This is a genomic window from Bacillus sp. Xin1 (assembly GCF_013314535.1).
Classification (GTDB): domain Bacteria; phylum Bacillota; class Bacilli; order Bacillales; family Bacillaceae_G; genus Bacillus_A.
The window spans coordinates 57,672-115,342 of record NZ_JABUAE010000005.1 but is presented as its reverse complement, the minus strand read 5'-3'; the positions used below and the strand labels follow the sequence as shown (position 1 = coordinate 115,342).

49 protein-coding genes and 2 pseudogenes (2 of these 51 cut by a window edge) are annotated in these 57,671 nt (G+C 35.6%); 35 read left to right on the top strand and 16 right to left on the bottom strand.

What is annotated here, in order from left to right:
- On the top strand, positions 1-1,091 hold the 3' portion of the coding sequence (gene aspA / locus HRG09_RS08200) for an aspartate ammonia-lyase (protein ID WP_174100324.1). The gene continues 343 nt to the left of window position 1, outside the view; only the last 1,091 of its 1,434 coding nucleotides appear in the window; its start codon lies beyond the left edge, outside the window; its stop codon occupies positions 1,089-1,091.
- Positions 1,092-1,214: 123 nt separating this feature from the next.
- A complete protein-coding gene (locus HRG09_RS08195) occupies positions 1,215-1,664 on the top strand; it encodes a VOC family protein (RefSeq protein WP_174100323.1) in 450 nt (149 codons plus the stop codon).
- A 32-nt stretch (positions 1,665-1,696) separates the two neighbouring features.
- Here the strand turns inward: HRG09_RS08195 and HRG09_RS08190 are convergent, their stop codons facing one another.
- Both HRG09_RS08190 and HRG09_RS08185 read right to left on the bottom strand, forming a co-directional pair.
- On the bottom strand, positions 1,697-3,319 hold the full coding sequence (locus HRG09_RS08190; RefSeq protein ID WP_174100322.1) for a lactate permease LctP family transporter: 1,623 nt from the start codon (positions 3,317-3,319) through the stop codon (positions 1,697-1,699).
- 343 nt (positions 3,320-3,662) lie between these two features.
- Complete coding sequence (locus HRG09_RS08185) at positions 3,663-4,226, bottom strand: TlpA disulfide reductase family protein (protein ID WP_217447961.1); 564 nt, start codon at positions 4,224-4,226, stop codon at positions 3,663-3,665.
- A 379-nt stretch (positions 4,227-4,605) separates the two neighbouring features.
- Here HRG09_RS08185 and HRG09_RS08180 point away from each other — a divergent pair, with 379 nt between their 5' ends.
- Together HRG09_RS08180 and HRG09_RS08175 are read left to right on the top strand one after the other, a co-directional pair.
- Positions 4,606-4,893: an ArsR/SmtB family transcription factor gene (locus tag HRG09_RS08180; RefSeq protein ID WP_174100321.1), complete on the top strand. Its 288-nt coding sequence runs from the start codon at positions 4,606-4,608 to the stop codon at positions 4,891-4,893.
- Between the two features lie 112 nt (positions 4,894-5,005).
- Positions 5,006-5,185 carry an acid-soluble spore protein H gene (locus HRG09_RS08175; RefSeq protein ID WP_098491134.1) on the top strand — a complete coding sequence of 60 codons (180 nt, stop codon included), beginning with the start codon at positions 5,006-5,008 and terminating at the stop codon, positions 5,183-5,185.
- A 45-nt stretch (positions 5,186-5,230) separates the two neighbouring features.
- Here the strand turns inward: HRG09_RS08175 and HRG09_RS08170 are convergent, their stop codons facing one another.
- On the bottom strand, positions 5,231-6,622 hold the full coding sequence (locus tag HRG09_RS08170) for a peptide MFS transporter (protein WP_174100320.1): 1,392 nt from the start codon (positions 6,620-6,622) through the stop codon (positions 5,231-5,233).
- A gap of 382 nt (positions 6,623-7,004) precedes the next feature.
- Positions 7,005-7,973: an ABC transporter substrate-binding protein gene (locus HRG09_RS08165; RefSeq protein WP_174100319.1), complete on the bottom strand. Its 969-nt coding sequence runs from the start codon at positions 7,971-7,973 to the stop codon at positions 7,005-7,007.
- Positions 7,974-8,146: 173 nt separating this feature from the next.
- Between HRG09_RS08165 and HRG09_RS08160 the strand changes: the two genes are divergently transcribed.
- From HRG09_RS08160 to HRG09_RS08150, 3 genes are read left to right on the top strand one after another with little or no spacing between them, the layout of a single operon-like run.
- Positions 8,147-9,151: a FecCD family ABC transporter permease gene (locus HRG09_RS08160; RefSeq protein ID WP_174100318.1), complete on the top strand. Its 1,005-nt coding sequence runs from the start codon at positions 8,147-8,149 to the stop codon at positions 9,149-9,151.
- Positions 9,148-10,206: a FecCD family ABC transporter permease gene (locus HRG09_RS08155; RefSeq protein ID WP_174100317.1), complete on the top strand. Its 1,059-nt coding sequence runs from the start codon at positions 9,148-9,150 to the stop codon at positions 10,204-10,206. Before HRG09_RS08160 ends, HRG09_RS08155 begins: the two co-directional genes overlap by 4 nt.
- A gap of 56 nt (positions 10,207-10,262) precedes the next feature.
- The gene (locus tag HRG09_RS08150) at positions 10,263-11,090 is read left to right on the top strand and encodes an ABC transporter ATP-binding protein (RefSeq protein WP_174100316.1); all 828 of its coding nucleotides are present in this window, start codon (positions 10,263-10,265) and stop codon (positions 11,088-11,090) included.
- Between the two features lie 27 nt (positions 11,091-11,117).
- On the opposite strand, the gene HRG09_RS08145 is transcribed toward HRG09_RS08150, so the two are convergent.
- Complete coding sequence (locus HRG09_RS08145; protein ID WP_174100315.1) at positions 11,118-11,849, bottom strand: class I SAM-dependent DNA methyltransferase; 732 nt, start codon at positions 11,847-11,849, stop codon at positions 11,118-11,120.
- A 214-nt stretch (positions 11,850-12,063) separates the two neighbouring features.
- Between HRG09_RS08145 and HRG09_RS08140 the strand changes: the two genes are divergently transcribed.
- Both HRG09_RS08140 and HRG09_RS08135 read left to right on the top strand, forming a co-directional pair.
- Positions 12,064-13,254 carry a glycine C-acetyltransferase gene (locus HRG09_RS08140; RefSeq protein ID WP_174100314.1) on the top strand — a complete coding sequence of 397 codons (1,191 nt, stop codon included), beginning with the start codon at positions 12,064-12,066 and terminating at the stop codon, positions 13,252-13,254.
- A gap of 44 nt (positions 13,255-13,298) precedes the next feature.
- A complete protein-coding gene (locus HRG09_RS08135) occupies positions 13,299-14,264 on the top strand; it encodes an L-threonine 3-dehydrogenase (protein ID WP_174100313.1) in 966 nt (321 codons plus the stop codon).
- Between the two features lie 76 nt (positions 14,265-14,340).
- On the opposite strand, the gene HRG09_RS08130 is transcribed toward HRG09_RS08135, so the two are convergent.
- Complete coding sequence (locus HRG09_RS08130; protein WP_174100312.1) at positions 14,341-14,619, bottom strand: hypothetical protein; 279 nt, start codon at positions 14,617-14,619, stop codon at positions 14,341-14,343.
- Between the two features lie 191 nt (positions 14,620-14,810).
- On the opposite strand from HRG09_RS08130, the gene HRG09_RS08125 reads away from it, so the two are divergent.
- Positions 14,811-15,233: an NUDIX hydrolase gene (locus HRG09_RS08125; protein ID WP_174100311.1), complete on the top strand. Its 423-nt coding sequence runs from the start codon at positions 14,811-14,813 to the stop codon at positions 15,231-15,233.
- A gap of 150 nt (positions 15,234-15,383) precedes the next feature.
- On the opposite strand, the gene HRG09_RS08120 is transcribed toward HRG09_RS08125, so the two are convergent.
- The 3 genes from HRG09_RS08120 to HRG09_RS08110 all read right to left on the bottom strand — a co-directional run bounded on the left by HRG09_RS08120 (position 15,384) and on the right by HRG09_RS08110 (position 19,835).
- Positions 15,384-17,264 (bottom strand): vWA domain-containing protein, encoded by a 1,881-nt coding sequence (locus HRG09_RS08120; protein WP_174100310.1) that lies wholly within the window; start codon positions 17,262-17,264, stop codon positions 15,384-15,386.
- A gap of 3 nt (positions 17,265-17,267) precedes the next feature.
- Positions 17,268-18,161 (bottom strand): ATP-binding protein, encoded by an 894-nt coding sequence (locus HRG09_RS08115; RefSeq protein ID WP_174100309.1) that lies wholly within the window; start codon positions 18,159-18,161, stop codon positions 17,268-17,270.
- A gap of 144 nt (positions 18,162-18,305) precedes the next feature.
- Positions 18,306-19,835, bottom strand: coding sequence for a cardiolipin synthase (locus HRG09_RS08110; RefSeq protein WP_174100308.1), 1,530 nt, complete (start codon positions 19,833-19,835; stop codon positions 18,306-18,308).
- Positions 19,836-20,074: 239 nt separating this feature from the next.
- On the opposite strand from HRG09_RS08110, the gene HRG09_RS08105 reads away from it, so the two are divergent.
- On the top strand, positions 20,075-20,839 hold the full coding sequence (locus tag HRG09_RS08105) for a C39 family peptidase (protein WP_174100307.1): 765 nt from the start codon (positions 20,075-20,077) through the stop codon (positions 20,837-20,839).
- Positions 20,840-21,090: 251 nt separating this feature from the next.
- Here the strand turns inward: HRG09_RS08105 and HRG09_RS08100 are convergent, their stop codons facing one another.
- Positions 21,091-22,515 carry an amino acid permease gene (locus HRG09_RS08100; protein ID WP_174100306.1) on the bottom strand — a complete coding sequence of 475 codons (1,425 nt, stop codon included), beginning with the start codon at positions 22,513-22,515 and terminating at the stop codon, positions 21,091-21,093.
- A gap of 449 nt (positions 22,516-22,964) precedes the next feature.
- Between HRG09_RS08100 and treR the strand changes: the two genes are divergently transcribed.
- The 3 genes from treR to treC all read left to right on the top strand — a co-directional run bounded on the left by treR (position 22,965) and on the right by treC (position 26,924).
- On the top strand, positions 22,965-23,675 hold the full coding sequence (gene treR, locus HRG09_RS08095; RefSeq protein ID WP_174100305.1) for a trehalose operon repressor: 711 nt from the start codon (positions 22,965-22,967) through the stop codon (positions 23,673-23,675).
- A gap of 146 nt (positions 23,676-23,821) precedes the next feature.
- Positions 23,822-25,249, top strand: coding sequence for a PTS system trehalose-specific EIIBC component (treP, locus tag HRG09_RS08090; RefSeq protein ID WP_174100304.1), 1,428 nt, complete (start codon positions 23,822-23,824; stop codon positions 25,247-25,249).
- 13 nt (positions 25,250-25,262) lie between these two features.
- Complete coding sequence (gene treC, locus HRG09_RS08085; RefSeq protein ID WP_174100303.1) at positions 25,263-26,924, top strand: alpha,alpha-phosphotrehalase; 1,662 nt, start codon at positions 25,263-25,265, stop codon at positions 26,922-26,924.
- A gap of 41 nt (positions 26,925-26,965) precedes the next feature.
- On the opposite strand, the pseudogene HRG09_RS28780 reads toward treC, so the two are convergent.
- Positions 26,966-27,511, bottom strand: a pseudogene (locus HRG09_RS28780) (Ger(x)C family spore germination C-terminal domain-containing protein); the annotation flags it as partial.
- Positions 27,496-27,792: pseudogene (locus HRG09_RS29505) on the bottom strand (spore germination protein); the annotation flags it as partial. The pseudogenes HRG09_RS28780 and HRG09_RS29505, both read right to left, overlap by 16 nt.
- A gap of 642 nt (positions 27,793-28,434) precedes the next feature.
- Here HRG09_RS29505 and HRG09_RS08075 point away from each other — a divergent pair.
- The 13 genes from HRG09_RS08075 (at position 28,435) to HRG09_RS08015 (ending at position 45,312) form a co-directional block, all read left to right on the top strand.
- Positions 28,435-30,267, top strand: coding sequence for a GAF domain-containing sensor histidine kinase (locus HRG09_RS08075; RefSeq protein ID WP_174100302.1), 1,833 nt, complete (start codon positions 28,435-28,437; stop codon positions 30,265-30,267).
- A 1-nt stretch (position 30,268) separates the two neighbouring features.
- Complete coding sequence (locus HRG09_RS08070) at positions 30,269-30,910, top strand: response regulator (RefSeq protein WP_174100301.1); 642 nt, start codon at positions 30,269-30,271, stop codon at positions 30,908-30,910.
- Positions 30,911-31,323: 413 nt separating this feature from the next.
- Positions 31,324-35,565: a S8 family serine peptidase gene (locus HRG09_RS08065; protein WP_174100300.1), complete on the top strand. Its 4,242-nt coding sequence runs from the start codon at positions 31,324-31,326 to the stop codon at positions 35,563-35,565.
- 285 nt (positions 35,566-35,850) lie between these two features.
- Complete coding sequence (locus HRG09_RS08060) at positions 35,851-36,450, top strand: TasA family protein (protein WP_174100299.1); 600 nt, start codon at positions 35,851-35,853, stop codon at positions 36,448-36,450.
- Positions 36,451-36,840: 390 nt separating this feature from the next.
- The gene (locus HRG09_RS08055) at positions 36,841-37,815 is read left to right on the top strand and encodes a phosphotransferase enzyme family protein (RefSeq protein WP_174100298.1); all 975 of its coding nucleotides are present in this window, start codon (positions 36,841-36,843) and stop codon (positions 37,813-37,815) included.
- A gap of 161 nt (positions 37,816-37,976) precedes the next feature.
- Positions 37,977-39,437 (top strand): alanine/glycine:cation symporter family protein, encoded by a 1,461-nt coding sequence (locus HRG09_RS08050; RefSeq protein WP_174100297.1) that lies wholly within the window; start codon positions 37,977-37,979, stop codon positions 39,435-39,437.
- A 169-nt stretch (positions 39,438-39,606) separates the two neighbouring features.
- Positions 39,607-40,335: an amino acid ABC transporter ATP-binding protein gene (locus HRG09_RS08045; protein ID WP_174100296.1), complete on the top strand. Its 729-nt coding sequence runs from the start codon at positions 39,607-39,609 to the stop codon at positions 40,333-40,335.
- Between the two features lie 12 nt (positions 40,336-40,347).
- Positions 40,348-41,184: a glutamate ABC transporter substrate-binding protein gene (locus HRG09_RS08040; RefSeq protein ID WP_174100295.1), complete on the top strand. Its 837-nt coding sequence runs from the start codon at positions 40,348-40,350 to the stop codon at positions 41,182-41,184.
- 66 nt (positions 41,185-41,250) lie between these two features.
- Complete coding sequence (locus HRG09_RS08035) at positions 41,251-41,907, top strand: amino acid ABC transporter permease (RefSeq protein WP_174100294.1); 657 nt, start codon at positions 41,251-41,253, stop codon at positions 41,905-41,907.
- Entirely contained in the window at positions 41,908-42,552 is a 645-nt protein-coding gene (locus HRG09_RS08030) for an amino acid ABC transporter permease (RefSeq protein ID WP_174100293.1), read from the top strand.
- 483 nt (positions 42,553-43,035) lie between these two features.
- Positions 43,036-44,460: an amino acid permease gene (locus tag HRG09_RS08025; protein ID WP_174100292.1), complete on the top strand. Its 1,425-nt coding sequence runs from the start codon at positions 43,036-43,038 to the stop codon at positions 44,458-44,460.
- Positions 44,438-44,815 (top strand): OsmC family protein, encoded by a 378-nt coding sequence (locus HRG09_RS08020; protein ID WP_174100291.1) that lies wholly within the window; start codon positions 44,438-44,440, stop codon positions 44,813-44,815. Before HRG09_RS08025 ends, HRG09_RS08020 begins: the two co-directional genes overlap by 23 nt.
- A gap of 11 nt (positions 44,816-44,826) precedes the next feature.
- Positions 44,827-45,312, top strand: coding sequence for an HIT family protein (locus HRG09_RS08015; RefSeq protein WP_174100373.1), 486 nt, complete (start codon positions 44,827-44,829; stop codon positions 45,310-45,312).
- Between the two features lie 21 nt (positions 45,313-45,333).
- On the opposite strand, the gene HRG09_RS08010 is transcribed toward HRG09_RS08015, so the two are convergent.
- Positions 45,334-46,317 carry a helix-turn-helix transcriptional regulator gene (locus tag HRG09_RS08010; protein WP_174100290.1) on the bottom strand — a complete coding sequence of 328 codons (984 nt, stop codon included), beginning with the start codon at positions 46,315-46,317 and terminating at the stop codon, positions 45,334-45,336.
- Between the two features lie 65 nt (positions 46,318-46,382).
- Here HRG09_RS08010 and HRG09_RS08005 point away from each other — a divergent pair, with 65 nt between their 5' ends.
- Positions 46,383-46,907 carry a dihydrofolate reductase family protein gene (locus HRG09_RS08005; protein WP_174100289.1) on the top strand — a complete coding sequence of 175 codons (525 nt, stop codon included), beginning with the start codon at positions 46,383-46,385 and terminating at the stop codon, positions 46,905-46,907.
- 38 nt (positions 46,908-46,945) lie between these two features.
- Here HRG09_RS08005 and HRG09_RS08000 read toward each other — a convergent pair whose 3' ends face one another.
- The gene (locus HRG09_RS08000) at positions 46,946-48,316 is read right to left on the bottom strand and encodes a sensor histidine kinase (RefSeq protein ID WP_174100288.1); all 1,371 of its coding nucleotides are present in this window, start codon (positions 48,314-48,316) and stop codon (positions 46,946-46,948) included.
- A complete protein-coding gene (locus HRG09_RS07995) occupies positions 48,313-49,056 on the bottom strand; it encodes a response regulator transcription factor (RefSeq protein ID WP_174100372.1) in 744 nt (247 codons plus the stop codon). The genes HRG09_RS08000 and HRG09_RS07995 overlap by 4 nt, the downstream gene beginning before the upstream one ends.
- Positions 49,057-49,180: 124 nt before the next feature.
- On the opposite strand from HRG09_RS07995, the gene HRG09_RS07990 reads away from it, so the two are divergent.
- The 4 genes from HRG09_RS07990 to HRG09_RS07975 all read left to right on the top strand — a co-directional run bounded on the left by HRG09_RS07990 (position 49,181) and on the right by HRG09_RS07975 (position 52,809).
- A complete protein-coding gene (locus HRG09_RS07990; RefSeq protein WP_174100287.1) occupies positions 49,181-50,431 on the top strand; it encodes a cell wall-binding repeat-containing protein in 1,251 nt (416 codons plus the stop codon).
- 152 nt (positions 50,432-50,583) lie between these two features.
- A complete protein-coding gene (locus tag HRG09_RS07985; RefSeq protein WP_174100286.1) occupies positions 50,584-52,044 on the top strand; it encodes a SulP family inorganic anion transporter in 1,461 nt (486 codons plus the stop codon).
- An 81-nt stretch (positions 52,045-52,125) separates the two neighbouring features.
- Positions 52,126-52,548, top strand: a complete 423-nt coding sequence (locus HRG09_RS07980) for a universal stress protein (RefSeq protein ID WP_174100285.1) — start codon at positions 52,126-52,128, stop codon at positions 52,546-52,548.
- Between the two features lie 132 nt (positions 52,549-52,680).
- Entirely contained in the window at positions 52,681-52,809 is a 129-nt protein-coding gene (locus HRG09_RS07975) for a DUF4027 family protein (protein WP_174100284.1), read from the top strand.
- 154 nt (positions 52,810-52,963) lie between these two features.
- Here the strand turns inward: HRG09_RS07975 and glpT are convergent, their stop codons facing one another.
- A complete protein-coding gene (gene glpT / locus HRG09_RS07970) occupies positions 52,964-54,313 on the bottom strand; it encodes a glycerol-3-phosphate transporter (RefSeq protein WP_174100283.1) in 1,350 nt (449 codons plus the stop codon).
- 268 nt (positions 54,314-54,581) lie between these two features.
- Between glpT and HRG09_RS07965 the strand changes: the two genes are divergently transcribed.
- The 3 genes from HRG09_RS07965 to HRG09_RS07955 all read left to right on the top strand — a co-directional run.
- Positions 54,582-55,040 carry a MarR family winged helix-turn-helix transcriptional regulator gene (locus HRG09_RS07965; protein ID WP_174100282.1) on the top strand — a complete coding sequence of 153 codons (459 nt, stop codon included), beginning with the start codon at positions 54,582-54,584 and terminating at the stop codon, positions 55,038-55,040.
- An 18-nt stretch (positions 55,041-55,058) separates the two neighbouring features.
- Positions 55,059-56,681: an MDR family MFS transporter gene (locus HRG09_RS07960; protein WP_174100281.1), complete on the top strand. Its 1,623-nt coding sequence runs from the start codon at positions 55,059-55,061 to the stop codon at positions 56,679-56,681.
- Positions 56,682-56,798: 117 nt separating this feature from the next.
- On the top strand, positions 56,799-57,671 hold the 5' portion of the coding sequence (locus HRG09_RS07955; RefSeq protein ID WP_174100280.1) for a LacI family DNA-binding transcriptional regulator. It continues 99 nt past the right edge of the window; 873 of the gene's 972 nt are visible here — the first part of the coding sequence; its start codon is at positions 56,799-56,801; its stop codon lies beyond the right edge, outside the window.

Below are 57,671 nucleotides of genomic sequence, written 5' to 3'. Positions count from 1 at the left end.
ACCGTGCATTAGAACGATTAGGTTATGAAAAGGGAAATTATGCAATAATTAGTCCAAATACACATGTGAACATGGCACAATCAACAAATGATGCTTTTCCGACAGGAATTCATATTGCGACGCTTATCATGTTAGAAGAGCTTCTTATTACAATGGATGCACTTCATCATGCGTTTGCTGATAAAGCAAAAGAATTTGATCATGTAATTAAAATGGGACGTACACATTTGCAAGATGCAGTTCCAATTCGCCTTGGTCAAGAGTTTGAAGCCTATAGTCGTGTGCTTGAACGTGATCTAAAACGAATAAAACAATCTCGTCAGCACTTATATGAAGTAAATATGGGAGCGACAGCTGTTGGAACAGGTTTAAATGCAAATCCAACTTATATTAAGCAGGTTGTAAAACATTTATGCAGCATTAGTGGATTTCCGCTTGTTGGCGCCGAACATTTAGTGGATGCAACGCAAAATACAGATGCGTATACAGAAGTATCTGCATCGCTCAAAGTATGTATGATGAATATGTCTAAAATTGCAAATGACTTGCGTATTATGGCATCTGGTCCACGCGTTGGATTAGCTGAAATTCAATTACCAGCTCGTCAACCAGGATCATCTATTATGCCGGGGAAAGTAAATCCGGTGATGGCAGAAGTGATTAACCAAGTTGCCTTCCAAGTCATTGGAAATGATCATACAATATGTTTAGCATCAGAAGCAGGGCAATTAGAATTAAATGTAATGGAGCCAGTATTAGTATTTAATTTAATTCAATCTATTAGTATTATGAATAACGCATTCCGCGTATTCCGTGAGTACTGTATTAAAGGGATTACTGCAAATGAAGAGTTGTTAAAACAATATGTTGAGAAAAGCGTTGGAATTATTACGGCAGTGAACCCTCATATTGGATATGAAGCAGCTTCTAGTATTGCACGTGAGGCAATTAAAACAGGCAAATCAGTCCGTGAACTTTGCTTAGAACATGGTGTGTTAACAGCAGAAGAATTGGATATTATTTTAGATCCATATGAAATGACGCATCCTGAGATTGCAGGAGCGTCGCTATTAAAGAATAAAAAATCCTGATACTCTGTGTATCGGGATTTTTTCATACAAAAGTATGATGTATTCTCATCCTTATTCATGATGGTTAAAAGTGAGAAGCTTTTTATAATGAAGGAAAGCCTTCATTATAAAAGGGGGAGAAAAATGATTCAATCTATTTATGAAACGCATGTGCAGGTTAAGCAGTTAGAAAAATCAATTGAATTTTATGAAGGATTAGGAATTGTTCTTGCACATAAAATAGAAGAAAGAAGATGTGCATTTTTCTATGTGGGAGAAGAGAAACAAATGTTAGGAGTATGGGAAGTTGCAGAGGGAGAAAAGATAAGAACAAATCATTTTGCTTTTGGAGTAACGTTAGAAGATTTAAAAAGGGCAAATGAGTGGTTACAAGAAAGAGGGATAAAACTAAGAAAAAGCTTTAAAAAAGAACCAATTGAGCCAATTGTACATGATTGGATGCCATCGGCGGCTGTTTATTTTTATGATTTAGATGGAAATAGTTTAGAGTTTAACGCAAGGTTAGATGAAGAATCAATTGGAACTAGTGAAGTACTATATCTGAGTGAATGGTTAAAGAGAAAAAAGAAATAAAGGCTGATGAACGAGTCATCAGCCTTTATATTTTAAAAGATATTAAACACAGCGTTAAGTTGAAGTAAGCTAATGATTGCTAAGAAGATTAAGCTATATTTCATTGCTGTTTTAAATAGAGCAGATTCTTTACCAACTAGTCCAACTGCTGCACACGCAACTGCTACGGATTGTGGTGAAACCATTTTTGCCATTGTACCGCCGACTACGTTTAATGCAACAAGTGTAGATGGCACGATGTCTAATTGGTCGGCTGTTACTGCTTGAAGTGGTGCGAATAATGAACCGCTTGATACTACTGAGCCAGTTAAGAATACGCCGATCCAACCTAAGATTGGAGATAAGACTGGGAAAGCATCACCTGTAGATGATAAAGCTAGTCCAAGAGTAGAAGACATACCAGAATAGTTTGTTACATATGCTAATGCAATTACACTACAAATTGTATAAATTGGAGTTTTTAGTTCTTTTAATGTTTCAATAGTTAATTCTTTAATCATTTGACCTTTTGCACGATATACAAGTAGGGATACGATAATTGCTAATACAATTGCAGTAGTTGTAGATGAAAATACATCTAGTTTGAAGATTGCTGCAAATGGTGTATCTGCATTTACAATTGGTGTTGTTTTAATAACATGGTTGTGTAAACCAGGAACTTGAATATTCCATACTAAGCTTCCTAATGCACCATCTGGAGCGAATAAACCTTTAATTGCTTTTAGATTGAAAATTGTTACGAATGCAGTTAAGAAAGCAAATGGTGACCAAGCATATAAAATTTGTTTCATTGTGTAACTATGTTTTTCAACTTTTCCAGAGCTAGATTGATCTGAAGATTTTGGTTGCCATACACGTAAGAATAAAGCTAATGCAACCATGCTGACAACAGCTGCGAAAATATCAGTTAATTCAGCACCAAGGAAATATGTTACAACAAATTGTGTAATGGCAAATGAACCACCACTTACAAGGATACCTTGCCAAGTCTCTTTAATACCTTTAAGACCATCTACCATTGCAACAAGTAAGAATGGTAATACAAAACTAATGAAAGGTAATAATGTTACAGTCTGACGACCAACAGTTAATGCATCCATTTGTGTTAATTGAGCAGGTACTGTAACAGGAATACCCATTGCCCCCATTGCACCACCAGCAATATTTGCAACTAAACAAATACCTGCTGCTTTTAATGGATCAAATCCCATACCTACAAGTAATGCGGCTGTAATTGCAACTGGTACACCAAAACCAGCTGCACCTTCTAAGAAAGCACCGAATGAATAAGCAATTAATAAGACTTGAAGACGACGGTCGCTTGTAATACTGGAAATGCTGTCACGAATAACGTTAAATTGCTCAGTTTTTACTGTTAATTTGTAAAGAAAAATGGCTGCAATAACGATTGTACAAATTGGATAAAAACCAGCTGCTACTCCAAATGCAGCGGATGATACTGCCATAGTTGCAGGCATTTTGTAAACAAATATGGAAAGAATGATTGCTAAAATTACGCTGTAAAGCCCTGATAAATATCCTTTGATCTTAAATACTGTTAAACAAAGGACAAAGAATAAGATTGGAAGAGCAGCGACAAGTGCTGATAACCAAATGTTGTTTAACGGATCATAAATTTGTGTCCAATTACCCATAATAATGACAACTCCTATCTATAATATGTGAAGATATTCACATTATTTGTGAAATTATTCACAATTAACTTACATTGCTAAGTATATCCCTGCTCAACACTATTGTCAACGTAAAAAAGTATAATTATTCCATAATAGTGTTAACTGTAAAAATTCCGCTACATTTTGTTCATAAACTGGACAAAAAGAAGAATCGTGTATAGAAAGTACACGATTCCTATATAAGAAACAAACTCATTCTATTTAGGTGGGAGAGAGGATCCGGCTAGAACATTTTCCCGTCACTGCCAAGTTAAAATAGAGAAAGAAAAATGTAGGTTCTCGTTGTCTTCATAGCAGCGATTTATAAACTGTCCATATACTTGACCATATTTTCATATGTCATTGGTCCTACATGTTTAAAGTGAATGATGCCTTTTTCATCAAGAATGAAGGAGGTAGGGATGCTCATGATTTGATATGTTGCGTTTGCTTGTCCTTGTATATCGAATAGAACGGGAAAAGTATATTTGTTTTCTTGGAGAAATTGTTTTACATGATCTGGACTTTTTTCACTAGCAGTTGCATTTATAGCGATAACCTCAATACCTTTTCCCTTCATATCTATATAGAATTTTTCCATGTCCGGCATTTCTATTTTACACGGACCGCACCAACTGGCCCAAAAATTTAATAATATTTTTTTTCCTTTATAATCTGTGAGATGTACTTCTTTTCCATCGACTGTTTGTAAGAGGAAATTAGGAGCGACATTACCAAGCTCTGTTCCAATTGTGATATTTTCTGTTTGGGATTTTTGTTCTTCTTTATCTTTTAATAGAAAGTTTTGGATAATTGTATAACCAAGTGCAATACTAATGAAGCATATTATTAGCCATTTTTTAATAATAATTCCTCCCTTTACCAAAATTTCACTCCTCTCATCGTAACAAAGTGATTTTTATAGGTCAAATCATTAAAAAAGATTACAGTGATATATCATGTAAGAACAATATCTTACAATATTATTACGAGAGGATTATGGGGGGGCGAAATATAACAAAAAGGTTGATAAATCAACATTTAGAAGCAAAGTATTCCTATCTGTATGTTTTGCTTTTTTACTAAACGGTGTAGTATAATATTCAAAATCAACAGGTATTTTTGCCCTTAATTGTATGTTGATAAAAGGAGGAAATAATTTTTTTATTTTAGGTTGATAAAGTTGTGTCGTAACAGGAAATATAAAAACAAATATATAAAGATAAATAAAGAGAAAATAAAAATGAAAAAATGAGGGGAACTTTATGAATCAAAATCAATTTGATTGTCGTATTTCAGAAGAGGATGTACAAATGCTACGAGCGTTAGCTCACCCACTTCGTCTTCGCCTAGTAATGGAGTTGATGGAGCGTGGAACTTGTAACGTAACACAATTGCAGGAAGTATTAGAAATTCCGCAATCAACTGTTTCACAGCATTTAACGAAATTAAAGCAAAATAAAGTTGTTCGTTTTGAAAGACGTGGCTTAGAAGTATATTATCAAGTGCATAATGAGAAAGTAAGTGAAGTTGTAAAAACATTATTTTCGTAAAATTTGAATATTATGGAAAAATCCGTGTAGAAATACACGGATTTTTTAATGGAATAGAGTTTTGAAAATATGGAAAGCTAGGAAGTGTAATGAATAGAAGGAGGAATAAATAATGGATGTAAAGCGTGTAAAACAAATTTTGTCGTCTTCAAGCAGAATTGATGTTACGTATCAAGGTGTACCAGTATGGATTGAAAGCTGTGATGAGGGAAGTGGAGTTGCGAATGTACATGATGTGAAAACACCACATGAAACAGTGCAAGTGGATGTTACAGCGTTAGAAGAGAAATAAAAGAGAGTCTCTCACATACGAGAGACTCTCTTTTTATTGATTTAATTATTCCATCATACGTGCAATTTTCTTAGAGAACATAAGGAGTACTAGACCAAGTACAATTACGATAATACCAATACTTGCGAATACTTCCAGATATCCTAAAGATTGTGTGAAAGCAGCTAGTGCACCAGCTAAATAGTTCGCCATACCAGAACCTGCTAACCATACTCCCATTAATAGAGATGCTAATTTTACAGGAGCAATTGCACTTACCATTGATAGACCGATTGGTGATAAGAATAATTCACCAATTGTATGGAACATGTATGTGAAGACGATGAATAATAAGTTTGCTTTCGTAGCAATATTTGCTTCGTCGCTACCAGTTTTCAGAACAGCTAAGGTTAAAACAAGATAGCCAATTCCTAGTAAAATCATACCAAGTGCCATTTTTGTTGGAACTTTTAAGTCACCATTTTTTGTTTTAGATAGTTTTATCCATAACATAGATACAAATGGTGCGAATAGTACGATAAACGCTGGGTTAACAGATTGGAACCAAGATGTTGGAACTTCCCATCCGAAAATTGTGCGATCAACAAAAGTGTTTGTATATAGTGTTAAGGAACTACCGGCTTGTTCAAAACCTGCCCAGAAGAAAACTACGAAGCAAGTTAAAATAACGATTGCCCAAGTACGGTTCTTTTCTTGTTTTGTTAAAGGTTTTTTCTCAATTACTGTTGCGTTTTTGTCTTTTGATTTTTTACCTACAACTGTTGTTCCTGCTTTACCAAGGTAACGAGGAGCTAATAGGTTAAAGAAAATCTGTCCGATAATCATACCGATACAAGCTGCAAGGAACCCGTATTTATAACCCATAACCATAACGCCATCAACGCTTGTTTTAAAGAAATCTTCTGCTAGGAAACCACAAATAAGTGGTGCAAAGAAAGCTCCTACGTTGATACCCATGTAAAAGATTGTGAAAGCACTGTCACGACGTGAATCATTTTCGCCATACAGTTCACCTAAAAGTGTAGAAATATTTGGTTTAAAGAATCCATTACCAATAACTAAGAGTGTTAATCCTAAAAAGAGTCCAGTTTTTGTATTCATTGAAAATAGTACAAAGTTACCAAGTGCCATGATAATACCGCCAAGAGTAATTGCATGACGTCTTGTAATAAAGTGGTCAGTTAACCATCCACCAATAATCGGTGTGAAATATACTAAAGCTGTGAAAATTCCGTATAATTGCACTGCGAAAGCCTTATCAAATCCAAGTCCTCCACTTACAACAGTTGTTGTTAAATAAAGAACTAAAAGACCACGCATTCCGTAATAACTAAATCTTTCCCACATTTCTGTTAAGAACAACAAATATAATCCAGGTGGATGTTTTTTTGGTGATTGTTGCCCTCCAGCTTTTTCTACTTTTAAAGCTGCATCCATATTGTTTCCCCCTAATCCTGTATAACGGATATTTATGTAATCATTTTAATTTACAAAATATTTAGAAGTCAATAGAATTATATGGGAATAGCAAGAAAATTTCTTAAATAATCTATTGAGTGTTTATCTGTTACTGTATTTTACCCTGAAAAATTAATAATAAGCGTTTTCAAATGTAGTATTTGAAGTTCAAAAAGAAACTAAAATAATGATAAATCAGAAAATTTAGATTATAAAAATTTTTCTGGTATATAGAAAATACATTTTATTTACTTTTATAATATAACATATAGGGAATAAAAATACAAAATGAAATAATGTGACACTTTCGTAAAGGTGAAATAAAAACAGCTTCCGAAAGGGAAGCTGTTTTAGAAAAGTATTATTTTGTAAAACGTTTTTCAATGTCATCTAGCATTAAGTTTGCAGCCATTACACCACCAGCTGTATTCCAGATTACATCGTCAACTTGATATACTTTACCGTTTTTGGAAGCATTTAAGTTTTTGAATAGAGGATCATTGATATATTCTTTCTCTAATTCAGAACCCTTTTTCTCATTTCCTTGATTGTAAGTGAAGTAGAAGATGATATCGCCATCCATTGCAGGGATACGCTCTTTAGATACGTTACGCTCTGCAAAGTCATTTTTGTTTTGATCACCAGGACGTTTGAAACCAAGTTCTTTTAAAATAACCCCAGAGAATGTATCTCCATGATAAATACGAACATCACCAGGCATAAAGCGTACCATAGAAATTTCTTGATTTACTTTATCTCCAAGTTTTCCTTTTAAGTCTTTGATACGTTTGTCGTAATCAGCTAATACTTTTTGACCTTCTTTATCTTTATTCAATGCTTTTGCATAAAATTTAAAGTTATCTTTCCATTCACCACGTAATGTTTCTGCAAAGACAGTAGGAGCGATACCATTTAGCTGCTCGTACACTTTTTCTTGACGCATTTTATTACCGATAATTAAATCAGGTTTTAAAGCAGCAATTGCTTCGACGTTGACTTGACTTTCGTTACCGACAGATTTTACATCCTTCATTTTATCTTTCATATGTGGATACCATGAGTCGCTAGTAGGTGGATTTACAGCACCAACTGGTGTAACACCAAGAGTAAGTAAAGCTTCTGCTCCTTCATTTGTTAAAATAACAACACGCTTTGGATTTGCAGGAACTTCCGTTTTACCCATTGCATGTTCTACAGTAACCATTTCTTTCTTTTCTTCTTTTTTAGGCTCCTCAGCCTTGTTATCAGATTTACCACATGCCCCTAAAAGAAGTGAAAATGATAACACAAATACAAATAATACAAATGATTTTTGTTTGATGAAATTCATTATGTATCCCCCTATATATTGAGAATAATTTTCAATGTCGAAATTGATAATACGGTTTTAAAAATGTAATGTCAATAGTAATAATTGACATTAATAATTATTATCATTGACAACGTAAATTAAGTTGCAATACACTAACAACGTATCATTATACATTGAAGGAGAAACGCTGCATGTTATTAAAAACAAATCAGGCAAGATGGGTTGGATTATTTGTTGGAATCATTGCAGTTATTGCTTGTATTTGGGGAAGTATTATTTTTGGATATACAAATACAAGTGGGAAATTAGCGTTGGATGCTTTTTTCCATTTTGATGGTTCGAATGAACATATTATTATTCAAAATGTACGTTTACCACGTGCACTTATTGCTGCTAGTGTCGGTGCTAGTTTAGCCATCGCTGGTTGCTTTATGCAAACTTTAACAAAAAATCCGCTTGCTGCCCCAGATTTTATCGGATTAAACTCAGGTGCTGCCTTTTTCATTGTTGTAGCCATTGTTGTTTTTTCGATTTCATCTTTATCAGCGTTTACGTGGATCGCTTTTTTAGGCGCAGCAGTTGCTGCAGCACTTGTATTTGCTTCTAGCTCTTTAGGAAAAGAAGGGACAACTCCTCTCAAATTAACCTTGGCAGGGGTAGCAATTAGTGCTTTATTCTCATCCTTAACACAAGGTCTGCTCATATTAAACGAGCAAGCATTAGAAGAAGTACTATTTTGGTTAGCAGGTTCTGTTCAAGGAAGAAAGTTAGAAATACTGCAATCTGTATTCCCCTACTTATTAATAGGATGGATTGCGTCTCTTTTAATGGCAGGGAAAGTAAATACATTAATGATGGGAGAAGACGTTGCAAAAGGATTAGGGCAAAGAACCGTTTTGATGAAATCACTAGTGTTACTCATTATTGTATTACTGTCAGGTGGCTCGGTTGCGGTTGCTGGTCCAATTGGATTTGTGGGGATTATTATACCTCATTTTGCAAGAGCACTTGTTGGTGTAGATCATCGCTGGAGGGTACCGTATAGTGGGTTGTTAGGTGCTATATTATTACTTCTTGCAGATATTGGAGCGAGATACGTGATCATGCCACAAGAAGTACCAGTAGGGGTTATGACAGCATTTATTGGTGCACCATTCTTTATCTATATCGCACGTAAGAGAGGGCTCAGCAAATGAAGAAGTATATTCCGTTTCGTATGGGAAAAGACGGCCTCTCGTTTTTAATGTATAAACGAGCTTGTCTCGTCTTGTTAGGGTTATTCATTGTTTTAATTGGATTATTTTTTGCAAGCGCAGGTATGGGGGAGATGAAGATTGCCCCATATGATGTGTGGCAAGCAATTACTGGAAACGGTGATGCGATGTCTAATATGGTTGTAAATAAGTTCCGTATGCCGCGTATTTTAATTGCAATTCTTGTCGGAATAGCTCTTGCTGTAGCTGGATGTATTTTACAAGGGCTCGTTCGCAATCCGCTTGCTTCTCCTGATATTATTGGGATTACAGGTGGTGCAAGTGTTGCAGTTGTACTATTTCTAGCTATATTTAGTGATAAAAACAATGCATTAACAGTAAGCATTCATTATATGCCGTTGGCGGCCTTTATTGGGGCAACCATCGTTGCCTTTTTTGTTTATTTATTTGCATGGAGAAATGATGGATTATCGGCGATTAGTCTTGTTCTAATTGGTGTTGGGTTTTGGGCACTAACGAAAGCTGCGACAACATTATTTATGTTGTTAGCACCAATCTATCAAGCGAGTCAAGCAAATGTGTGGATTACTGGTACTGTTTATGGGTCTTCTTGGCAAAACGTAGGAGTGTTAGCACCTTGGGTCCTTATTCTAACAGTGGTTGCATTTATAGCAGCGAGACATTTAAATGCCCAAGAACTTGGTGATGATATTGCTGTAGGACTTGGTATTGGTTTAACGAAATCAAGATTTTTCCTCTTGCTTCTTAGTACAGCATTAATTGGTGGAGCGGTTGCTTTTGCAGGTGGAATTGGATTTGTTGGTTTAATGGCACCGCATATTTCAAGCAGGTTAGTTGGTTCTTTATATGGTGCATTACTTCCAGTTGCCGCTGTTGTTGGGGCAATTTTAGTACTTGCTGCTGATTTGATTGGACGCACAGTCTTTGCTCCGCTTGAAGTTCCAGCAGGTGTATTTACATCAGCAATCGGTGCTCCGTATTTTATTTATTTACTTTATAAAAGTCGAAATTCATAAAGGTAAAGAAGTACATAGACGATTCCTTGTCTACTAAGAAAACGGAGTAAAGGGAGATGAACATGCAAAAAGCATTAGAGACTAAAACGTTAACATTGTCTTATGGTGAAACAATTATTATTAATGAGTTAAATCTAGAGATTCCAAAAGGAAAAATTTCGATTTTTATCGGCTCTAACGGCTGCGGAAAATCAACTTTATTACGTTCGCTTGCTCGTTTACTAAAACCAACATCAGGTGATATTTTACTAGAGGATAAAGCAATTCAAAATATGCAAACGAAGCAAATCGCTCGGCAAATGGCAATTTTACCGCAAGGTCCTCAAGCTCCAGAAGGGCTAACTGTGCTTCAGCTTGTAAAACAAGGGCGTTATCCATATCAAACATGGCTTAAACAATGGTCAGAAAAAGATGAGGAAATGGTACAAAAGGCGCTTGCAGCAACAGGTATGACTGAATTTGCTGAGCGTGATGTTCACGCACTTTCAGGTGGACAACGTCAGCGTGCTTGGATTGCGATGACGCTTGCACAAGATACGGATATTATTTTGTTAGATGAGCCAACAACATATTTAGATATGACACATCAAATTGAAGTACTTGATTTGTTATTCGAATTAAATGAAACTGAACAAAGAACAATCGTTATGGTACTGCATGATTTAAACTTAGCTTGCCGCTATGCAGACAATATTGTAGCCATTCAAGATAAACAAATTTATGCGCAAGGTAAGCCAGAAGAAATTATTGACTGCAAGCTAGTTCGTGACGTATTCCGCATGGAGTGTCAAATTACGACAGATCCGTTATTTGGAACACCGCTATGCATTCCGCAGGGAAGAGGAAGATGTTTACTTCCGCAAGTAGCGCAAGTAGTGAAATGAAAAAAGCGATGAAATTTCATCGCTTTTTTATTTTTTACAAGAAAATAAGAGAAAGAGGGGAATACGCAATCTCCTCGTATATTCTTCTTCATTTTGGAAATGTCGCCGCTTTGGTGTTGCTTCTCGTAAGTCTGTAATTGTAAAACCAGCTTGTTGTAAGAGAATGAAGTATTGTTCAGTAGTACGATGATATTTGATTACTTCTTGATCGATCCACGGTTCTACACGTTTCCCGCTTTTAAAATAATCGTCAATGAGCCAATTTGTACGTGTACTACCAGATTGTAAGCTCTCAAAAGAAGAAGTAATAACGGGATGTTGCACACTAAAGGTGAAAGTGCCATCTGTTTTTAAGGTTTGATAGATGTTTTGAAAAATAATATCGAGATCATCAATATAGTGAAGAGCGAGTCTAGATGTAACGAGATCAAAAGTAGAAGAAGGGTACGTATAGTCTTTGAGGTTCATGAAATGGACAGTGCCATTTACGTTTTTTAGTTGTTGTACAGCTTCTGTATACATAAGGTGAGAGCCTTCAATACCTGTGTAAGAAAGACATCCTTTTTGCAATAATTCCACACCAAATTTAGCATCACCGCATCCTAAGTCAAGAATGTTCTTCCCTTTCATATCCCCGATGAGCTGCAATAAGGTAGGTTTTTCAATTGCTTCATTTGGATTATCATTTCGATATATGCGCTTCATATACTGTTCAAAAAAAGAATCATTATTATACACTTCAGATTCTGTAAATGCCATTTTCTCAGCTCCAAAAAATATTTTCTCTATTCTATCAAAGTTTAAAAGCAAAGGATAGCTTTCTGTCGTTTTATCATATATAATTTAGAGTTGTAAGCGTTTTCTTCGAACTATTTTTCTATAATAAATTTCGAAAACGTGTTAAGCTAGTAGAGGGATTATTAGCATTATTAAGACAATAATTCGCTTACATGAACGATAGGGAGGCTTCACGATGTCTAGTAAAACACTTGCAAACTTTTTAGAAGAAAATTTAGAGGATTTAAAAGCAAAGGGGCTTTATAACGTAATCGATCCGCTAGAAAGTCCAAATGGACCAATCATTACAATTGGCGGAAAAGAATATATTAACTTATCTTCAAATAACTATCTTGGTTTAGCAACAGACAATCGCCTGCAAGAAGCAGCAATTGAGGCAATTCATAAGTATGGCGTTGGTGCAGGAGCGGTTCGTACAATTAACGGTACTCTTGATTTGCATATCAAATTAGAAGAAACAATTGCAAAGTTCAAACATACAGAAGCAGCGATTGCATATCAATCAGGATTTAACTGTAATATGGCAGCGATTTCAGCTGTTATGGATAAAAATGATGCAATTCTTTCTGATGAATTAAACCATGCGTCTATTATTGACGGTAGTCGTTTATCAAAAGCAAAAATTATTGTGTATAAACATTCTGATATGGAAGACTTGCGCAAAAAAGCAACAGAGGCCAAGGAATCAGGTCTTTACAATAAATTGATGGTTATTACAGATGGCGTCTTCTCAATGGATGGTGATGTTGCGAAACTACCAGAAATTGTTGAAATTGCAGAAGAGTTAGATTTAATGACATATGTAGATGATGCACATGGTTCAGGTGTACTTGGAAAAGGTGCAGGTACTGTAAAACATTTCGGTCTTTCTGATAAAGTAGATTTCCAAATTGGTACATTATCAAAAGCGATTGGGGTAGTTGGCGGATATGTAGCAGGAAAACAAAACTTAATTGATTGGTTAAAAGTTCGTTCACGTCCATTCTTATTCTCCACAGCGCTAACACCGGCAGATGCAGCAGCTTGTATGAGATCGATTGAAATTTTAATGGAAAGCACGGAATTACATGATCGCTTATGGGAAAATGGTCGCTATTTAAAACAAGGTTTAAAAGAGCTTGGCTTTAACATTGGAGAAAGTGAAACACCAATTACACCTTGTATTATTGGTGATGAAGTATTAACACAAGAGTTCAGTAAACGTCTAAATGAAGAAGGCGTTTATGCGAAATCAATTGTATTCCCGACTGTAGCAAAAGGAACAGGTCGTGTTCGTAATATGCCAACAGCAGCTCATACGAAAGAAATGCTGGATGAAGCGATTCGTACGTATGAAAAAGTGGGCAAAGAAATGGGAATCATTTAACACAATTACATCTTTTGAAAGCTTGCAAATGAGGAGTGGGAAAAATGAAAAAAATTCTAGTAACCGGTTCTTTAGGGCAAATTGGTTCTGAACTTGTAATGAAACTTCGTGATGTATACGGCGCATCAAACGTTATTGCAACAGATATTCGTGAGACGGATAGTGATGTCGTAAAATCTGGTCCATTTGAAACGTTAGATGTAACTGATGGTCAGAAACTACACGATATTGCAAAACGTAATGAAGTAGATACAATTATTCATTTAGCAGCTTTACTTTCAGCGACTGCAGAAAAGAATCCGTTATTTGCGTGGAATTTAAATATGGGCGGACTTGTAAATGCGTTAGAAGCAGCACGTGAGCTGGAATGTAAATTTTTCACACCAAGTTCTATCGGTGCATTTGGTCCAACAACGCCAAAAGATAATACACCGCAAGATACAATTCAGCGTCCTACTACAATGTATGGGGTAAACAAAGTAGCAGGAGAATTATTATGCGATTATTATCATCAAAAATTTGGCGTTGATACGCGCGGTGTACGTTTCCCAGGTTTAATTTCTTACGTAGCTCCTCCAGGAGGCGGCACAACTGATTATGCAGTTGAAATTTATTATGAAGCAATTAAAAAAGGTACCTACACCTCTTACATTGCGGAAGGCACATACATGGATATGATGTATATGCCAGATGCACTGCAAGCAATTGTTTCTTTAATGGAAGCAGATCCAAGTAAGTTAATACATCGTAACGCTTTTAATATTACTGCAATGAGTTTCGAACCGGAACAAATTGCAGCAGCAATCCGTAAGCACATTCCGACGTTTACAATGGATTACGCTGTAGATCCAGCTCGTCAAACAATTGCTGATAGTTGGCCAAACTCAATCGATGCGACAGCAGCGAAAGAAGAGTGGGGCTTTAAAGCGGATTACGACTTAGATAAAATGACAGCTGATATGCTGGCAAAGTTAAAAAAAAAGTTAACAGCTGAGTTAGTGCTTAGCTAATGAAAAAGAACCGCTTCAATTCTTTGAAGCGGTTCTTTTTGTGAAACTTAGTTTAGGAAAGAAATACATTTTCTCGTTATATAGATTTTACCTTATTCGTATCTACGCTTCTTGTTTCGGTGCTAGCTTCAGGATATTGCTGCTCTGTTTCTTCGTATTGTTTTTCATATTCGTAACTAAATGCTTTATGTGTTTTTTGATCTTTCTCCCAAGGAGTCGATTTTCCTAAATTTCTGTTAGTGGAAGAACCGTAAGGCCCCTCAGGAAACTCTTCGGGAATGATATATTCATGTCTTGCTTCAGCAGCTGTAACATCCGTATATTGTTCATCCTTTTTTGGGGACAAATGAAACATCCTTTCTAATATATTTAGTAGTAGACGCCTTCCTTAATATACCCAAAAAGGTTTTTATGAATTTTTCATTTCCTTTTCTTCTTAATAGAATTATTTATATATCTTCATAATTAGTAGTGCGAGCGAGTAGAATTGTATAGAAAATTGAACCAAATTTAGATACGTAAAAATACAAATAGGAGGAAATATATATGAAAAGAGTCGATGTTGTCTATTCATTAATTTATAATCAAGAAAAGAATCAAATATTAATGGTACATAATGTAGAACAAAATGCTTGGTCATTACCAGGTGGCGCAGTGGAAAAAGGAGAAACATTAGAAGCTGCAGCTGTAAGAGAGGCAAAAGAAGAAACAGGATTAATAGTAGAGATACAGGGGGTTGCTGCAATAAACGAAAAGTTTTTTACTGAGGTAAGTAACCATGCATTGTTGATTACTTTTCACGCCGATGTGATAGATGGGGATATTGCTGTGCAAGATGCAGATGAGATTTCGGTAATAGAATGGATCGATGTGAAAACAGCAAACACGCGCTTTCCATATTATGATGGGGGAATTGAATCGTTATTAAAAACATCTATTCCATATAAATTTCAAAAGGAAACAAAATAGTACATGAAATTTTATCGGCGCTTTTTCAAAGATATCGACTGTTTCTTACGTATATCGGCGCAAATTAAAATATATCAGCGATTCGACATAGGATATCGATCACTCGACAAATAACGATTAAAAAACAGGAGCCAAATGGGCTCCTGCTTGTTATTCAATCGTCTTCAGCAATAATTTCTTCAATAACGGCTTAATCTTTAAGCGTAAATCTTCAGCGTGGTTTGCAACTAAGAAATGATGATTATAAATATTTTTCATCAATTGATATGTTGCTTCTTTTGCTTCGCCTTCTTCGATGAAAATCCCGATGACTTCCATACCGCTTTTACGAGCAAGTTTAACCGCCTCGTGTGTATCTAAAATACCATCTTGTTGGTAGTCTAAAGCAGATGGTTCACCGTCTGTAAATACGAGTAGGAATTTGTGCTTCTCTGGTCGTTTTGCTAGTTTTTCTGAAACGATGCGGATAATGTAACCGTCGCGATTGTCTTCTTCTTCGCGAAGTTGCATTATTTCTGGACCAACGTTTGGAAGCGTTGAGTTTTTGTATGTTACCACTTCATGAATTACGTTTGGTTTATCTTCTGGTGTCGCACTAGAAGCATCTTCCCAGAATCCACTAATTGCATGTGGAATTTTTAATGATTTTAATGCTTCATGGAATAGAACAACACTCTTTTTCGTTTCTTCCATTTTGTTATACATAGAACCAGAGCAGTCGACTAATAGTTGAAAAGCAACGTCAAGCTCTTGCGATTCTTGTCCCTTTTTATAAAACATACGCGGCTGTTTTTCTGTATAAATACGAAGGAATTTCTTACGAAGTCTTCCGTAATATTTATCACTATTTGCGTTTGTTTTGTTTTCGATCGTCTTCTCAATGATTTTCTTTAACTCTTTTACATCTTTATTAATGACTGATTTGATCGCTTGATAATCTTTTTTATCATCAGGATTTGGCTTGCGTGCTTCTTTAAATGTATGAGAAGCACCAACGTTATATTTACCGTATATGCCTTCATTTTGACTAGATGCATGGGAAGCTCTTGCTTCTTCTGCATCAGCCCCATCAAAGTTAGATTGCGTACTTTTTTGCGAAGTCCCTTGTACAGAACCAAGCGCTTGATCGCCATCTTCTGATTCACGAGCGGTATCACCCATCATATTTGTTTTTGTTCCGCTTTCTAATTCAAAGCGTAAAAAGTTCTCGTTTTCGTTATTTTTATTTTCACGATGCCATGTTGAGAAGCTTTCATTAATTTTATTTTTATTCTCATCATCTACGATTTGAGTATCATCATTTGCTAATTCTTCGACGCGACAGTTCTTTTCATCTGCAATGACAGATAAGTAGAGTGGGGCGTGTCCGAAGTAGTTATTGATCATATCATTTTCCAGAAGACCTTCTAGACGATAGCGAATTTTTTCAACGACGTACATAATATCTTCCGTATTACGTGCTTGGAATGTTTCGTGTAAAATCGTTTCAATTTGCTCGAAATATTCATTGTTAAACATTTCATATTTATCGCTCGTTAATGAAAGATAACATAAACAAAATAGACGATCGCCGTGATAATTACGAACGCGGTTTATTTCATTTTGTGAGCCGAAGTAATTACGATACATTTCTTTTCGGCGCTTAAAAATATGTTTTGTGCCAGGACGTAAGCTTTTCACGATTTCCTCAACCCGTAAATCTTCTAATAAAACAAATAATTGTGTTAAAAACTTTTTAAGAGGAGATTCTTGTAATTCAATTGCATAAGAGCGAATTAAAGTCATGTCCGAGTAATGTTTATTACCAAGTGCTTTTAAAAACACTTCGCTTTTTAGTCCGATTACGGTATCTTCTTCTTTTCGATCATCCCAAAAGTGACTAATGACAACCTTTTTTTCTATTTCGTCGTAGTATGCTTTATAGCCGTACTCAAGGTAGGCATCTTCTTCTTTTAGAAGGGCATACATTAAATTTTCCATTTGAAGAAACAGCGACGCATCAATTTTTTTGTCACTAAAAATTTGTCTCATGAATTATCCCTCAAAAAAGTAGCTTTCTGCTAATTCACGGACAGTCATTTGTTCTGTTTCATCATTTAATTTTGCGATGATGCTGCGCTCAATCGCACGCATAACAGGGATATATACACCTAAATCACATGCGTCGATAATTCCGCGAATACTTGCTGCTTCTTCACTGACGCGTCCATCACGAGCAAGTGGCATGAGGTCACTTGCGAATGCTACAAATTTTCCAATCGTTGCAACATCTTTTAATTTTGATTCAGACAGTAATAATTCTTTTAATGTATCACCTTGAATGTAAGGAACTTCAATGATGACGAAGCGGTTTTTTAATGCTTCGTTTAGTTCGCTCGTTCCAACGTAACCTTCGTTAATTGCCGCAATAACGCGGTACTCCTCATCACCATATACAACTTGTTGTGTAAATGGGTTTGTGATCATTTTACGGTAATCTAACGCACCGTGAAGAAGAGGAAGTGTTTCAGGTTTTGCCATATTGATTTCATCGATATATAAGAAATGGCCGTTTTTCATTGCTTTCATAAGAGGACCGTCAACGAAGGAAACTTCAGATGCTCCATCTTTTGTTTTTAAAGTATTGTATCCTAAAATACCTTCAACATCTAAATCGACAGAACAGTTAATACTGTGCATTGGTTTTTGGAATAAAGAAGATAGTGTTTCTGCAAGTACAGTTTTACCGCTTCCTGTCGGGCCTTTTAATAAAATGTTTTTGCCAAGTAAAAGTGCTGTAATGGCATCTTCAATAATGCTGCTATCTGATGCTTTATACATTTTTGTTCCAATTAAATGTGCATTTTCACCAGCTGCTTGCTTATTTTTGTCGTGAATTGTTGCTAATTGCTGTTTTAAATCAGCATGTATATGAAATTGTTCTAACATGTATTTCCCACCTAACATTATTTTCATAAAGTAAACAATACATCTTATGATAACTTGTTTTAATATGGTATGCAAAGAAAAGGAGAGGGAGGGGAATGTATCATTATAAAAGAAAAAAGTAATCAAATGTATTTTGATTACTTTTTAAAGTAAGGGTGAAATTAGACGCATTAGGGATTCCAGTATGCGTTTTCGAATACTACGCTTTTGAAATGATTCCCATCTGATTTCTATAGAATTGTTAAAGTCCTCTTCAAAATCCTGTTTAATATCGAGAACTGTTTTGGATTCGTATAACATTGCAATAATCTCATAATTAAGCTCAAAGCTACGAATATCCATATTTGCTGTACCAATTGATGCAATCTCATCATCAACAAGTACAATTTTCGCATGCATAAATGCATCTTTATAGCGATAAATAGAGACTCCAGCTTTTAAGAGTGGTGTAAAGTAGGATTGGGACGCTTGATCACTAATGATACTATCGTTTTTGCCTGGATATAGAACGCGGACATCAATTCCAGCAGTGGCGCTTAAACGCAATAATGTTAATGTTTCTTGATCTGGAATAAAGTAGGGCGTTGCGATCCAAATGGATTTTTTCGCCGAGCCCATAGCGGCTAACAAAGCATTGCGAATGCTCTTATCATCGGAACTTGGACCACTTGCGATAATCTGAACGGCACCTTCTGCTTGAGGAATACCTTGTCCAGGAAAGTATTCTCTATTCATAAATGAATCCCAAGAATAGGTATTTAAACCGCTAGAAGCATATAGCCAATCCTCTAGAAAAACAGCTTGTAGTTTATACAATGCTTTTCCTTCTATTTTTAAATGGCTATCGCGCCAAATTGGAAACTTTTTCGAGCGGCCAAGATATTCATCACCAACGTTAAGTCCACCAGTAAAACCAATGACTCCATCTACAATAACAATTTTACGATGGTTCCGATAATTGACTGTTTCCAGTAGCCACGGTGAAAGAATGGGGTCAAATTCAACGATTTCAATTCCGGCTTCTTTCATCGGTTGTAAGAAGCGATTTCGCAGTGTATTACTTCCAAGTCCATCGTAAAGAAAACGCACGATGACGCCCGATTTTGCTTTTTCTATTAATGCATCCCGAATTCTTGTGCCGATTTCATCTGAACGATAAATATAGTATTGAATATGAATGTGATGCTGTGCATTTTCGATGGCCTGTATGATCTCGGTAAATGTTTCTTCTCCGTTTGTTAATAGCTTTGTTGTTGTTTCATCTGCGACAGGACCACCGCCAAATTTTTGGACAACTTTAGTTAAATGGGTAGACCGTTCATTTAATGAGGAAGGAAGTGCTACATCTAAACGCTTGCCTTCTAAAATCTGCCGGAATACATTTCGCTGTTCTTCTGCACGATGCAAATGTTTTGTTCTTCTCCAGCGACTTCGTCCAAAAAGTGCATACAATAGTACACCAACAACAGGAAGAAGCGCTAATACTAAAAACCATGCAAGTGTACTTTGTGGAGAGCGATTTTCGATAAAAATAATGAAGGAAATTCCTATAATCGTAATCGACCATAGTACACCAACAAATTTATATAAAGATATGACCTCTTTATTTAAGAGCATAAGTACAATTGCTACAAGTGTAAATACAAATAGTAATTGAACGACACGGTTTTTCATATGTATATATTTCACCTATTCTTTCTTATGTATTACTTTATAGAAATTTAGTATAGCACCCTTATTATAAAACGTTTTGTTTTATCTGTACAAATCTAGATAAAATGCCCAAGCCTTCCGCATTTGTCCTGCATAGGGTGATAAGACGATTCGGGAAAAAATAACAAGGAGATTTTATTTGTAATCGTACACAATAGGAAAGAGGCATTTTAATATGAAATGGAGTTAGAGTTATATATATGCAAAAATATGTGCAATTGTATAAGCTACTTTTTGTTTTTACAGTATTATTTGGAAGTTGTTCTCCAGTGAATAAGAAGCCTTCTCCATCAGTAAAAATGGATGGGAAAGCAAATCAATATAAGATTCAACAAGTGAAACAAGAAACAGCAAAACCTTTACCAGAGAAAATTGTTTTATCACATGTTCCGTTTATAAGACAGCTTCCTGAATTAAAAAGAGGTTGTGAAGTAACGAGTTTGGCGATGCTACTTCAGTCAGCAAATATTCAAGTAGATAAAATGAGGTTAGCCAAGGAAATACATAAAGTTCCGTTTTGGATTGGAAATAAACATGGGCATCCAAACGAGGGGTTTGTTGGGAATATTTACACGTATTCTTATCCTGGATATGGAGCATATCATAAGCCAATTTATAAATTGGCACAGCAATATTTAGGGGAACGAGCAATTGATTTAACGGGAAAAGATATAGAGAGTATTTATACACAAATTCGTTCGGGGATACCAGTTTTAGTCATTACAAATTCTACTTTTCGGCGTCTTTCCGATGGTCATTTTCGTAATTGGGAAACGCCGCAAGGAATGGTTCGTATTACGTACTATGAGCATAGTGTGCTCGTAACCGGATATGATAAAGAAAAAGTATATGTTCATAATCCTCTTGGAGCAGAACCACATATCGCTGTTTCCAAAAATGAATTTCAAGCAGCTTGGGAGCAAATGGGGAAGCAAGCGATTAGCTATAAAAAAGAGCTTAAGTAATCATATTTACTATGTAGATTCAAGTGCCGCTGGTTTATTTAACCGCTAAAAGTACAATTGATAAAGGGGAATCAAAGTTTCACTTTATTAGCATAGAAAGAGTTTCATGTGAAACAATATATAATGAAACTTTAATTAGTGGCGGTTTTCTTCATCCTCCACTGATTATTAGTTGAACGTTTCTTAGGAATACAAAAAGCTGTGGGAAACACTCCAGTATATTTGGAATGTAGCTCACAGCTTCTGTTGTATTAGCTAGCTTTATTATTAGGCTGTTCTGAAGCAGAAGTAGATGAATTTTTCATAAGAATCGGGTAAAGAACGAGACCTAATACAAACAATCCAATTCCTAAGAAAAATGTTTTTAAATCAGCTGTTCCCGTTTTAATTACCCAAATGGAGTATAGGAGTGCAAGTACGGTAATGATTCCATCCTTTACTCGAGAGCCTGGTGTTATATCGTATGTCTCTCCTGTAACAACAAGCTTTAATTGGTATAGGGTAGAAACAAGGTATGGAATTAAATAAGCTAAAGTCGCAACAGCAATGGCAAAATTATAAGCTTCTGAAACAGTGCCAGATATTGTTGAGAACAAGAAAATTTGCGTCATAATATTTGTAATAAACAGTGATTTTGAAGGACTTCCTTTTTTATTCGTTTTTCCAAAAAATTTCGGGAAAATTCCGTTCTTTGCTGCTTGATAAGGTACTTCCGAGCTAACAACAATCCAGCCAACAGTAGATCCAAATAATGATACAAGTGCAAGTAGTGCCATGATATAAGCACCCTTATTACCGATGGCTAGGTTTAAAGCATCTACTAAAGGTTTTTGTGACTCTTTTAAAGCATCTTGTGGAAGAGCACCCATTGTCAGTAGTGTAATTGCCATGTAAATAAGAAGAGCAATAATTAAACCGAAAATTGTTGCCTTTTTTACATCGCGCTGTGATTTTGCGCGATTCGATAGCATAACTGCTGACTCAATTCCTATAAATGCCCAAAGAGTTGCAATTGCAGCGGAATTTATTTGTCCGCCTAATGGAATCGATTTCCCAGCTTCATTCATAAATGTTTGACCATCGCCAAAATTAGAAACATTAAAAATAAATAATGTAATGACGATAAACATTGTAAATCCAATGATTTTTGCAATGGTTGCAAGCAGATTCATGTTACCAGCACTATCAATATTTTGAGAAAGAATATATTGAATGCCCCATAGCATTATGCTACATACAGCAAATGTTAAACCTTTTCCAAGTTCTAATGAAAATCCGTTTAGTGAAAAAAGAACTTGCTTACTTTGTAAAACTGGGAAGAATGTAGATAGGTATCCTGCAAATGAAATAATAACAGAAGCAGTTGCCGCCCAGTTTGCCGCCCAGTATCCCCATGCCATACTATATCCAGCAACTTTACCTGCCTTTTGAGAAGTAAACATTGCTTGTGCGTAACTTTGTGGCCCAGCCTTTAAATTTGGTTTACGTACGGCCAGGTTTCCAAATACAAGAGCAATCATAAATACACCAAGTCCTGTAATACTCCATGCAAGTGTAGAACCCATTGGTCCTGATACTTGTGCTAAATTTGCTGGAAGCATAAATACGCCGCCACCAACCATATTTCCAACAACAAATGCTGTTAAAATCCATAAACCCCATTTTTTCGTTTCCATGTTTGTTTATCTCCTTTGTAGTAGTTTTGCTTATTCATCATCTTTTTACTAGCGTTTTTGAGAACAAAAAAAGAGCCATGTAGATAAAAAATACCTACATGGCTCTTTGCCTAACGTAGGTACAACGGGAATAACCCTTGTACCTACGCGTGAATTTTTCCGCTAGGTTTCAAGGGTTAAGTATGATGATGATGTTTTTGTGCAAATGTAACTATAGTCGTATTGGTAAGCATAGTTCTTTGCTCCCTTTCTCCTCTGATTTTGAAGTTAGTATACTACATGTTTTTTAGAATGAAAAGAGAAATGTGAAAAAATTTATAAAAATTCGTATTGATGACTAAATATTTATATAGATATTTCTTGTATTGGAAAATAATTGAGAGATTGGAATAGATTTTTGACATGCTATAATACAAATAGAATTAGAAGGTGACAAGGGGATATTCAAAATGATAAGTAAGTATGAACAAATTTATACGGAGATAAGTAATTCAATTGATAGTCGCACATTACAAGAGGGGTGTAAAATTCCTTCTGAAACAGAGTTAATGAAGCAGTATGAAGCGAGTCGTGGAACAGTAAGAAAAGCGGTGGACTTATTACAGGAACGTGGATATGTACAGAAAATACATGGTAAGGGTGTTTTTGTTTTAAAACGAAAAAATATTGAATTCAACTTTGGTGGAATTGTGAGTTTTCAAGAAGAAAATGAAAGGTTGGGCCGCCATTGTATAACAAATGTTGTAGAGATGAAGGAGCTCGAAGCAACAAAAGATATAGCAAAATTATTAAACGTAAAGGCAAAAGCGAAGATAGATCATATTAAACGTGTTCGAAATATTGATGGAGAAAACGTGATTCTAGATGTAAACTATTTTGTATCTGAATATATTCCAGGATTATCAAAGGAAATTGCCGAGAAATCGATTTATAAATACATCGAGAAAGAATTAGGATTACATATTAGTTATTCACAACGTATTATCGAAGTGCAGCCTTGTACAGAAGATGATCGTAAGTATTTAGATTTGAATGGAACAGATTATGTAGTCGTTGTAAAAAACTTTACGCACCTTTATGATGGAAGTCAGTTTGAATATACGGAGTCACGTCACCGACTTGATATTTTTCATTTTTCGGATGTGGCACGGAGAAAATAAAGAGATGAAACGATAGATGTTTCATCTCTTTTTGTGTATTTCGATAAAAAATAATGTGAACTCGTATATACGAGTGTTGACTAACTTATATATACGAGTTAATATGTAATTGTAAACGGTATCAAAAAAGAAAAGAGGGACGGGATATGGGGAAAGATTATCGTAAAACAGCAGAAGAAGTGCTGAAATATATTGGTGGTAAAGAAAATATTGAACAAGCAGCTCACTGTGTAACAAGACTTCGTATCGCTTTAAAGGATGAAAGTAAAATAGATAGCGATAAACTGCAAGAAGTTTCCTTAGTAAAAGGAGCGTTTCATAACGCTGGCATATTTCAAATTGTTATTGGTCCAGGAGATGTAGACCGAGTATATGCAGAATTGATAACGCTTGCAGGTATGAAGGAATCGACAGTTGCGGATGTGAAGGATTCGGGAAATCAAAAATTAAATCCGATGCAAAAATTTGTAAAGATATTTTCTGATGTATTTATGCCGATTTTGCCAGCAATTGTTACAGCTGGTTTACTTATGGGGATTAATAATTTACTAGGTGCTAAAGACTTATTTTTTGAAGGGAAAAATTTATTAGAAGTATATCCAAACTTAGGCGGGCTATGGGATTTAATTAATATGATGGCAAATACCGCATTTGTATTCTTACCAGCACTTGTTGGTTGGTCTGCGACAAAACGTTTCGGCGGCAGTCCAATACTCGGGATTGTAATGGGGTTAATGCTTGTACATCCTGATTTATTAAATGCATGGAATTATGGAAAAGCATCGGCAGGACTAGATGGACAAAAAATTGAGTACTTTAATATTTTAGGATTGTTCCAAATTGAAAAAGTAGGGTATCAAGGACAAATTTTACCGATTTTAGCAGCAGCATTTGTGCTAAGTAAAGTTGAGATTTTCCTGAAAAAACGTGTACCAAATGCGATACAACTATTAGTTGTACCGATTACAACAATCGTTGTGACTGGTGTATTAGCATTAGGAGTTATTGGTCCAGTTACACGTCATATTGGTGATTTATTAACAGCTGGTTTAGTTGGTGTATATGAAACAGTTCCTGCAATCGGTGCAGTGCTATTTGGAGCACTATATGCACCATTAGTTATTACAGGTATGCACCATATGTTTATTGCAATTGATTTACAGTTGATTTCACAAAATGGTGGTACATTTATTTGGCCAATGATTGCCCTTTCTAATATTGCACAAGGTAGTGCGGCACTTGCAATGTTTTGGATTTCAAAAAATCAAAATGATAAAAGTATGGCATCAACATCAGCTATTTCAGCGTACTTCGGTATTACAGAACCAGCAATGTTTGGTGTGAATTTAAGAAATAAATTTCCGTTTTATGCAGCAATTACGGGATCAGCGCTTGCTGCAGTATTTATCACGCTAAATGGTGTATTAGCACCAGCGATTGGAATTGGTGGTTTACCAGCATTTATTTCTATCATTCCGAAATCAATTCCAATGTTTGTGGTTGGCATGATAATCGCAGTGGTCGTTCCATTTGTTTTAACGTGGTTATTTGCAAAGCGAGTAAAACAGAAGTAGGAGGCAGTTTAGCATGAAAGATTGGCATAAAAGTGTTGTTTATCAAATTTATCCGAAAAGCTTTAATAGCTATTACAATACAGAGACAGGCGATATAAAAGGTGTAACAGAGAAATTAGATTATCTACAAAAACTAGGTGTTGATTATATTTGGCTTACGCCCATTTATCGTTCACCGCAAAATGATAATGGCTATGATGTGAGTGATTATTATTCAATAGATCCATCTTATGGAACGATGGAAGAATTTGAAGAACTTTTATCAGAAGCGCAGAAACGTGAAATTGATATTATGCTTGATATCGTTGTGAACCATAGTTCGACGGAGCATAAGTGGTTTCAAGAAGCGCGCCATGATAAAAATAGCCCGTACCGTGATTTTTATATATGGCGTGATGAAAAGAACAATTGGCAGTCTAAGTTTGGTGGTTCCGCTTGGGAATATGATGAGAAAACAGGGCAATATTATTTGCATTTGTTTGATAAAACGCAAGCTGATTTAAATTGGGAAAATGAAAAGCTTCGGGAAGGAGTGTACGAAATGATGCGCTTTTGGCTTGAAAAAGGGGTCAAAGGATTCCGGCTTGATGTCATTAACTTAATTTCAAAAGATCAACGTTTTTTAGATGATGAAGGAACAACTGCTACTAGTGATGGACGGAAATACTACACAGATGGACCTCGTGTTCATGAATATTTACAAGAAATGAATCATGAAGTATTTGAGGGGAAAGACGTAATCACAGTTGGAGAAATGTCATCTACAACAATTGATAATTGTATTAAGTATTCAAATCCAGAGCGGAAGGAATTAAGTATGACTTTCAGCTTTCACCATTTAAAAGTAGATTATCCAAATGGAGATAAATGGACAAAAGCTGACTTTGATTTCAGGCAGTTGAAAGAAATAATGTCAAAGTGGCAAATTGAAATGCAAGAAGGTGGGGGCTGGAATGCTCTGTTCTGGTGTAACCATGATCAACCGCGCATTGTATCTCGTTTTGGTGAAGATAAGCGGTACCGAAATGAATCGGCAAAAATGTTAGCAACTGCGATGCATATGTTGCAAGGCACACCTTATATTTATCAAGGTGAAGAAATTGGCATGACGAATCCAGGGTTTGATCATATCGATTTGTATCGTGATGTAGAATCTTTAAATATTTATAAAATGAAACAAGCAGAGGGCATGTCAAAAAAAGAAATCATTGAAATCTTACAACAAAAATCTCGAGATAATTCACGTACACCTATGCAGTGGAATGAAGAAAAAAATGCTGGTTTTACAACAAGTACACCTTGGATTTCGGTTGCAGAGAATTACAAAAAGATTAATGTGGAAAACGCCTTACAAGATAGAGAATCTGTTTTTTATCACTATAAAAAATTAATTGCCCTTAGGAAAAAATATGACGTAATTACAGATGGTAAATATGAAATTATAGATATGAATCATCCGAATGTTTGGGTATATACTCGCGAGTTAAATGATGAAATGCTACTTGCAATCAATAATTTCTATGGAGAAACAATAACATATTCTGTGCCAAAAGAGATTAAAGTAAGTGGGATGAAGCAAGAAATATTAATATCAAATTATGAGGATTCAGGTGAGGAGATTAGAAAGCTTATCCTTAGACCGTATGAATCCATCGTGTATCGATTTACTAAATAATTGAAATAAGAGGGTGGATGCCCATAGCATTCAACCTCTTATTAATTTAAAACGCCGCTATATAACATTTTCACTTCTACTTCAGGAGTAAATTTCACCTTTGGGTAATCTTCTTTCCAGTTCTTTTTCTTCCACAAATCTGGATGATAAGCAATAAGCTGTCTGCCGATACCGAAGGCATCACAATGAGCTTTTTGGAGAGTTTTAATAATTTTTTTAGATTCGTTTGTAAGCTGTTTGGATAATTGCTTATTCAAATTCTCTCTTTCTTTTGTTTTATGCAATTGGCCTTTCGGATATTCAAGGACAATGATTTGCAAGTGAAGTTTAATATTTACATGAACGTTATCATTTTTGTCTGTTGTCACTTTCAATTTTCTTTTTACTCTCCCTTTACTTACTTCAAACGTCACATAATCAGATAGATTGGATGAGTCTTTACTCGATAATCTCTGCGTCATACGAGCAGTTTTCCCCATTTTCTCCGATAATAATACAAAGAGTACTCATTGTTCAGTAGGGAGAAGACCTGTTAATTGATCGTTGTGAAATAATGCTAGACCATTTGTTACAATTTCTTTTCCTTTTTCATATTTAAGGTAGAAAGAACTTTATCGAGTGGTAATTCAGTTTGTGTTAATAAAGGTTCGATAGCTAATTGATGAATTAAATTAGAATCTGCTAAAGATTCAATATACAATAGAGTTCCTTTTCCATTTTGAAAAGGAAGATCGAGTTTTTTTAAATCATCAGAATGAAATAGTTTGTTTTCAATATAATTGATATTTTCTTGAAGTGATGGGAATATAGGTTGTGTTTTATTTGCGGATTTAATATTGTTTTGCTTTGTATGTACCACATTAGCCATCCCTTTCACATTGAATAAAAAATTATGATGTTAATTTGGGCTTTTTAGGAAAAAATTATGCTTTAATCTATGTAAAATAAGAAGAATTATGAGAAGGGAAAATCATCCAAAGATGATTTTTATTTTGAAGGGGATTTCATATAGTGTGGAAGTTTTAAAGGAGAATGTTCTCATGACTAAATCAAGTCTCAGAAACAAGCAAAGAGGCTAAATAGAAGATAAATGTTTGAGTGGTAAGGGCAAGTTATCGTCGGGGATTTGATTGTGTATGAAGCTAAGGTTTAGAGATGATCAAATGTACGGATGTGATGAACTATTTGTAGAAAGTAGAGCAGAAAGGCGTTTGAATCGAATCAAAAATTTTTTTATTTGATCAAAGATAGTTTTGATCAAACATCATATTCATACTACAAACACATACATCTTTTGTACTATAAAGATTACGTCCAATGGTATGCACAATTACATCATTTGATGAATAGGAAATAGATGAAAAGCAATTTATACTAATATTGTGTCTTGCCTGTTTAGGTGTAGTACACAGCCGGTGATTGGCTAGTGGAAGTTCTTCCATTTTGCCAGTGCCGGTTTTTTGTTGGATAATAGAGAAAATGTATTCTTATAAAGAAAGAAGGGGCTGTTTTGAAAGATGTAGATTCTATTTCTATGAGAGAAAAAGTTGCTAGTTATTATCTTTATTTCATTTCTTTTCTTGGTTTGATTACTATAACTATATCTTTACTTGAAATTAAAATCCCTTCTCATCCAACAATACTGATATTGTTATTGATATTTATGGGGATTGCAGAGTATTTTCCTGTACGATTTTGGAGAGGAACTAGCTCGCTTACCTTTCCGATTATTTACGCTATGAGTTGGCAGTTTGGAATACATATAACTATTATTGCAATTGTATTTGTTACGCTAATTATTCATCTGCATCGTCGTTCGCCAGTGCAAAGAATGCTATTTAATAGTACCCAGCATGCTCTTAGTTTGATCTTGGCAGAATGGTTTTCCAATGAATGTCTGTCTTTATTGATTAGCAGCATGGATATGTCATTCCTGTATGAGCAATTAATATATTTGTTATTGTTTTGCGTGTTTTTTTGTTTTTTCAACAACCGTTTTTACGATTTGTTAATGGTACTCCTTCCTCAGCCGTATTCAATACATCAATGGTATAAAAAAACCACAACGGTATTTCTTTGTGAAACTTTTGGTTTATGTTACGCTGCTCTGATGCATTTCTTAGTTAGTGCATATAGTGTGGAGATAAACGAGATTACAGTATTGTTTTTCTTTTTTCCACTTGTAGCAATTTCAGTTATCAGCTCTTTTTCTGTGCGAATAAGGATAGAGAAGGAACGATTATACGAATTGTTTCTTATTACAACAGAAATAAGTCGTGGACTAACCGGAGGGAACTTGAAGCATATCAAACAAGCACTTAAAGGTTTTTTTGGAATACAAGCATATGTAATATGGACAAAAGATGATGGAAATTGGAATCTTTTATTAAAAGATGGGGAAGTGCATCCTGATTTTTCTGATCATTCTGATATACATAGGGAGTTTGAAGAAATCTCCAAAAATCTTGTTTTTAATGATTGGAAAACTGGTATGGCTCCTGGAGATGATGTATTTGATGATGTCATACGCTCGCTTGTATATTTCCCTCTTATTGTAAATGATGAATTAGTTGGAATGTTTGTTGCAGGAAAAAGTAGAAATGCGGGTTTTTTTCCAGAGGATGTACAGTCTTTAGCTACGTTTTCTAACCAATTAGCTAACGTAGTTAAAACAAGGATATTGATTTCTGAACAGGAAAAAAGAATGATTTTAGAAGAAAGAAATCGAATTGCACGCGAAATTCACGATGGTATCGCACAAGCGTTAGCTGGGGTAATATTCCAACTAGAATCCGCCCAGAAAAAATATCGTGATAAACCAATTGAGATGCAGGAAGTAGTGGAGAAAAGTATAAAAAAATTAAGGGGAAGCTTAGGAGAAGTTCGTTATTCTATTTATGCTTTAAAGCCGTATCCAACGCAACAATTAGGACTTAAGCAAGCGATAGCAAGTAAAATAAAATCTGTAAAACAAGAATATGAAATAGACATTACATACCATGAAAGAGGTCATTCTCGCACAATCAGTTTTTCTAAAGAAAGAGTTCTTTTTGATACATTTCAAGAGAGTTTGCAGAACATTGTTAAACATGCACAGGCAGAAAAAGTTGATGTGCTGTTAAGCTATCAGCGTGAACACGTACTTTTAAAGGTGAAGGATAATGGAATTGGTTTTTCACTATTTGAGTCTATGGTTAAAACGAAGTGTGAGCCGCATTATGGTATATTACATATGAATGAACAAGCTGAACAGCTAGGGGCTACTTTACAGATTGATAGTTCTGTAGGGAAGGGGACAGAAATTACATTGTTAATTCCAGATTCACAAACAAGGGGTGCGTAAAATGATTAAAATATTAGTAGTGGATGATCATGCTTTTTTACGAGACGCAATTCGTAGCATACTAGAGGTTGAATCTGATATAAGAGTAGTTGGGGAAGCGATCTCTGGGGATGAGGTATTAGAGAAAGTTGAAGAATGCAGCCCAGATTGTATTTTAATGGATATTAATCTTCCTGGGAAAAATGGAATTGAAGCTACGGCGTTAGTGAAAAAACAGTATCCGGCTTGCCGAGTGCTTGCTTTTACTATGTATGAACATGATGAATATTTAATGGATGCGCTTCAGGCGGGTGCTGATGGCTATTTATTGAAAGATTCATCATCAGAGCAAGTAGTAGCAGCAATTCGAATGTTATATCAAGGTGATTCAGTTATTCATCCGCGCATGACGAAAAAATTAATTACGTATCATCAGCAACAAATGAAAGTAGAACCAAACGAAAATGAACTGACAGAGCGTGAAAAAGAAATTCTCTTTGAATTGGTCAAGGGACTTAGTAATAAAGAAATTGCTGAAGCTCTATATATTAGTGACAAGACCGTTAAAATTCACATCAATAAAATCTTTAAAAAGCTCAATGTAAAGAGTCGTTCGCAAGCGGTTATTTATGCTGTCCGAAATCAGCTGGTTCCGCTCGACTAAATAAGAGATGTCTAAAAGAACTATCATGTTTCTTTATTCTATATTCCAAAGAATAAAGAGCAAGATAGTTCTTTTGTACTATTTAGGTGTAGAATCATTAGAACAAAAATTACTCCTTTTGTTCAATATTCAGAAAAATCAAAATGTGAAATAATAAAAATAGAATTACAGTTTCATTCTATTAATAATTCATTTTGTGAAAATTTGTTATTAGAAATAAAATGTGGGGGGCTTTTATAGAAAAAATTAAAATGAGCGGTCAGCTAGATGAAATGTGGGGATGGTAGCAGTGCTGGTTATTCTTAATTATACGAAATAAAGGTTCAAGATTGATAGAATTACCAATACTGAACAAGGTTTTGAGAATCAATTCGTTTCGAAAAAATAACTTTGTAATTATAAGGGGATGCCATATGAAGAAAAGAAAATTTGGAAAGATTCTTATTGGAACGTTGACTGTTGGTATGTTATTGTCTCAAGGAATTCCATATAACGTATTGGCAGAAGAGGTAAATACATCTACTTTAACTGGTATTGATGATGCAAATTCTGTATTGAAAGGACTTACAAAGGAACAACGTAATGCTTTAAAAACATTAGATACAAAACCAGGTTTTGTTATTTCACCAGGTATCAATACAGCAAGTCCTGATAATGTGAATGTAATTGTAGAGTTCAAGCAAGCTCCTGCTAAAATTGAGGTGCTAAAACAAGCAGCTAAAGGGAAAAAATTAGCTCTTTCTAATGCAGAACAAAAGGTGGAAGCATCTCATAAAGGATTTAAATCTGAGCTCGAACAGCTTCGAAAAAAGAAAGATAAAGGAGAAAACTTTAAGTCTGCCAAAATAACAAGAGAATATAAGAATGCTTTTAATGGTGTGGCAATGTCGTTACCTGGGAATATGATTGAAGACTTAGTTCGCACTGGTATCGTTAAGCGCGTATGGGAAGATCAGGAGGTCAAAATTGATCTGCCGAAAGAAACAGCTAAGACTGCTGTGCAGCCGAAAATGGCAGATAGTGTACCACAAATCGGTGTGGACAAGCTTCATGATGAAAAAATAACAGGTAAAGGAATTAAGGTGGGGGTACTGGATACAGGTATCGATTATAACCACCCTGATTTAAAAGATGCATATAAAGGATATCGTGCAACACAAGGGGAAGATCCAACAAAAGTAGATCCGAATTCTATAAAAGGATGGGACTTTGTTAATAACGATGCTGATCCGATGGAAACAACATATAAAGATTGGCAAAACTCAGGAGGATATCCTGAGATTTATAATGGAAGTGCATATTATACATCTCACGGTACACATGTAGCAGGAACAATTGCTGCGGATAAAAAGAATAACGTAGATCATGCGGTTAAGGGAGTTGCTCCTGATGTAGATTTATATTCATATCGTGTATTAGGACCATACGGAAGCGGACAAGTAAATGGTATTCTTGCTGCAATTGATAAAGCAGTGAAAGATGATATGGATGTTATTAATTTATCACTAGGTGCCTCTATTAATGATCCTTTATACCCTACTTCTGTGGCAGTAAACAATGCTATGTTAGCTGGTGTTGTCACAGTTGTAGCGGCAGGAAATAGTGGGCCAGAGGAAGGAACTCTTGGATCACCTAGTGCGGCGGCACTTCCGATTACAGTTGGAGCGAGTGACGCTGCGATGACTATTCCGACGTTTTCCGCTACTGCAGGTGATTTACATGTGGATAAGATGATGCTACTTGGAAAAAGCTTTGCTGATAAGCTTGAGGACTTAAAAGGACAATCCTTATCTGTTGTATATACAGGCCTTGGAAAATCAGATGATTTTTCGGGGAAAGATGTAAAAGGAAAGCTAGCGCTCATCGGGCGTGGTGAGATTACATTTGATGAAAAAATTAAAAATGCGAAGGAAGCAGGCGCGAAAGCTGTCATTGTGTACAACAATGTGGATGGTGAAATTACAAGTTATCTTGGAGAAAGTACTTCATCTATTCCATCTTTCCGCTTAACAAAAGCAGATGGTGAGAAATTACAAGCAAAAGCTGCCCAAGGGGATGTGTCCTTAGCATTTGGAGAACTGAGTAACACAAAAACAGAGGGAGATCACTTAGCTGATTTCAGTTCACGAGGTCCTGCAAGTAAAACAGATGATATTAAACCGGATATTGTAGCGCCAGGTGTGTCTATTTTCTCTACTGTTCCTGAATATATTAATGATCCAAAGGATGGCGAAAATTATCCAGTAGCGTATGGACGTATGTCGGGTACATCTATGGCAACTCCTCATACTGCGGGGGTAGCAGCATTAATTTTACAAGAACATCCAAACTATAGTCCATTTGAAGTAAAAGAGGCGCTTATGAATACAGCGGTAGATTTAAAAGAAGAGCGCTCCGTATTTGAGGTGGGATCAGGACGAATTGATGCGTATCGTGCAGTTCATACAGATACAGCGATTGAGGTTATCGATAAAACGACAAACGTGGTAAATGATGAAGAAGTAGAAATTGAAGAAAAAACTGGTTCTATTGCATTCGGTTATAAAACGCAATTAGCAAATGGGCCAATTAAAGATAAGCGAAAAGTTCTGATTAAAAACAACAATAAAACAGAAGAAAAAGAGTTCAAATTAGAAGTAGAGTTTTCACCAACGAGTGTAGGTGTGCAAGATGCAGCGAAGAATGGTGTGAAGTTGAATGTACAAGATTCTATTAAAGTAGTTCCTGGTACATCTGGGGAAATTAGTCCTGAAATTATCATTCCAGAAAACGCGGAATTCGGTAGATATGAAGGATATATTCATATTTCAAATAAAAACAATGAAAAAGAAACATATCAAGTGCCATTTGCAGTGAAATTCACAGAAAAAGGGATTGCATCTGTAGATTTGCTTAGAGATGCAATGGCGACAGATACATCTAACTTCCATCCATTTATGGGAAGACCGAGTTCACCGTTGACATTTAAATTAAATAGTCCACTTGAAACCATTGATGCGGTTGTGAAGGATCGAAAAACAGGAAAGGCATTAGGAATTGTTGGCACACTTAATGCTAGTAGTCTAACACCGAATACTGAATATATTATGTTCGATGGTATGGGAGGATACGTGTTCCCGTTTACAGGAGATCCGAATCATCCAATTGGAGATAAACGAGTTACGCTGCCTGATGGAGATTACCAACTGGATTTCATTGGATATGATAAAGAAGGAAAACCTTATACAAAAGGAGATAGCGTAATTATTGATAATGTCAGACCTGAAGTGAAATTTGCTGATGTACAACCTGGTGTTCATGAGGTAAATGAATCTATGTTCACAGAAGAAGATGGTCAAAGGGCATTGTGGGTCCATGGTAATATTTATGATTCTACGATAGATGCATTAAAGGCAAAAGGCCTTCAGTATGACCAAAAGGCTAATGAAATTGTATATTACCAAAACTCTGCCTTTCCATCAGGTTGGTTGAACACAATTCAAGCCAATGGTGATTTTAAACTTGGCGTACTTCCAGAGGAAATAAATGAACCGCTTAATTTAAGATTATTTGGATATGACCTTGCAACTGCAGCGAATATGGCGAATGGGTTTAAAGATTACGTCTTTGTTAAAGAAGGAACAGAATACGCTATTCCAAGTTATGACAAAGACAAAATAAAATTAGGAGACAAAATTACGTTAACTTTAAATCTCAATAATGTAAAACAACTTATGTCAGGTACATTTGAGATTCCTTATAGTAAACAGTTATTTAAATTTACAGATGTGAAACCAAATCCAGCACTTACGGAATATGCGAAACAACATGGATTAAATATCAAGTTAGAAGATCCGGTGATAAATGAAGAAGGCACTTGGGAAAATAAAGTGAAAGTTGGCGCATCTGTAGAAGGAGCAGAATTTAAGGGATTAGATGGAGACACACCATTTTTAGATGTTACATTCGAGATGACGAGCGATGAATATTTTAATAGTTTGGCTGTATTTGGAGTAGATAAATTCTCTTATACAAAAGCTGGTGCATCAGAAGGTGCTGAGATTCCTGTGTTTAAAGATAAATCCTTTTCTATTGTTTCAAAACATTCAATGGTTACAGGATATATTGGACCAGAAGCATTCTTGACTGAAGAGGGGTATGTAGGTAAGAACGACTACACAAAACTGGGAGCAAAAGTGTACGTGGTTGGCAAGGATGGAAAGAAATACACAGGAAAAATTGATAATAACGGCCAATTTGAAATTCACAATGTTCCTGTGAGCGATAAAGAATACGATATTTTTGTAGAAATGCCGGGTCATTTAAATAGTAAATTAACAACAAAAATAGGGAAAATGCAGGACGGGGAATTAGTAGGTCAATATTTTAGAGCTGATATGGAGGATAACCTTGCTGGTGATGTAAACGGCGATAAAATGGTGGATATTCAAGATGCTAGAATAGCAGCTCTATCATATGAAAAAGGAAAAGTGGCTGTCAAAGATGGTGATGTGAATCAAGACGGTGTTGTAAACGAAACAGATATTCGTTTTATCGAGAAGAACTTCTTGAAAAAGGGTCCAGATGCTAAAGAAAATCAAAAACCAAAAGAAAATGTGGGACCAGTGACGTTAGAGAAAATCTTGCGCTCGATTGGATTGGAACCGAAAAAATAAGTAAGTACAAACTTGGAATACAGTATGCCATTAAATAACTACTATAAAACGAATTAGGGATGTGCTTCCATGATTAATGAGGACCGGTAATGCTTCATTGTAACGTTACCGGTTTTTCTTAAAGTAGTTTTATAGTGAAATGTATTTTGGTACTTGAATTTTCACATTGAGTAATTAAAATTGGTTAGTTTTTAATGTGGAATAGTTTACTAGCTTGTTTATTATTTTTCGTGCAATTGATACATGATCTATAACTTGAACTTTTAAAATAGGGGGATTATTGAAATGGGTCTTAAGAAAAAGCTTGGTATGGGTGCTATGACTGCGGTTCTTGGTTTATCTTTAATTGGGGGAGGAACGTATGCGTATTTCAGTGATAAAGAAGTGTCAAATAACACGTTTGCAGCTGGTACTTTAGACTTGAGTGTTGATCCTAAAGTCGTTATTGATGTAGATAATCTTAAACCAGGTGACGAAATGGAGCGTGGGTTTCAACTAGTTAACAAAGGTACATTAGCGATCGGAGATGTGAAGCTTCTTACTGATTACACTGTAATTGATGCTAAAGGAGATAATGGAAATACTGATTTTGGGGATCATATCCGCGTTGATTTCTTGTGGAACTTGGACAAAAATACAGTACCTGTATGGTCTACTACATTATCTGAATTGAAGGAAGCTACACAAAATGGAAATATTCCTGATCTTGTGCAAAAAGGTATTGTAGATCGAGAAGAAAACGGACTTGCTTCAGGTGATGATGATACTTTCTATGTAATGTTCACATTTGTAGATAACGGGGAAGATCAAAATGTGTTCCAAGGAGATGCATTGAATTTGAATTGGACTTTCAACTCAATGCAAACAGAAGGTGAAGAAAAGTAAAGGTAAAGATTACTGTTCTTATACGAGAATAAGTTGGTAGAGTTATATCTTTAGTTGTGATATAAATACTTTTTGCATAATTTCTTCTAAATATTGTACAGATTGATTTGATAAATCAATCTGTTTTTTTGGTTATTGGATAGGATTTATCCCGCATTAACGGATAGTAACACTCCCATCTCAAAATTCAGCGAAAGCAAAGAAGTTAGGTGGGAGATGAACTGTCCGTAAAAGTCCGATTGGTAAGGGCTAATAATCAGTGGAGATGGGGAAAACCCCTACTGATTAAATTTTCACTTTATAAAATTTAAGCTCTTTCATTCTATTCATAGCAGTACTTTTCGCGTTCATGGCGAATTAAATAAGGGATACATAAAGGAGGAGCTAAAAATGGAAGTAGCTGTAGAGAAAGTTTTCACCAATGGAATTTTGGAAAAAGCGGCAAACTTATTTAACGTTATAGTGGAGAAAAATCCGCTTGGAGATTTTGAAAACTATATTTTTCATGCAAAGGATGAAAAAGGCGCATCTTACGTATTAAGATTAACGCACTCTTCTCATCGATTTGAAAAACAAGTAGAAGCAGAATTAGATTTTTTACAGTATCTAGGGGAGCATGGAGCTAAGATTGCTAGACCATATTATTCAAAATCTAGAAAACTTGTAGAAGGGATACAAGCAGTAGATGGAACTTTCTTTTACGCTTCTTTATTTGCGTATGCCAAAGGAGAGAGAGTAAAAGATTCAACATCTATTTATTGGGGAGATGATCTTTTTGCAGCATGGGGAAAAGCGATTGGTCAACTTCATCGTCTTACAATAAGTTATCCTAATACAGGATATCGTGATACATGGGAGATAGAAGAGAAAGCGATTATTGATCAGTTAGAGGATGAACAAGTAAAAAAGATTGCATATGTATTAATTGATAAAATAAAGATGCTTCCAATAGAAAAGAGAACTTTTGGTCTTATGCATGGTGATATTCATCAAGGGAATTTCCATTATGATGGGAAAGAATTGACGATTTTTGATTTTGATGATGCAACGTATAATTATTTTATTCATGATTTAGCAATGGTTATTTATTATTCCGTTCTTTCGAATGTATGGAAGACTGAACAAGAAAAAACATTGTTTGCACGTGAACAATTACAAGTGTTACGAAAAGGTTATGAGTTAGAACATCAATTAGAAGAAAATTGGTATGAATCCCTACCATTATTTTTACGCCTTCGTGATATTGGTTTATATGGTACGATTCAGAAGAAGTTCAAGGGTAAGGAAATGCCAGTATATTTTCAAAAACTAGCAGATGAACTGTATGTAAGGATTATAAAACAGGAAGCCATTGTGAATATATAATACAGATGTAATGTAACAAAGTATATATATCGAATATATACTTTGTTTTTTTATACAAAAATATGTTTGTTTTATCAAAATAATATTGTCATAGACTATATATACATTTATAATTTTTATATATTCTGAATATTCTTTATAAAAAAAGGAGGGGAAATGGATTGGAAGCTTTCGTTACTTGGCTAAATAATATTGTATGGAGTCCCGCACTTGTTTATTTATGCTTAGGAGTAGGTCTATATTTTTCAATACGAACGAGATTTTTACAAGTTAGGCATGTAGGGGAAATGGTGAGGCTTACATTTAAAGGAGAAAAGTCAGAAGCAGGTGTTTCTTCTTTCCAAGCGTTAGCGCTTTCTCTATCAGGGCGCGTTGGAACAGGGAACATCGCCGGCGTTGCAACAGCAGTTGCATTTGGTGGACCAGGAGCAGTCTTTTGGATGTGGGCTGTGGCATTTTTAGGAGCAGGATCTGCTTATGTAGAATCAACACTTGCCCAAATATATAAAACGAAGCATCAAGGACAATTTCGTGGTGGCCCAGCGTATTACATTGAAAAAGGATTAGGGATAAAGTGGTATGCACTTGTGTTTGTCGCTGCTACAATCCTTGCAACAGGCATGTTGCTTCCAGGTGTTCAAGCAAATAGTATTGCCTTAAGCTTGGAAACAGCTTTTGGTATTGATACATCTGTCTCAGGAGCAGTATTAGTTGTTGTATTAGCACTTATTATTTTTGGTGGGGTTAAGCGTATTGTTAACGTAGCGCAAGTTGTTGTGCCATTTATGGCGGTTGGGTATATACTTGTTGCTTGTGTAATTGTGTTTATGAATATTGAAAAGTTGCCTGAAGCATTTATGTTAATTATAAAAAGTGCATTTGCATTAGAAGCCGCTTTTGGAGGGATTATCGGTTTAGCAATTTCTTGGGGAGTAAAACGTGGTATTTATTCAAATGAAGCAGGTCAAGGAACAGGGCCACATGCTGCGGCAGCAGCGGAAGTATCACATCCAGCAAAGCAAGGACTTGTGCAAGCATTTTCCGTTTACATTGATACATTATTCGTTTGTTCAGCAACAGCGTTTATGATGATTATTACAGGAATGTATAACGTATTTGATGCAAGCGGAAAAAACTTCATTGTAAACAAATTAAATGGTGCAGAACCGGGTCCTGGATATACACAAGCTGCAGTAGAATCTGTATTCCCTGGATTTGGAAACGGTTTCGTTGCCATTTCTCTATTATTCTTTGCATTTACAACAATTATGGCGTATTACTACATTGCAGAAACGAATATTGCCTATTTAAATCGTGATAAAGATCGTCCATGGATGTCACTTGTTTTAAAAATTGTTTTCTTAGGTGTTGTATTCTACGGCTGTGTAAAAACAGCAGCAACCGCTTGGGCTCTTGGTGATATCGGCGTAGGAATTATGGCATGGGTGAATATCATTGCAATTTTATTCCTACAAAAACCAGCACTCCTGGCATTGAAAGACTATGAAAAACAGAAGAAAGAAGGAAAAGATCCTGTATTCGATCCTCGCGAACTAGGAATTAAAAACGCTGATTTCTGGGAGCATGAATACGGAAAAGATAAGAAAGAAGAAGTTTCATAATAGAGTATTTGTAAAATAATAACGGACAGTATCTCTGTCCGTTATTGTTCAAATAATGGGTATTTCTATTTGCGTGGCCGAATAAAATTTGAATCAGGTAAGCTTGACTTTATTAATAATTGGGCCAAGTTAAAATACGATGAAATTAGGGTGGAAAGGGGGAAAAAGATTGATTGCTTTTCGTGATGTAAATAAATTTTATGGTAACTTTCAAGTTTTGAAAAATATTAATTTACAAGTTCAAAAAGGAGAAGTAGTTGTAATCGTCGGACCATCTGGATCTGGAAAAAGTACATTACTTCGCTGCATTAACCAATTGGAAACTATTACAGAAGGAGAATTAGTAGTACAAGATGTTGAAGTACATAATCCGAAAACAGATATGAATGAGTTACGCCGGAATATTGGAATGGTATTTCAACATTTTTATTTATATCCACATAAAACAGTACTTCAAAATATTACACTTGCACCAATAAAAGTAAATAATGTAACAAAAGAAGAAGCGGAAGAAACAGCAAAGTACTATTTAGAGAAAGTAGGAATTCCAGAGAAAGCGAATGTGTATCCGCAGCAATTATCTGGGGGGCAACAACAACGGGTAGCGATTGCAAGGGGATTAGCAATGAAGCCAGAAATTATGCTATTTGATGAGCCAACTTCAGCACTTGATCCAGAGATGATCGGAGAAGTGCTTGATGTAATGAAAACTTTAGCAAAAGAAGGGATGACGATGGTTGTCGTGACTCATGAGATGGGATTTGCGCGTGAAGTAGCAGACCGCATCATATTCATGGATGAAGGACAAATCATTGAAGATACAAAGCCAGTAGACTTCTTTGCAAATCCAAAGCAAGAAAGAGCACGATTGTTTTTAAGCAGGGTGTTAAATCATTAGAGGAGGGATTTCATGTTAAAAGCGAAAAAACTGTTTGTTTTAATTGTATTTTCATGTTTATTTACTCTTATCATAGCGGGTTGCGGAGGTAAGAAAGAGACGTCTAAAGAAGTGTCTAAAGAATCTTCTGGCGGGAATATAGTAGACCAAATTAAAAAACGCGGAAAACTAGTGGTTGGAGTTAAAAATGATACAAACTTATTTGGATTGAAAGATCCTGCAACAGGGAAGGTAGAAGGGTTTGATGTAGATGTAGCAAAAGCGCTTGCGAAAAAAATTCTAGGAGATGAAAGTAAATTAGAATTAAAAGAGGTAACTTCCAAAACGCGTATTCCAATGTTAAAAAACGGTGATATTGATGCGATTATCGCAACGATGACAATTACAGAAGAGCGTAAAAAAGAAGTTGATTTTTCAGATGTATATTTTAAAGCGGGACAGTCGTTACTTGTGAAAAAAGGAAGCAAGATTAAGAGTATCGATGATGTGAAAAGTGGCGTGAAGGTATTGGCGGTAAAAGGGTCAACCTCTACACAAAATGTTCGTAAAAAATCACCAGAAGCAACGGTGCTAGAATTTGAAAATTATAGCGAAGCATTTACAGCGTTAAAAGCAGGAAAAGGTGATGTACTTACAACAGATAATGCCATTTTATATGGTATGGCAAAACAAGATGCAAATTATCAAGTTGTTGGAAAAATCTTTACAGATGAGCCGTATGGAATCGCTGTGAAAAAAGGAGCAACAGATTTAACAAAGGCAATTAATGATTTGTTAAAAGAAATGAAAGCAAATGGAGAATACGATAAATTATATGAAAAATGGATTGGTGAAAAGCCAGAGAAGTAAAGTATAGAAAGAGTAAGAGGATGAGAGATACTCATCCTCTTCTTGTAAAGAAAGAGGGGGGAGCATTTGCCTGATTTTTCTATTCTTACAAACAATCTTGATTTGTATCTAGAAGGGTTTAAATATACAGTGATGTCTAGTGTTGTTGCACTCATTGGGAGTTTTATTCTTGGCATTATTATGGCAGTGATGCGAATTGCACCCATTCGAGTTTTGAATTGGTTTGGCGCGACTTATGTAGAATTCATTCGGAATATTCCACTCGTTTTAATTGCATTTGTGTTTTACTTTGCTTTTCCAGTAATGGGTGTTACATTAAACGGATTTGTTGCTGGGACGGCAGCACTTACAGTTTATACAGCAGCATTTATTGCAGAAGCGATTCGAGCTGGAATCTTGTCAGTTCCGAAAGGGCAGATGGAAGCGGCACGTTCTTCAGGCTTAACATACGTGCAAGCTATGTATTATGTCGTTTTACCACAAGCTATTAAAATAGTAATTCCACCATTAGGAAATCAGTTTCTCAATTTAGTAAAGAATTCCTCTATACTTGGCATTATTGCTGGGGCAGATTTGATGTATCAAGGGGATTTAATCTCAACAAGAACATTTGTTACATTTGATGTATATATATTTGTTGGAATGTTTTATTTACTTTTAACTGTACCGCTTAGTATGCTTGTGCGTTACTTTGAGAAACGCTTAGCGAAAGGAGCGGTGTAAATGGACTTTCGAGGTGCTTATACAGGCGATCATATTTTATTTTTATTAAAAGGGCTACTTGTTACGTTAGAAATAGCTGTTATAGCAATTTTGCTTAGTTTTATTATTGGTAGTGTGGTTGGGACGTTGCGATATACAAAGATACCAGTCGTATCACAGTTACTAGGTTTTATCGTTGAAATCATTCGTAATTTACCACTGCTTTTAATTATTTTCTTTACGTATTTTGCACTTCCGGAAGCTGGACTGAAATTAGAGATTACAACAGCAGCTATTGTTGCTTTAACGATATTTGAAGCAGCGATGATATCAGAAATTGTGCGAAGTGGCTTATTATCGATTGAAAAAGGACAAATTGAAGCAGCACGTGCCTCTGGATTATCATATGTACAAACACTGTGGCATATTATTTTGCCACAAGCATTGAGACGCATGGTACCACCACTTGTTAGTCAATTTATCTCTTTATTAAAAGATACGTCACTAGCAGTTGTTATCTCTTTGCCAGAACTCATGCATAACGCTCAAATTATTAATGGGCAAAACGTAAACTATATGATTCCTACGTTATTACTTGTTGCTTGTATGTATTTTGTTGTTAACTACAGTTTATCGCTTGTGTCTAGAAAATTGGAGAGCCGTTAACTCTTACATGAAATAGGATGTAAGAGTTTTTTTGTTTTTTACATATGTGAATATAAGTTGAAAAATCGACATAAAACCTTTCTTTTTGGGTGGGAGAGAGGATCCGTCCATGGATAGAAGCGGTCAGGGCCTTTTTCTGCCCCGTGCCAAGTTAAAACAACGAGAGAAAATGAGTGCAGGTCCTCTTTTGTTTTCATAGCAGTGATTTATCCCGCATTAACTGCCCGTAAAAGCCTGATTGGTGAGGGATGATTAAAGTTTCACTTTATATCTTGGAAAAACAAAATGGATTTATATAGTACGGAAAATATAATTTGGAATATATTAACTTTTTAGTAGTGTAATTGTAAGAGGGATTAAAAAATATGATGTTTTATCAGAAAAGTTTTAATTTTATATAGAAATTGTAACCGCTTTCGTGTATATTTTTATTATCAGAAAATTTTAAAAAGAGATAGAGGGTTTTTATAGGGGAGGATTACGATGCAGCAAACAACGAACGAGAAATTACATCGTACGATGAAGAGTAGACATTTATTTATGATTGCACTTGGAGGTGTAATCGGAACAGGATTTTTTCTAGGATCAGGATATACCATTAACCAAGCGGGACCAGGGGGAGCGATTCTTTCTTATTTAGTGGGCGGATTTATTATGTATTTAACAATGCTTTGCCTTGGTGAACTAACAGTAGCGATGCCAGTTTCTGGTTCTTTCCAAAAATATGCGACGAAGTTTATAGGTCCTGGAACAGGGTTTATGATCGGCTGGCTGTATTGGCTTGGCTGGGCAGTTACAGTTGGTTTAGAGTTAACATCTATCGGTTTAATGATGAAAAGATGGTTTCCACATGTCGATGTTTGGGTATGGTGTCTTGTATTTGGAGTTATTTTATATATGTCAAATGCTATTTCAGCAAAGAGTTATGCGGAATTAGAATTTTGGTTCTCAAGTATTAAAGTTATTACGATTATCGCATTTGTTGTTCTTGGTGGTAGTGCGTTATTAGGATTTTTACCATATGACGGAAAAGAATCAGCACCTCTTTTTTCTAATTTTGTAAGCGATGGAGGTTTGTTCCCGAATGGACTTGCTGCGGTACTTCTCACAATGATTACAGTTAACTTTTCGTTCCAAGGTACAGAGTTAATTGGGATTGCAGCGGGGGAGAGCCAAGAGCCGGAAAAAACAATTCCACGTGCAATTCGTAATACAGTATGGCGCATTATGTTGTTCTTTATTTTAACAATGACGATTTTAGTAGGTTTAATTTCTTGGAAAGACGCAGGAGTTATTGAAAGTCCATTCGTTGTTGTATTTGATAAAATCGGTATTCCATATGCAGCAGATATTATGAATTTCGTTATTATCACTGCGTTATTATCTGTAGCGAACTCAGGATTATATGCAGCGACACGTATACTATGGTCACTTGCAAATGAAGGAATGGCACCGGCTTCTTTCAAAAAGGTAAATAAGCGTGGGATTCCGATTACAGCATTAGTAGTTACAATTGCAGTAGCAGCATTATCTTTACTAACAAGCTTTTTAGCGGAAGATACAGTATATATGTACTTATTATCTATCGCTGGCTTATCAGCTGTCTCAAGTTGGATTATCATTGCCTTGTCACAACTTCGCTTTAGAAGCCAGTATATAAAGGGTGGCGGGAAATTAGAAGACTTAAAATATAAAACACCACTATATCCAATTGTTCCAATTTTAGCGTTAATTACAAATAGTATTGTTGTAATTAGTTTAGCGTTCATTCCAGAACAGCGTATGGCACTATATTGCGGCATTCCATTTATCATTTTCTGCTATGTGTATTATTATATAAATAAGAAACGGCAGCAAATTACGAAAGTGGAGATGGGAACAACATATGAAACTAACAATCAAGCATGATGATATTGAAGCAGAATTTTCAAATGGTCGATTGTCTATTGGAAAAGAAAGTGGACATACGCCGTTAGAATTATTGGTTTCTTCTATTGCAGGATGCAGTGCAATTGTATTTCGGACAATTTTAGAAAAGAAGCGTATTATATATGATATGTTTACAATTGAAACTGAAATTGGTAGAAGTGAAGCTTTACCGAGGCCGGTAGAAAGTCTTCATTTGCACTATAAAATAAAAGCAGAAGGAATTACACAAGTACAGTTAGAAAAAGCGTTAGAACTTGCTGTGAAGAATTGTACGATTGTTCAATCTGTGAAGGATAGTATAAAGGTTACAGAAACAGTTGAGTTAATAAAGTGAAACATAAAGACGTGAGAATAAGGCACTCACGTTTTTTTGTTTTAGAAAGAGGAGGAAGTGTAATGGACTGCTTAGGTTGTAAATTAGCACACGAAGAAGAAAAAATATATAAAGTATATGAAGATGATTATGTAACGTGTTTTTTAGATCATGCACCTTTTTATCCAGGGCATACTTTAATTGTGCCAAAGCAGCACGTTTTAGAGGTGGATGAATTAGATGATGTTGTAGCCAAATCAATTATGGATGCGTCTAAGGTTATTACAAAAGCGATCAAGTTATTATATAAACCGGACGGAATTACAATTTGTCAAAATGGTGGAATCTTCAACGAATTAACACACTATCATATGCATGTTGTACCAAGATATAAAGAGCGCTCGTTTGCTGAGTTTTATACGGTACAACCTGGAGAAAAGCAGAATCATAATTTTGAAGAAACAAAGAAATTGTTAATAGAAGCAATAGAGCAAATACTGCACATTGAAAAGGCGTAAGAGGATTCTTCTTACGTCTTTTTAATCTTTATATATATTTAAAACTTCTTTCGCATGTGTACGTAAACCATCTATCAATTCTTTCGGTTCTAAAACTTTTGCATCTTTTCCAAGTCTATGAAATAAAGGGGTAATAAAATTGATTTCACCTTTATCAACGGTTGAATTTATATATCCCGTACCATCTTCGTTAATTACAACGAATTCCTCAAGGTAAGGAACACTTTTGCATTGGCGTACACCTTCTGTCGTTAGTAAAACATGTAACTGAGTAGGAACGTTTACTACGTTAGAGTTAGAGGAAAACCATTCTTCTAAATTCATGAACGTATTTTCATTTTCTTCCGTTGATAATATAGAAAGAATACGATCGACACGATACAATAATATTTTTTTTCGACTAAAGTCATAGGATGGCAAATACCATAAACCATCGTGAGCATATACACCGATAGGGTGAACATGTTTTGTTTTTATCCCCGATTTAGATTCGTATTGAAAGTGTAAATTTTTCTTTTCAATAGCCGCGGTTAATACTTCGTTTAAAAAAGGTGTATCAATTGTTCTCTTTGGGTTCCAAAAAGCGATATAAGAACGTATTTTATCAACTTTAGCTTTCGCATCATTTTGTAGAGAGCTATACAGTTTATGAGTAACAGAATTGATTTCTGTATTAAAAGGCAAATCTCGGTAGTAGCTTAAAGATTGAAGAGCAAAGAAGATGGAGACCGCTTCTTCTTCGGTAAATAAAATGGGGGGAAGCATGCTGCTTGTTAACACTTTATATCCTCCATTGCGACCTTGTTCAGCGTAAATGGGTAATCCCATATCACTTAAATCTAAAATATATCTATGAACCGTACGAACGGAAATATTAAATGCATCAGCTATTTCTTGTGCTGTAAATGTTTTTTTCGCAGAAGCAAATATAAGAATATCTAGTAAACGTTTTGCTTTTGACAAATATATCACCTTTTTCTTTTCTAACATGACACAAATTGTCATGTTTTACGGTTAGTATAGTGCATACATCATAATTTTATCAAGATGAGACGCAAGGAGGAAAAGATATGCCACGTGAAATTGTTTTATTTATTGCAGCGAGCTTAGATGGATTTATTGCGAAAGAAGATGATGATTTACAATGGTTAATGGAAACGGAAGGAGAGGGGGACAACGGTTATACAGAAATGTACGAAACAATTGATACAATAATCATGGGAAAGAGAACGTACGATTATGTGGTAGAGCATACGGAAACATTCCCATACCTAGATAAAAAATGTTATGTTTTTTCTAATTCAGAAAAAGGTTCAAATGGACATGTAGAGTTTGTAAATGAAGATGTAGTGGAGTTTACAAAAAGGTTGAAAGAGCAGGAAGGATCTAAAATATGGATGGTCGGTGGAGGGAGTCTACTGAGAGAATTTTTTAAGAGTAATCTAATTGATGAATATATTGTTACGATTACACCTCATATATTAGGTTCTGGTATTCCGTTATTTAAAGAAAAGAATCCACAAATTGATTTAACTTTAACGGATACAAAACGTTTTGGTCAATTTGTAAATCTATATTATAAAGTAAAATCTTAAATGATAAACAAACACGACTATTGATGATAGTCGTGTTTCTATATAGATGGCAATGAAATTGTAAAGCAAGATCCATGATCAACCTCACTCGTTACAGTAATATTCCCGCCATGTAGTTCAACTATTTCTTTCACAATCGCAAGTCCTAATCCAGTTCCGCCAGTAGAACGAGATCTTGCTTTATCAACGCGATAAAACCGTTCGAAAATATGTGGGATATCTTCTTCTGGAATTCCTTCCCCTGTATCTTGGATGGAAATTTTGATATGCGTTTGATGTACTGTGACAAAAATAAAAATTTGAGAATGTTCTGCTGAATGTACATATGCATTATTCAAAATGTTGATGATAACTTGTTCAAAGCGTTGCTCATCTAGAACTATAGAAAGTGAAGAGGGACATGTTAAAGAGACATGAATATGTTTTATTTCGTACATAACGTTCACTTTTGTAACAATACGAGAAAGAAAGTCTTCTACATGTACTTTCGTTGTTTCAATGGAAAAGTTGTGCTGCTCCATTTGTGCAAGTAAAAATAAGTCTTGTACTAAATTTGTAATAGAATCTGCTTCATCTTTTATAATTGATAAATACCTTTGGCGCTGCTTAGGAGATGTATGGTCTTTCAGTGCGATGTCTGCATACCCTCGTACATAGGTTAATGGTGTTCGTAGTTCATGAGCTACACTTGCTAGAAATTCACTACGTTCTTTTTTCATATAATGTAAATCATTTGCAAGCGTTTGGATAGATTCTGCAAGTTCACCAATTTCATCATTTCGAGTACTTGTTAAAGAGACAGATAAATCACCACGACTCATTTTTTCAGTAGCATGCTTCATACGAAGGAGTGGTTTCGTTAACAGACGTGAAAGAAGAAATATTGTAATGACTGTTAAAATAAATGTAACGACACCAGCAACAAGAAATTGTTTTGTAAGACCTGAAATCATTTGTTTAATAGAACTTGTACCGAGAAACATATAAACATAACCTTGTATTTTTCCTTCTATTAATATTGGACTAACTGTGCATATATAATTAGATGTTTTCCAGTGGTTTTCTATGATTGTTCCGTTATGATCTGCACTTTTTATCATTTCGACAATGTGCCTTTTTATAGTGGAATCTATATCATTAGATTTTGCTAATATTTCTTTATGAGCGTTTGTAATAACAACCTTTGTTTCAGCTTCTGATTCCATTAAAGCGACATGAGAGATTGTTTGAGAATCGAAATGTTTTTCAAGTACATCCCGATGGCTATTTCCCCGCTTTAATAATGCTGTCATTTCTTCATTTACTCTCGTATTGACAAGGCTGTAATAGAGTAATGCAAACAGGACGGTTTCGATTAAAAGCGTAACAATTAAAAAATAAAATCCGAGTTGAACAGAAATTCGTTTCATCGCGTAACTCCTTGATTTTCAGTGTCAATCCATCGATAGCCAACACCATACACGGTTTTTAAATGTTCATCAATTGGAAAATTAGCCTTTCGTAATTTATCACGTAAATTACGAATATGGGAGTCCACTGTGCGATCCTCTGTATTTGTATCTAGCCCCCAAATTCGCTCAATAAGCTGATCGCGGCTGAGTACATAATTTAAGTGATGCAAAAATAATCCAAGTAAAGAGAATTCAATTGGTGTAAGCAAAACCTCTTGTCCATGAACGGAAATAAAGTGCTTTGCTTCATCCCACAAAATCCCTCTATATTTTAGTTGTTCATGCTGATTGCTACGTCGCAATACAGCTTCAATTCGTGCTAATAGTTCATCTTCATGAAACGGTTTTGTTATATAATCATCAGCTCCGATTTTTAATCCTTGAACAACATCTAGCGTTTGATCACGAGCGGTTACCATAATGATAGGAACGTTACTAAATGAACGAATCTTTTTACATGTTTCCCACCCATCCATTTTTGGCATCATAATATCGAGAAGAATGAACTTAAAACGTTGGTTTTCTATATAGGAAATGGCTTCTTGGCCTGAAGTCGCATAAATGCAATTATATCCTCTAGGAGTAAGATAAAGTGCTAATAACTCCAGCATACGTGGTTCATCATCTACGAGTAGTATATTCATCATATAATATCCTCCGTATTTGTATTCATTATTAAAAGTGTAATGCAAAATCATCAAGAAATGTTGCAGATTATAATGCATCTGCATAATTTCTTCAGAATTGCTTGTTATCGTATAGTTGAAAATTACATTCTAGATAAAACATAGGCTCAAACATGATGGATACGGAGGCGATATAGTGAAAAAGGTAACTCAAATTTTGAGTGTGACAATAGTTGCTACATTTGGACTTACAGCGTGTGGTCAAACGAACACGGAAACAAAGAAAAGTGAAGAAGTAAAAGAAAAAAAGAATGAGAATCAAAAAGATATGAAGATGAATGATGCAGCGATGGCGCCAAAAGAAATGAATGATGGAGCATCTAATGATGTATTAACAACTAGTTTAAAAAATGTAACACGATTAAATACAAATGATCCTGTTCAAATGGCAGTATTAACATCACAAATGATATGGCCAGCAACTCATAAAGAGAATCAGCCAGGAGCAGTGATTTTGGTGTCAGCTAATCAGTGGCAACTTGGAATTGCTAGTGCCGATCTCATTCATCATCCAAACAATGGACCTATTTTATTTACGAATAAAGAAAGTATTCCAGAGGCGACGTTAAAAGAAATTAAACGATTAAATCCACTTGGAACAAAAGATGGAACGCAAATTATGGTGATGGGGGATGTAGAATCTTCTATATTAGACCAATTAAAAGAATATAAAGTAAAACAAATAAAAGAAACGGATCCAGCTGCATTTGCGAAAGATGTTGATAAAGAATATGCAGACATAACAGGGAAGTATCCGGAAAGCGTGATTATAGGTTCTTCTGAAGAAGAAGGGCGATTGTATACAACACCTGCTGTGAACTGGATTTCTCATATGCCTGAACCTCTTTTATATGTAGGAAGAGATAAAGTATCCGAAGCTACAATTGAGGCGTTAAAAGCAAGAAAAGGAAAAGCAAATATATATATATTAGGTCCAGAAAAAGTTATTTCAAAAGAGGTAGAAAAACAGTTAAGTGAGCATGGTAAAGTAACGCGTATTAGTGGAGAAAGTCCGACAGAAAACTCTATCGCCTTTACTAAGTTTAAAGATGAAAAAACGAAATTTGGTTGGGGATTCAAAAAACCGGGACATGGCGTATCATTTGTTTCAACAGAAACGCCTGATTTAGCAATTGCTGGTGCACCGTTTTCTCATATGGGGAAACATGCACCTGTTCTATTATTAGATAAAGGGCAGGTTTCACAACCAGTTTATGATTTATTGGCAACGATCCAGCCGAAGTTTAAGGATGATCCAACCTTAGGACCATATAATCATGGCTTTTTATTAGGGAATACGGAGAATATTTCATTTGAAACGCAAGGGATATTAGATGAAAGATTAGAGATTGTTCAGGAAAATGGCGGAGGTCATGGTGGACATTAAGTAGAAAAGACGCTGCATAAGCAAGCGTCTTTTTATTTTGGGAAACTTTTTCATAGCAAAAAATCTGACATTTATTATATAATAGCTCTCGTGCAGCCGGATCGATTTTCTTATGGAGGAAATCAAAAATAGAAAAATAGAGGAGTGTTATTTTGTTTCAAATTATAAAAACAGAATGGTTTTCCAATGTGAAAGGAGATGTGTTATCAGGCATTGTTGTTGCACTAGCATTAATTCCTGAAGCGATTGCCTTCTCCGTTATTGCAGGTGTAGATCCGATGGTTGGATTATACGCTGCGTTTTGTATTGCTGTAACAATTTCGTTTGTAGGCGGAAGACCGGGAATGATTTCTGCGGCAACAGGTGCGATGGCATTGTTAATGGTGACACTTGTGAAAGATCATGGATTGTCGTATTTATTTGCCGCAACCATTTTAACAGGTGTTGTACAAATTATTTTTGGAGTACTGAAATTAAGTTCGCTAATGAAATTTGTTCCACGTTCCGTAATGAGTGGTTTTGTAAATGCACTTGGAATTTTAATTTTCACAGCGCAATTGCCACATTTTCAAGGTGTAAATTGGAAAATGTATGCACTTGTAGCATTAGGACTTGCAATTATTTATCTATTTCCACGTATTACGACGGCTGTGCCGTCTACACTTGTTTCTATTGTTATTGTGACAAGTATTGCACTACTTAGTGGATTTGAATTACGAACTGTTGGTGATATGGGGAATTTACCAAAAGAATTGCCGTTCTTTAGTATTCCGGATGTACCATTTACATTAGAAACGTTAGCGATTATTTTACCGTATTCTGTTATGTTAGCTGTCATTGGATTATTAGAATCGTTATTAACAGCGTCTCTTTTAGATGATATGACAGATACATCAAGTAATAAACATAAAGAGGCACGTGGACAAGGTATCGCTAACATTATTGCTGGTTTCTTTGGGGGAATGGCAGGATGTGCAATGATTGGACAATCCGTTATTAACATTAAATCAGGTGGGCGTGGTCGATTATCAACATTCGTTGCTGGTGGATTTTTAATTGTGCTCCTGTTTGTTCTTGGTGACTATGTTGTCCATATTCCGATGGCGGCATTAGTTGCGGTTATGATTATGGTGTCTATTGGAACATTCGATTGGAATTCTGTGTTTACCCTTCATAAAGTTCCAAAAGGTGATGCGTTCGTTATGATCGTAACGGTCGCAATTGTTCTTGTAACACACAATTTAGGACTCGGTGTGATTATCGGTACGGTAATAAGTGCCGTATTATTTGCAGCAAATATGGCAAAGATTCACGTGAAACATTTTTATATTGGTAAGAAAAAGGTATACGCTGTTCACGGACAACTGTTCTTTGCATCTACTACAGCATTCATAAATGCGTTTCAGCTTAAAGAAGATGTAAAAGAAGTAGAGATTGATTTTACAAATGCTCATGTATGGGATGATTCAGCTGTAGCAGCAGTGGATAAAATTCTGATGAAGTATGAGCAAAATGGTGTAAAAATAAGTATAACAGGATTAAATGAGCGTAGTTCGCAGCTGATTAAAAAATTGGCTACTTATAATAAAAATAGAGAACAAGCTGTTAGTTAAATAGGAAGAACCTTTTCGGGAGGCCGAAAGGGTTCTTTTTGTATTATAATACGAGTATGATGATGAAAGGGGCTTCAGCATATGTACAAGCAAATTATACTAGCATGTGATGGGTCAGAACACGCAATACGCGCAGCAAAGCATGCCGCACACATTGCTACATTAAGTAAGGAAGCAAACATTGAAATTGTATACGTAGTAGATAATAGAACAGCAAAATCAGATATTATACAGGGACAAACAAATATAGAAACAATCTCAGCTAGTCGAAAAGATAGATTAAAAGAAATTGAAGCTTTATTACAGCGAGAAAGAATTTCTTATAAAATCACTATCTTACATGGCGATCCAGGAAATACGCTTGTACAGTATGTAAATACAGGAGACATTGATCTCGTAATAGTAGGGAGTAGGGGATTAAATGCATTGCAAGAAATGGTACTTGGTAGTGTAAGTCATAAAATAGCAAAACGAGTGAAATGTCCAGTGATGATTGTGAAGTAACAGACAGCAGAAATGTTGTCTGTTTTTTATGGGGATAAATCTTACAAAATTGTAAGACTGCTGTTAGCAAAATCGATGTTATAAAATTCCTTCCATTGATATGATGAAAGCATCAAAGAGAGCGAATGGAGGATGGAAGAAATGAAAGCATTTCAAAGTTTATCGTATAGTCAGGGAGTGAGTCTTATTTGTTTAGGGGGATTTACTACTTCGGTGGTGTTGGCTATTGTTGAGAAAATGTTTCAACAGATGTTCTTATAAAAGTAGCATTGTAAATAGAAGGGGAATGATTGTTATAGTTGGCAAGACAATATCATTAGACATAAATAAAAAATAGCTCTTAGCGTGTATCTTAATGCTAAGAGCTATTTTGTTTTTTTACTTCAGTTGTTTTTTTACTGAGTAAAGTTTCACTTTATGCTTGCTGCGATTTTGATGATCCTGTGTTTAAAGTAAGAGCAAGGAAGAAAATCGCAAGCACACAAGATGCTAGTAATAGAATAAAACCGCCGTCCCATCCGAAAGTATCTACAATAAAGCCCATTGCAGCACTAGCAAATGCAGCACCGCCCAGGTAACCGAAGAAACCTGTTAAACCAGCAGCTGTTCCAGCAGCTTTTTTTGGTACTAAGTCAAGAGCATGTAACCCAATTAGCATAACTGGTCCATAAATTAAAAATCCAATTGAAACAAGTGCGATACTATCGATGATTGGGTGACCAGCTGGATTTAACCAATAAACAAGAACAGCAATGAATACACCAACCATGAATAAAATACCAGCAGGTGCACGGCGTCCTTTAAAGAGCTTATCACTCATCCACCCACAAAGAAGTGTCCCTGGAATCCCAGCCCATTCATATAGAGCGTAAGCTGTACGAGAGCTATTATGAGTAAAGCTTTTTTCCTCTACTAAATAAGTAGGTGCCCAGTCGACAACACCATAGCGTACAAAATATACGAATACGTTAGCGATAGCAATGTACCATAAAAACTTATTGTTCAGTACATATTTGAATAAAATTTCCTTTGCCGAAAGCTCACGCTCACGATCTTCTATTTTTTCACTAGTTGGATATTCTCCTGTATGCTCCTCAATTGATGGTAATCCGCAAGATTGAGGTGTATCACGCATTGTAATTAATACATAAATCCCAACTAAAATTGAAAAAATACCAGGGACGTAAAATACACTTTTCCAATCATCAGCGAATAAATACATTCCCAATGTAACAAGGGCTGGCATAATTGCTCCGCCGACGTTATGAGCAGTATTCCAAATGGACATTTTTGTACCACGCTCGCTAATAGAGAACCAGTGAACCATCGTACGACCACATGGAGGCCATCCCATACCTTGTACCCATCCGTTTAAGAATTGCAGAACAAACATGAGTAAAATACTTGTTGTAATAAAAGAAACCGAACCGAAAATAATATTAATGATACCGGATAAAAATAGTCCTGTTGCTAAGAAGTAGCGGGGGTTACAACGGTCGGATACAATCCCCATTACAAACTTGCTTAAGCCATATGCAATGGATACGGCAGAAAGGATAATACCAAGTTCGCCTTTACTAAATCCTTGTTCAACAAGATATGGCATTGCCAGTGAAAAGTTTTTGCGAACAAAGTAGTAACCTGCATAACCAATGAAAATGCCTAAAAATACTTGCAAGCGTAGCTTGCGGTATTCGCTATCTATGCGATCAGCAGGCAAGCGATCTGTATGCGGCGCAGGTTTAAATAAATTAGTTAGAAACATCGCTTAAAATCCTCCTCTATTATTGAAAATGTTTTATGACATAGAAAATAAAAAAGACCATGAAATATAGAAAGGGTCTCCTTTCTATGCTCCATAGCCTTATACTCTCATTCTCCATGACTGTCAATATTAACTTCGTCACAAAGTATACAACTTTGTGACAAATTTGTAAACGTTTTTATGAAATAAAATGATTGACGGCATTTATTTAGTAGTTTAATATTTAAATACGTTAAATATTTTATTGTTTAAATAAGAGGTGGATAACATGCAAAATGATATGACTCATATTGATAAAATTCAGGCTCTAGCATTTTCGATAGGAAAGAAAATGCAAACGGAGTTACTAGAACAAATGCAAGCATCAGGACTGACGCCACCGCAATTTTATATTTTAAAAATTTTAGATCATTACGGTGCAGCAAGAGCTACAGAGTTGGCGAAGAAAATGTACGTGAAACCAAGTGCGATTACAGTGATGATTGATCGTTTAATTGATCAAGAATTGGTGTTACGTTATCACGATAAAAATGATCGCCGTGTTGTTATCATTGAGCTAACGAAGAAGGGGAAAGATGTATTAGAAGAAGCAATGACTGCTCGAAACGAACATATTGCGAAATACTTCTCACAATTAGAATTACAAGAAAGAGAAGATTTACTACGCTTATTTGAAAAATTGGAGACAATTATTTGTGGAGCATCTGAGAAAAAAGAAACAAACTAAAGGAATTGAGGAGATTACATGGAGCAACAAGAAAATCAAAATCAAAATCGAAAGTTGTTGTTAATTGGTCTAGTTATTGCGATGTTATTTGCTGCGTTAGATGGAACAATTGTTGGTACAGCGATGCCGCGTATCGTTGGTGAACTAGGTGGATTAAGTTTAATGACATGGTTAACAACAGCGTATATGTTAACATCAACGACAGTTGTACCAATTGCAGGGAAGTTAGCTGACTTATTAGGACGCCGTAACGTATATATAACAGGGTTAGTTATTTTCATGGTTGGTTCAGCCCTTTGTGGTATGGCAAACGGCATGACGGAGTTAATCATTTTCCGCGGTATTCAAGGCCTAGGTGGCGGTATTATGATGCCAATGGCGATGATTATTATCGGGGATATGTTTACAGGAAAAGAACGTGCGAAATGGCAAGGGATTTTCGGAGCATTATATGGTCTTGCATCTGTAATTGGACCGCAAGTAGGTGGTTGGATTGTAGATGCTGTCAACTGGAGATGGGTATTCTATATTAATTTACCAGTTGGTGTTTTAGCAACAATTTTCATTGCAATGGGGTTAAAATCACATAAACAAACAGGTCCGATTAAAATTGACATTGCTGGTATTTTCACAATGATTCTTGGTGTTGTAAGTTTATTACTTGCATTAACATTCGGCGGGAAAGACTATGCGTGGGATTCTTGGCAAATTATTGGGCTATTTGCACTTGCAATCATTGGTATCGTAAGCTTTGTAATTGTTGAACTAAAGGCAGAAGAGCCAATTTTACCGATGCATTTCTTTAAGAACCGTACATTTACACTACTAAATGCAATTGGTTTCTTTATGAGCATTGGAATGTTTGGGGCAATTATGTTTGTGCCATTCTTTATGCAAGGAATTGTTGGAGTAAGTGCGGCTGAATCTGGAACAATCATGACACCAATGATGATTACGATGATTGTGATGAGTATTATCGGGGGTCAGCTCGTATTAAAAGTTGGAGTGAAACCACAAATTATTACAGGAATGCTCATCATGGCCGGCGGATTTTGGCTGTTAACGACAATGGATATGCATACAAGTAAGCTTGTTGCAACTTCTTATATGAGCATTATCGGTTTAGGAATGGGTCTTGTAATGCCGACATTAACATTAGCATTGCAGGAAAGTTTCCCGAAAAAAGATCTTGGGGTTGTTACATCTTCTAGTCAATTCTTCCGTCAAATCGGGGGAACATTTGGGATTACAATTTTAGGTTCTATTATGAATAATACTTCAGGTACAACTTTAACAAATAAATTAGTGCCTGTCTTAAATACATTCCCAGCAGAAGCAGGGCAGATGGTAACGAAGTTTAAAGATATGATTCATACAGATCCACAAGGATTATATTCTATGTTATTTAGTCCGGAAGCATTAAAACAAATGCCAGAAGCATTTGCTAATAGTATCGTGCCTATTTTAAAAACATCTTTAGTAGATTCACTTCATAGTGTATTTCTAACAGGTTTAGTCTTTATCGTAGTTGGTGCTGTATTTACGATTTTCTTGCAGAAAATCAAGCTTTCTAATCGTAAAAAAGGTGCAGAAGAGTCTGCTGCGGTAGAAGAAAAAGAAACGAATGTATCTTACTCATAATGAGAAAAAAGCATCGCCTTAGGGTGATGCTTTTTTAGTTAGAAGTGATTGACGTATTTTTAGAAATGAGTTATATTATTTCGTGTAAACGGTTACATGTAATGAGGAGGGAAGAGAATGAGTACCATAAAAGATGTTGCAAAATTAGCGGGAGTATCTGTTGCGACCGTTTCCAGAGTGTTAAATAAGAACGGATATGTTCACGAAGATACGTTAAAAAAAGTAGAACGAGCAATTGAAATGCTGGATTATAAACCGAGCACAGTAGCACGTTCTCTGTATAATAAAAAGTCTCGTTTAATTGGTTTAGTCGTTCCGAACATTGTGAATCCATTCTTTCCAGAAGTTGCACGTGCCGTAGAGGATGTAGCGCATAAACAAGGTTACACAGTCGTACTTTGTAATTCCGATGAGAGTTTAGAAAAAGAGAAACAATATATTGATGTATTGAAACAAAATAACGTAGATGGATTTATTGTAGCGACAAATCCACAAAATAGTATGAATTACATAAATCTATCTGTACCAGTTGTGGCAATCGATCGCATGTTCAATGAACGGATTCCAACCGTATATGCAGATAACTATGCGGGGATTCAAGAAGCGACCAAGTTGCTATTAGAAAAAGGGTGTAAACACATCGCGCATATTCGTGGTCCCCGTGACGTAAGCACAGCAAATGAGCGTTTTGAAGGATTTGTGGATATGATTACACAATATAGGCTTTCTTATATGATTGCAGAAAGTACATTTGATCCAGCAGATAGTGAACGTGTGGCAACGGAGCTGTTAGAAGAGTACCCGCATATTGACGGTATTGTAGCTGGAAATGATTTAATTGCAATTGGTGTAGTAAAAGCAGCATTGCAAAAGGGAATCTCAATTCCAGACGATTTGCAAATTATTGGATTTGATGGTATTTCATTAACGGAAATGATGTACCCATCCATTACAACGGTTGCACAGCCTATTTATGAGATGGGGCGCATT

Coding starts and splice junctions, on each gene's coding strand:
- HRG09_RS08195 (WP_174100323.1), top strand. CDS start 1,215: ATGATTCAATCTATTTATGAAACGCATGTGCAGGTTAAGCAGTTAGAA.
- HRG09_RS08190 (WP_174100322.1), bottom strand. CDS start 3,319: ATGGGTAATTGGACACAAATTTATGATCCGTTAAACAACATTTGGTTA.
- HRG09_RS08180 (WP_174100321.1), top strand. CDS start 4,606: ATGAATCAAAATCAATTTGATTGTCGTATTTCAGAAGAGGATGTACAA.
- HRG09_RS08175 (WP_098491134.1), top strand. CDS start 5,006: ATGGATGTAAAGCGTGTAAAACAAATTTTGTCGTCTTCAAGCAGAATT.
- HRG09_RS08170 (WP_174100320.1), bottom strand. CDS start 6,622: ATGGATGCAGCTTTAAAAGTAGAAAAAGCTGGAGGGCAACAATCACCA.
- HRG09_RS08165 (WP_174100319.1), bottom strand. CDS start 7,973: ATGAATTTCATCAAACAAAAATCATTTGTATTATTTGTATTTGTGTTA.
- HRG09_RS08160 (WP_174100318.1), top strand. CDS start 8,147: ATGTTATTAAAAACAAATCAGGCAAGATGGGTTGGATTATTTGTTGGA.
- HRG09_RS08155 (WP_174100317.1), top strand. CDS start 9,148: ATGAAGAAGTATATTCCGTTTCGTATGGGAAAAGACGGCCTCTCGTTT.
- HRG09_RS08150 (WP_174100316.1), top strand. CDS start 10,263: ATGAACATGCAAAAAGCATTAGAGACTAAAACGTTAACATTGTCTTAT.
- HRG09_RS08145 (WP_174100315.1), bottom strand. CDS start 11,849: ATGGCATTTACAGAATCTGAAGTGTATAATAATGATTCTTTTTTTGAA.
- HRG09_RS08140 (WP_174100314.1), top strand. CDS start 12,064: ATGTCTAGTAAAACACTTGCAAACTTTTTAGAAGAAAATTTAGAGGAT.
- HRG09_RS08135 (WP_174100313.1), top strand. CDS start 13,299: ATGAAAAAAATTCTAGTAACCGGTTCTTTAGGGCAAATTGGTTCTGAA.
- HRG09_RS08130 (WP_174100312.1), bottom strand. CDS start 14,619: ATGTTTCATTTGTCCCCAAAAAAGGATGAACAATATACGGATGTTACA.
- HRG09_RS08125 (WP_174100311.1), top strand. CDS start 14,811: ATGAAAAGAGTCGATGTTGTCTATTCATTAATTTATAATCAAGAAAAG.
- HRG09_RS08120 (WP_174100310.1), bottom strand. CDS start 17,264: ATGAGACAAATTTTTAGTGACAAAAAAATTGATGCGTCGCTGTTTCTT.
- HRG09_RS08115 (WP_174100309.1), bottom strand. CDS start 18,161: ATGTTAGAACAATTTCATATACATGCTGATTTAAAACAGCAATTAGCA.
- HRG09_RS08110 (WP_174100308.1), bottom strand. CDS start 19,835: ATGAAAAACCGTGTCGTTCAATTACTATTTGTATTTACACTTGTAGCA.
- HRG09_RS08105 (WP_174100307.1), top strand. CDS start 20,075: ATGCAAAAATATGTGCAATTGTATAAGCTACTTTTTGTTTTTACAGTA.
- HRG09_RS08100 (WP_174100306.1), bottom strand. CDS start 22,515: ATGGAAACGAAAAAATGGGGTTTATGGATTTTAACAGCATTTGTTGTT.
- treR (WP_174100305.1), top strand. CDS start 22,965: ATGATAAGTAAGTATGAACAAATTTATACGGAGATAAGTAATTCAATT.
- treP (WP_174100304.1), top strand. CDS start 23,822: ATGGGGAAAGATTATCGTAAAACAGCAGAAGAAGTGCTGAAATATATT.
- treC (WP_174100303.1), top strand. CDS start 25,263: ATGAAAGATTGGCATAAAAGTGTTGTTTATCAAATTTATCCGAAAAGC.
- HRG09_RS08070 (WP_174100301.1), top strand. CDS start 30,269: ATGATTAAAATATTAGTAGTGGATGATCATGCTTTTTTACGAGACGCA.
- HRG09_RS08065 (WP_174100300.1), top strand. CDS start 31,324: ATGAAGAAAAGAAAATTTGGAAAGATTCTTATTGGAACGTTGACTGTT.
- HRG09_RS08060 (WP_174100299.1), top strand. CDS start 35,851: ATGGGTCTTAAGAAAAAGCTTGGTATGGGTGCTATGACTGCGGTTCTT.
- HRG09_RS08055 (WP_174100298.1), top strand. CDS start 36,841: ATGGAAGTAGCTGTAGAGAAAGTTTTCACCAATGGAATTTTGGAAAAA.
- HRG09_RS08040 (WP_174100295.1), top strand. CDS start 40,348: ATGTTAAAAGCGAAAAAACTGTTTGTTTTAATTGTATTTTCATGTTTA.
- HRG09_RS08030 (WP_174100293.1), top strand. CDS start 41,908: ATGGACTTTCGAGGTGCTTATACAGGCGATCATATTTTATTTTTATTA.
- HRG09_RS08025 (WP_174100292.1), top strand. CDS start 43,036: ATGCAGCAAACAACGAACGAGAAATTACATCGTACGATGAAGAGTAGA.
- HRG09_RS08020 (WP_174100291.1), top strand. CDS start 44,438: ATGAAACTAACAATCAAGCATGATGATATTGAAGCAGAATTTTCAAAT.
- HRG09_RS08010 (WP_174100290.1), bottom strand. CDS start 46,317: ATGACAATTTGTGTCATGTTAGAAAAGAAAAAGGTGATATATTTGTCA.
- HRG09_RS08005 (WP_174100289.1), top strand. CDS start 46,383: ATGCCACGTGAAATTGTTTTATTTATTGCAGCGAGCTTAGATGGATTT.
- HRG09_RS08000 (WP_174100288.1), bottom strand. CDS start 48,316: ATGAAACGAATTTCTGTTCAACTCGGATTTTATTTTTTAATTGTTACG.
- HRG09_RS07995 (WP_174100372.1), bottom strand. CDS start 49,056: ATGATTTTGCATTACACTTTTAATAATGAATACAAATACGGAGGATAT.
- HRG09_RS07980 (WP_174100285.1), top strand. CDS start 52,126: ATGTACAAGCAAATTATACTAGCATGTGATGGGTCAGAACACGCAATA.
- HRG09_RS07975 (WP_174100284.1), top strand. CDS start 52,681: ATGGAAGAAATGAAAGCATTTCAAAGTTTATCGTATAGTCAGGGAGTG.
- glpT (WP_174100283.1), bottom strand. CDS start 54,313: ATGTTTCTAACTAATTTATTTAAACCTGCGCCGCATACAGATCGCTTG.
- HRG09_RS07965 (WP_174100282.1), top strand. CDS start 54,582: ATGCAAAATGATATGACTCATATTGATAAAATTCAGGCTCTAGCATTT.
- HRG09_RS07960 (WP_174100281.1), top strand. CDS start 55,059: ATGGAGCAACAAGAAAATCAAAATCAAAATCGAAAGTTGTTGTTAATT.